Consider the following 55826-nt stretch of genomic DNA (forward strand, 5'->3'; position numbering starts at 1 on the left):
CAATGGGATCCATGGTGACAGTCCATCTTATTCCATCAGGTTTCAGATTTTGAGATTCCCTCAGTTCCTTTGTCCGTATTGGAGCCGATTTCTGCATAGCTAGCTGCATTAAGGCATTTTCGTTAGCTAAATATTCATTTACTACCTCCCCTAGCGTTTTATAAGAGGGTTTGCCCGGTATAGTTAGAACCGGCGAGTTTAATAAATTTTCATTTTTCATAAATGCTTATTTTAATAGGAGTGGTATAACGCCACCCCAATTGTTAAACAAATTACTTATTCTCCCAAAATTTCATCAAATATCCTTCTTAGGACAATTTCCGTAGTTTGGGTCTTATCTCCTTTCACGCCTCTGGCCTCTTGAAGCTGGGCAAGTTGCATAGCTGTCATATTCTTAAACTTCACAGATATTTTCTCCAGCATGCCAGCTTTATCTATGGTCGTTCTGAGTTTATCCCTTGTCCAAGCTGCTAAAGGAACCCCTTTCAAGATTTTTGCAGAGCCACTACCGAAGAGTACCTTTTTATATACTTCCAATGATTGCTGCATGGCACCCGTCAGTTCAGTATCTACAGAAATAGTCTTACCACTACTGATATCCTTAATATCCTTAGTCCTCAACTCTCTTCCATAGGCATAATTCTGAGCGGCCTTTGAAACGAAGTTTTCCTTGAGCAGACCATCATAAAAAATGGTATTTGGATCCCTCTTGGTCTTATCAGCATATCTAAGGAGGTCGCATCTGTTGGTCTTTTTTACATCCTGGTTAATGGATATAAATTGTGCCCGCAACAAATCTGGATCTTGCCCGTCATCAACGAGAACAGGGATGTCAAAAGGTTCATAATCAGGGTCAGACATAGCTTTCTCCAATTCAAGATTATGTCCGGCACTGCGCCCATAACCATCGATCAAAACGTAAGATTTTGCAATTTGGTCATCAGCCGCCTGGTACCACCTCCCTGTTTTAGGATCTTTATATCCCAAGCTAAATCCAGCGGCTTCAGCCACACGTGCTGATGCTAACTTGATAGGTTGGGCTATGCCTACATTTTTACCTACTTCTTGCCAATAGCTTGCTCTGTCTATATCATTCCGATTCTCCTTGATATATAATACAGGAAGCCCTATCAATTGGTTACGATAGTACACAGTAGTTGATTGCAAAGGTTTCCCATCCCACCAGCCTAACTTCGGATTAGGTAGGTTTGCCCCACCTGATACTCTTCTACCTATACATCCTTCTGCTTGGACAGGCTGTGCGCTACAGTTACTGTCAGGCGTAGCATTACCCTGAAGCGTAAAGCCATTTTCGATTTCTAAGTCATTTCTTTGTTGCATATTTGTTATAATTAATTTTCTGCAAAGTTACAAGTTATTTCAGGGGGGGTATAATTAATAGCACAGAGGAAATATGCAACAAAAAAATAGTTGCCTAGAATTAAGGATATGTAACATAGATTGCAAATGCAAATAACTGTCCAGCGAACAAATAGGCTTGATATTCAGATAGTTGAGTTCTCCAAATTTATTAAGGTATGACTAAAATTAGCCAATCTTGATTCATATTTGTTATTGCCACTTTTTAATTAGTCCTGATTATCAATTATTTAAAGGTGAAATATTTGCTGCATAGTTACAAACGTAAGCATAACTGTTGCTTACTCTAAGCTGAATCTTATTTATCTATTGCAATAATATGAAGACCTGTAAAGCAAAAAGTTTAGAGAAAAATGCAATATAAAAAAAGCCCAGAATTTCTTCTGAGCTTCCTTTTTTATAGGTTAATAATTTTCTGTTCTAATTCAAAATAAATTTTACTTACTTTATCTATGTTGAATGTTTTCAGCCATTCCTGGCTTTTGTCATCTTTTAATTTTTTCTGTTTCTTATAGTATTTTATTTTTAAATACGTATTTTCCATAGTACCCCGATTTAGGTTGAATAGTTTACAAAAAGTATTACTGGTGATGCAGATAGGGCTTCCATTTTTACCTAATATGTAGAATCCGTTATCTTGTAATATTGTATAAACCATTCCATAATACAGGTTTCTACACCTGCTATTCCCTTTGTTTATTTTATCAGACAACATTTGGGAATATTTTTTTTCATATTCTCGAATTCCTGATTGGAGTTCTTGGGACAGATCACCTTTGCCCTTCAAACACATAACCTTTTGCAATATTTTTTTTAGTTCTGTGAGAGTTTCTGTATTCTCTATCCAATCATCTTGCACAACGCTTTTACCGTCGGGAAGGATTTCTGCTGCAATACGCTTCAACATCCTTTCAACATTGTTCAACTGAAGTAACGATCAAATATTAAGATTTTTTAACTTTTTAAAAATCTTTACTTCAACCTTTTATTTCATAGGCTGTTCTCCTTTGCTTTTAAGTTTAAATTAATAAAATAATTTACTCTCTTTGTTTTGAATTTTGGACCTTCAACAAGGAGCATTTTTTGAAAACGATAATTTATAGTTTTCATAATAAACTATAATGCAAAAACTGTGCCAAAGGCTGTCCAGAAAAGTAATATGAGATACTCTGTCATTATGTCTGGATTTTCAGTTGATATTCAGCTTTCATTTAATGGGTGTTTATGATTGTAATAGGAATTGTAGCTACATTATCAAATCTCATAAGTTTCACTGAATAATTACTCCATTCTTATTAGTTATTACCAACAGGTATGCTTCCCGTGCTGCTTTCCCTGGATATTTGTGCGTGCCATCAGCATAAATGCAGTTCAATCCCAATTCCTGTAGTGTGGTGACAACTATTCTAAGCAGGTTCCAATCGGAATCCAGTAAAGTGGTCATGCGTAGTATCTCCATGAGTCTCTGTTTCAATCCAGTCGGGTTCTCTTGGTAAAACTTTTGCAATGCTGCTCTATACTTTTCTGCCCGGCTAATATTTTCAAGATATTTTTTCACCTCAACAGTCTTTTCGAGTGAAGATATATCCACCTTGTTATCAAGTAGTTTTTTTAAATCGAGAAGGTCTTTCTCTCTGAACAATTCTTGCAACATCGTGCCAATATCTTGTACTTTTCCCGCAGAAGTTTGTGAATCTTTGGGATTCACATCTGAAATTTTATTTGCACCAAAAGCTTTACGAACTTTTTGGGATTTGTCTTTTATGGTCAGATGAGCATATACTTCGTCAATCATCTTCGTATCTTCATGCCCCGTAGCTATGATGATGGCATCTTTAGGGATTCCTTTGCGGCACATAATGGTAACAAAAGAGTGTCTTGCCGTATGTGTATGGATTAATTCATACAAAGGTTTGGTCTTTTTGACACTATTCTCTTCGTAGGTTATAGGGTCATCCAATCCAGCATCTTTAGCTAATACCTTCAGGTCTTTATTCAGTTGAGATACATTGCTACTCTTATAATATAAAATAGGCACTCCTGCATATTTGGAAATCAAATCTTTGGATAGGGAAGTAAGCGGGATGATGGCGCGTGAACCTGTTTTCTGTTGGATAATGGACACCGTTTCATTTTCTTCATCCCATTCATAGTCTCCCGAGAAGAACTTGTACATGTCACTAATCCGCTGCCCTAGCAAGCATTGGAGGACGAATAGATCCCTGATTTCAGTGAACCGATTTATGCGTTTTTCATCACCGGTTGGTTGGAATGAATACAGTTGCTGCACTTGTTCTTCTGTTAATGCAATCTTCTTATTGCGTGCAAGTTCTTTATTCGATTTATCCTGCACTATTTCAAAACTCTCCAAATTGCTTTGCTCCCATTTAAAAGGTATGTCAGTTCTTTTGCTGGCTTTCTTTAGAAGGGAGAACAGCGTACCTTTTACAATATTGGATATTGTGGTAGGAGTAACATCCTCGTTAACAAGTTGCTCTTGATACCGATTAAATGTTTCCAGATTCATGCTATCCCAGCTATCCTGAATTTGGTGTCTATCAAGAAAACGCTTAAACTTATTTAAATTCATAAGATGTTGCTTCTTGCTTGAATCGGCGATCTGATTCGCTTCATTGAGTTGCTTCAGAACGAATGTGGCTGGCTTTTCGGTTTTCTCTTTCATAGTAACTTTGTTGATATATTGTTTAAGTAACCTGATGGCTTTCTCTTCAATTTCATCAGGGTGTTCGCAAAGGTAGCATTTAAATTCTGAAAAATAGACCTTGATCTTATTAATACGTTCATTAACGATTAAATTATTCCGATAATCAAGTTCGGAAAGACGACAACTGAGATACGCCTCTTGACGTTTAGGATTCCATTGTTCAGGATAGACTTTTACTCTTAACGAAACTCTAACGGGAATGTTGGTGATACGAGTCACAAAATAGACAGGGGTAGGCCTATCAGACTTACGATCTCTCAGACTAAATTTGTAATCAATCTCATTAATAAAAAACTGTCCTTTCATATATCTATTTTTTAATTGTTTACAAAACTATGTTAGTTTTCTGTGTTCAAAAACTGTGTTTTAAAAGACTATTTCCGCATATCAACTTCCGTGCAAAGTATCTCTACGGATACTTCCACAAAAGTTTTTCTATTTTCCACAAAAAATGTATTTTTGCGCTTTCAATCAGAGCCTGTTTTCGCCACAGAGGGCACAGGGACATACTGGGTATTTAAATTTTTTCGGTGATACTATGTACCTTCTGTGGTGAATTTTTTCATCTTATAAGCTAATTATAACTATGGTATTATTTTCTGAAGATCATACGCAAGAAACCAGACACCGCGGGCGCATAGAGGTAATATGTGGCTCGATGTTTTCGGGCAAGACCGAAGAACTGATACGGCGCTTGAAACGTGCCAGTTTTGCCCGTCAGCGGGTAGAGATATTCAAGCCAGTCCTTGATACGCGTTATTCTGAATCCGATGTGGTTTCTCACGATAACAATTCTATTCCATCGACTCCGGTAGATACATCGGCGAGCATTCTTTTGCTTAGTTCTGAAATAGACGTGGTCGGCATTGATGAGGCGCAGTTCTTCGATGAGGGCTTGACCGATGTTTGCAATGAACTTGCCAATCATGGGGTACGGGTTATCATTGCCGGTCTGGACATGGATTACAAAGGTGTTCCTTTTGGGCCGATACCCGGATTGTGCGCCATAGCCGATGAGGTGACGAAGGTGCATGCCATTTGTGTGAAATGCGGCGATCTGGCATACATTTCTCACCGTACGGTAGCGGATGACAAGCGTGTGTTGCTTGGCGAAAAAGAAGAATACGAGCCTTTGTGCCGGAGATGTTACCAGAAAGCGTTACGGGGGGAATCCGGTCGGAAAACGGAGTAAGAATGTCGGAAAAAGACCTGAAAAATGAAATAATCAGAAAAAAATCTTCAAAAGTTTTGCAGGTTCAAGAAAAGTTCCTATCTTTGCACCCGCAATCAGAAATGATGGCAAACAGGTTTGATTCGCTAGCTCAGCAGGTAGAGCACAACACTTTTAATGTTGGGGTCTTGGGTTCGAGCCCCAAGCGGATCACTCACGCAAATAGAAAAACAACGAAAACCGCTGATAATCAATCATTATCAGCGGTTTTTCTTTTTATCCATACTGCAAATTGAAGCAGAATACCGCATCTTACTGGAGGTGAAATAGGTGGACTTAATTTCCACATAAAAACAAGTCCACCTAATTGGATTATATTTCACTGATTCTCTGCGTTTTGCATAAAACGAACTCTTTTCAAAACATGTATTTTTACACCATCAAAAAAAGAAGAGTATGGCAATGCAAAGAAACTATTTTACGGTATTGTTTTTCCTGAAGAAATCAAAGCTGCTTAAAAATGGAGAAGCACCAATCTGTATGCGTATCACAATAAACGGAAAACGTGCAGAGGTACAAATCAAGCGAAGTATAGATGTTACAAAATGGAATACGCAAAAAGAATGCGCAATTGGCAGGGAAAAGAAGTATCAAGAAATAAACCACTATCTTGATACGATAAGAACTAAAATCCTTCAAATTCACCGTGAACTTGAGCAGGACGGTAAACCTATTACAGCAGATATTATAAAAAATATCTATTATGGAGAACGCTCTACTCCCAAAATGCTGCTTGAAGTATTCCAGGAACACAATTCAGAATATCGGGAATTGATGAACAAGGAATATGCCGAAGGTACTGTACTTCGATACGAACGTACAGCAAGATATTTGAAGGAGTTTATCAGTGAACAGTATAAACTGGCTGATATTCCATTAAAATCAATCAACTATGAATTTATAACCAAATTCGAACATTTCATTAAAATACAGAAAAACTGTGCACAAAATGCGACAGTGAAATATCTGAAGAATTTAAAGAAAATCATCAAAACTGCATTGATAAAGAAGTGGATAACTGATGATCCGTTTGCAGAAATACACTTCAAACAGACCAAGTGTAACCGTGAATTCTTAAACGAAATGGAACTTCGCAAAATCATCAATAAAGATTTTGATATTCAACGATTACAAACCGTAAGGGACATATTCATCTTCTGTTGCTTCACCGGTTTGGCTTTCACAGACGTAAAGAATCTGAAAAAGGAACACCTTGTACAGGCAGATAATGGTGAGTGGTGGATAAGAAAAGCAAGGGAAAAGACCGATAATATGTGTGACATTCCATTGTTGGATATACCAAGACTTATTTTAGAGAAATATCAGTCAAATCCAATCTGCAATGAAAAAGGATTATTACTTCCTGTTCCCAGCAACCAACGAATGAACAGTTATTTGAAAGAAATAGCTGATGTATGTGGCATTCAAAAGAATCTTTCAACACATATTGCAAGACATACATTTGCATCACTGGCTATTGCAAATAAGGTGTCATTGGAATCCATTGCCAAAATGTTAGGACATACGGACATTCGTACAACTCGTATTTATGCCAAAATCATGAATTCTACCATTGCCAATGAAATGAAAGTATTGCAAAACAAGTTTGCGATATAATTTTCAAACATTATTTCATTTCTTACAGCAAATATCGCCCTTTGCCACTGACTGTGCAAGGCAGCCCTGTCGGGCTGGTTGGCTGGAAAAAAATCATCCTCGCTTCGCTCCGGTATTTTTTTCTGCCAAGCCTTGCACCGGTCATTGGCAAAGAACAGCCGGGCCAGTAAGAAATTGAAATACTGGCTCCACGGAGCCGGTCATGTCTAATTTAAATAAAAGAATATGACTGAAGAAGTTGGAAAGAAGGTATGTGAAGGTACAGTAGCAGACCTCATGAAGGACAAGACCGGAAAACAGACGGTTATCACGTTGACAAGAAAGAATGCTTACCGAGTGAAGAAAATCAGAGAACAAGGGACGGATGACGAAGCCGTCCTTTTTCATTTCCGTAAACGCTGTACGGGAATGGGGTCCTATGTACACACAATCGAAGCGGCAGACGGGGAAACAGAACTTCATCCGTCTGAATTTGAAAAATGGGAAGCTGTGGAATTCCTGTATCCCGGCTATCTGGAAGACCTGCTTGATGCTGCATACAACGCGTATAGATGGAGTTCCTTCGAACCTGAAGCAAGGGCGGAAACAGACATCATGCAATATGAAAAACAACTTGTAGAGGATCTGAAACAGATTCCGGAAGAAAAGCAGAACGAGTATGTCAGTGCATACCATAGTAAGTTCTCTGCCTTGCTGGGCAGTCTCTCACGATGTGCCAGTCCGATGGTGACAGGGCCTGCCAAATTCAACTGCCAGCGCAACAACAAGGCCTTGGATGCATACCAGAACAGATTTGATGAATTTCATGACTGGCGTAACCGCTTCAAGGCTGCCATGGAAAGGATGAAAGAGGCTGCCAAACCGGAAGAACAGAAGCAGGAAGAGGCATGGAACCGTCTGAAGCGTGACATTGCAAGCAGCGCACAGACCATTCATGATATTGATACCGGTAAAGCAAGAGGATACAGCCGTGCCTTGTTTGTCAGCAGTATCCTTAATAAAGTAAGCACCTATGCGGGAAAAGGAGAAGTGGAAATCGTACAGAAAGCGGTGGACTTCATTACAGACTTCAATGCACAATGCAAAAAACCGATTATCACTCCACGAAACCGTTTCTTCCAACTGCCGGAAATGGCACGCCAGGCCAGACTGAAACTTCAGGAAATCAGAGAACGGGAAAACCGTGAACTGAAATTTGAAGGTGGAACGCTGGTATGGAACTATGAGGCAGACCGCCTGCAAATCCTGTTTGACAGTATTCCGGACGACCAGAAGCGAAAGGAACTGAAATCATACGGTTTCAAATGGTCGCCAAAATATAAGGCATGGCAACGGCAGCTTACACAGAATGCCGTATATGCAGTCAAAAGAGTGTTGAACCTTCAAAACCTATAAGCCATGAAAGACCGATTGAGATATGTAATCGATTCACGATACTACAACGGAACATGCCTGACTTGTATGACCGATGGAGTCCGAAGTGACCATGGGGGAGAGACTCTTGAAGAACTGCGCACACAGGAGAATAACCCGTATCTGACAGTCGTCACTTCCAAAAGGATTGACAAGATGAACCGCCTGTATCTCCAATCATTATGTGCACCGTTCAAAGAAATTACAGAAGGTGAATATTATGACCTGTTACACGTAGGACGTCCACTCCGTATGAAGCAGGATTCATTCTTTGCCGGAGATTACAATTACAACAGTGTATATATTTTCTGTTTCACCAGAGAAAGCCGTTACTTTAAAGGCATGAGACCGGCATACACACCGCAAATTCAACTGGATAACGAAATAGACATGTACATGACAATCATCAACCGGAAAGCCGTAATCTCAAAAGAGGAAACAAGCAAAACGGTCACAACCGGAACCAGATTCATTCCCTATTATTTTTCAGTGGACGGGAAACAGCCTGTATTCATCTGCAACCTTGTCATCCAATCAGATTCCAGACAAGCAAGGACGGACATGGCGAATACCCTGAAAAGTCTTCGCCGGAACCATTATCAGTTCTATAAAGGAAAAGGACATTACGCAACTCCGGACGAACTGATAGACCATGTATCAGGAAAGAAGCTCACTCTTGTTTCCGACGGACATTTCTTTCAATATCCTCCCGGCAGGGAATCCGCAACTTTCATCGGACACATCAAGGAAACATCAGAGGAATTTCTTTTTCGGATCTATGACCGTGAATATTTCCTGTATCTCCTAAAAAGATTGAGGACCGTGAAAAAGGAATCGGCACAGGAACAAATAAATATCAAATCATAACATTCGGGGGAATGCGGTAGAATAACTGCCGTATTCCCTCATAAAAACAATACAAGTATGAACAAATCGAACACTCTATACTGGAAAACAGCCACAGATCCGGCTGAACGCATTGAGGTCAGACTCGTCCTGAACAGTTATATCGACAATGACAATCTGTATGTAGGACTTGAATCCCGGTCTAAAGAGAATCCGGAATGCTGGGAATCCTACACGGACATCACCGTCAACCTCAATTCCCTTCCCCCGTTCCATGCCTATGTGGACAACCGGGACTGCAACAGACATGTGCATGATTTCCTGACCATTAACAGAATAGCAGAACCTGCCGGATTTGAATATCAGGGATTCAGAATGTTCCGCTTCAATCCTGACAGGTTGAAGGAACTCGCACCCGAACAGTTCAAGACAATCAGCGCCAAACTGCCACCACAGGATGACATGATAAAGGACATCATCTATCAGGAAAGACGTTTCCCTTTGAGAACTGTTCAAGACATTCACGGAATATATCTTGTTTCAAGCAAGGAACTGGAAGAATCTCTGATCGAAGGAGTACGGAACCTGGATGCTGCGGCAAATGAACTGCTGGATGGCATCTGCCTGTTCTGCTCCACACAGGAACTGCGCTATCTTACGGATGCAGAACTGATAGAAACAATCTACACACAATAAAAAGGAGGAACAAATATGAAAACTGGAGACATTGTATTTCTGAAACGTCCCTATAAGGGATACCGTGCCGTCGAACTGATGGAAAGACTGGAATGCCGCTGGCTGGTCAGGATTGTCGAGAGCGGTCTTGAACTGGAGGTATATGAAGATGAACTTATATCAGAATTTTAATACGGACAAAGTGTTATGGAAAAATATCAGTTTGCATTCCATTCGGAAATAATCGGCTATACCTCTCCTCATATCGGCAAGGTCAGAAAAGCCATACACAGAAAAGTAGAAAAGGAAAAGTCCGCCGCCATAAAGAATGATATTGAGCTGCACATGTACAAGGTGTATGACGGCATACCGGTTCTCCTTAACACCTGCTACCTGTATGATGAAAAAGGATGTATGGTACACGGAAGTATCAAGGGAACCAAGGATTATCTGCTTGAGACATGGAGATACCATACAAACAGACATTCCAAAGGTTTCAGTTCCACAAGAATCAGGCCCTGCACGACAAGCAGGGCTTTTTCGTTTGTATAACTCTTAAAATCAGGAATCATGAACCAGACATTACAACTTACAGACTATATTCCACAGTATGTAAGCCTCTACTACGTGGACTACCGGGATGATCTTGATGAGCATGAAGACATCCAGGAGGAATGCATCCGTTCCAACAATATGGAAAAACTCTATGAAAAGGCATACGAATGGTATGAAGAACAGGAAAGTTCAAACATGCACGACTATCTGGAGGAGACAAGAAAGAATATGGAAACGGACAATTTAGCCGGAGAGTTTGAAGATCATGAAGATGAAATCAGGGAACTTATCTACGACCGGAACGATTCCGACCCGGTAAAGGATCTGATACGCAACTCGTCCGTCACTAATTTCTTCTATTCGCTCGGAGTGGAAATCAGCGGATATCTGACCGGTTGTTCACTGCGGGGAGAATCAGTCGCCATGGCCTGCCATAAGGTACGCCGTGCACTGCATCTGAAAAAGGGGCAGTTTGACGAGAAGATTGAAGAACTGGTAGAGAATGCCACATACGGCGGAGAACTACGCATCTACTTCAACGCCATGTTTGACAGGCTCATCAGCAAAGACCCTGAGAACGATTTCAAGAGCATCCGTTTCCACGGGAATGTAGTGGTCGCCATTGCCGACAGCCGGAACGGTTCCGGACATCATGTACGCATTCCGTTGGACATCACTTTCCCTTTCCGAAGGGAGAACCTGTTTGTCGATTCACAGGTACACTATTCCTATGCCAATGAAGTCTGCGGCATGACCAATGACTGGTGTGATTCCACAAAATGGGAAACGGGCATGATACCTTTTACCGGATCTGTCCGAAAAAGCCGGATGGCTGAATACAAGAAACAGGAAGCCGCTTATGAGCAGACATTCCGAAGTGGGAAATGCACCTTCGGTGACATGAACTACAAACGCCATCGTGACGTGAGATATTCTAATGAATATCCAGCCGGATGCAGATGCCCTCATTGCGGTACTTTCTGGATTGACTGAAAAAACATTTACTAACCAATAAATTCAAACGATATGAAAATCTGCTGTTCACAAGAGCATTACGACAAGGTCGTACAGTATGCAAAATCCATCAATGACAAGACACTGGAAAACTGTCTTGAACGTCTCAAGCAATGGGAAAAGAACGATAACCGTCCATGCGAAATCGAACTTTATTACGACCATGCGCCGTATTCGTTCGGATTCCGCGAACGTTATCCGGACGGGAATACAGGCATAGTTGGAGGACTGCTGTATCATGGAAATCCGGACGAATCCTTTGCAGTCACCATGGAACGTTTCCACGGATGGAGCATACATACATAATTAAAAAAGAAAAAGGCGGGAATGGATAATCTATTTCCGCCTTCACTTCAACTTAACATCAATAATATCTTTCAAGTTGGTAGTGTATTGTTTGGAAATATGCTCACATTTCAAATTCCATCCTTTGCCATTTCCAAGAACAGCTATTTTTACCGTATTATGACCATTTTTCCGATTGATTGCTTCAATGGTATCTTCCAGTCTTTTCAGCCTGTTCCTGTCAATCTTATCAAAAAGATCGGTCTGTATTGCTGAATCTGGACAAATATTCCATAAGATAACACCAGCCTTTTTAAAATGATATATTTTATCATTCCTCCACTCATTTCGTAAACCTTTTACTACAGTTCCGATAATCTCCTGAGAACTATTGGAAGGTACAGGCAGATAGAATGTTCTGTTGACGGACAAACTTGGTAAGTCCTGACGAAATCTGCTCGTATAAGCAAACAATGTAACTGCCCTACAACAGCTTCCTTGTTCTCTGAGCTTACGTACACAAGAGGAAGCAAAATTTGCAACAGCCTCTTCAAGTACATCAAGACTGGCTATGCCAGCATCGGCAAAACTACGGCTTGTACAGATACTCTGCTTTTCTGCAAGGTTCTCAATTTCAATACAATTTTCTCCGCGCAATTCACGCCATGTCCTCACACCGGTTATTGTAAGAATCTGTCTGACCCATCTTTCAGATTTCTGTGTAAAATCCCATGCTGAACGGATGCCATAATAGTTCAATTTTTTCCTATTCCTGAATCCGATGCCCCAAACATCACCTATATCTGTCTGTCGTAGGGCTTTTTCTCTCTTCTCTTCAGAATCTATGATACACACGCCTTCATATCCCTTATATTTTTTCCCGAAGCGGCTTGCAACCTTCGCTAAGGTTTTAGTATAGGATATACCCATTGTTACCGGTATTCCGGTTCCTTTGGTAACTGCACGGACTACTTTCTTCCCGTATGCATGAAGGCTATCATCTTTACAAATGCCGTTCAGGTCTAGAAATGCTTCATCTATGGAATACTGGGTCAATTCAGAAGCATATTCCGACAAAAGCAACATAACCCTGCGACTCATATCACCATAAAGGGAATAATTTGAACTGAATACAGCCACTCTATTCTTTTCTAACATATCCCGAATCTGAAACAGCGGTGTCCCCATCTGAATGCCCAATGCTTTTGCTTCATTGCTGCGTGCAACCACACAGCCGTCATTGTTGCTCAGGACAACAACGGGAACAGTCCGCAAATCGGGATTAAAAACCCGTTCACAGGAACAATAGAAATTGTTACAGTCAACGAGAGCCACCATACTATCTGTGTTTTTTGTTTTTCTGGCACTTGATGTTATAAGTCAACACTCCCCATACGATAAAATCATTTTCTTCCGTTACCTTAATGGGATGATAGGAGTCATTTTCAGGCATCAGCCACAAACAACTTCCATCAGGTTCCAATCGGACTCTTTTTAAAGTAAACTCTCCATCGATATAGGCTACCACAATGTCGCCGTCTCCCGGCTCCAGTCCCTTGTCTATAATTAACAAGTCACCGTCATCAATACCGCACCCGAGCATGGAATCACCTACGGCCCGGGCGTAAAATGTCGTTGCAGGATGTCTGACAAGTTCCTTGTTCAAATCAATACTTTCTGTCATTGCATCCTGGGCTGGAGAAGGAAAACCTGCACGAATTCCCTGGTCAGCAAAAGCCAGCTCAAGTTCCGTACTTAAATCTGCTGAATATAAAATAAGTTTCATTTCAGTCTTTTCAAAAATTCAGTGGATGGCTTGAATGATGGTATATCATGTTCCGGTATAACCATTGACGTATTCAATGACAGGTTACGTGCAACCTTTTCCGCACGATGTTTCAAGCAGAAAGTTCCGAAACTGCGAAGGGTCACCTCATCTCCTCGCTCCAGTGAAGACTTTACTTCTGACATAAAACTTTCTATTACAGACAGAATCGTGACTGAATCTGTACCTGTAGTCTGAGATATTTCTTTAACAAGCTCTGCCTTTGTCATATTACAATAGATATTTCATCTGCAAATGTAGTCATTTTCAGTCTATCATAAAAAACAATCACGCATCCTCATTTCTTGCTGCAAAAATAGCTGTTTGCCGCGCAACTCCCGCAAGGCGGCCCTGCCGGGCTGGTTGTCTGGAAAAAAATCATCCTCGCTTCGCTCCGGTATTTTTTTCCGCCAAGCCTTGCAGGGATGCGGGCAAACAGACAACAGGGACAACAAGAAATAAGAATGCCTGTACCTTACAGGCAGACAATGTATAACAATAAAAATCAGAAGTCATGATTACAGACCAGAAGACACAGAACAGGCTTCACGCGGATACCGGAACGGAACTGTTCTCCATCAGACAAAGGAAGGAAGCCGTCACAAGGATGCTGGACATTCTGAAAGAGACTCCGGAATACCTGCAGGTTATGAACCATATACCGGCTTATGCCATGGATGACGATACGTCAGAATGGTGGAATTCGGAAGAATCGGAAAATTTCATGAACTCACTCCTGGAAGTGATGGAAAGCTATACTCCGGACGGATACAGGTTCGGACCGAAATCCGGCACGACTGACCTTTACGGCTACTGGGAAAGCAAGACCGGGCGGACAACCCTCTTCCATCTGCTTTTCAGTCTGGAAAGCGGATATGAATGGGGAAAAGGTCTTTCCCATGAGAAAACGGACGCATTCTACAAGGAAATAAAAGAGAAATTTCATGGAGAGGGATTCGACACGGACAGAACCGGCTGTACATCACAGGCCATGTATCTTGTAAAAGGAAAAACACGCCTGTACGTGCATCCGATGGAAATAAGCGGCTACTGTGAAACACTGCATATTCCACAGATTACAGCCATACTGAAAAAAGGAGGCCGTACATTCCGTCTTGTAAAGGATACGATAGCGGAAGAGGTGTATTCCTTCACCGATGAAGAAGAACTGGAATATTACCGTGCCAGATACGGAACGTGCATCCACCGGAATATACTGGATGCCTTCAGCAACCGCCACGCAGGGAAAGAGGACATACTTTCCATGATGGCATCACGGATAAATGTGGCTACGACATCACATCTTTACGGTATCGGATATGATTCGCCTGCATACAGGTTTGTACATGAGGCATACGACAGACTGGTAAACAACGGAAAGCTGAAGGAGAATGTCCGGGAAATCGGTTGCTGCAACATCATAATGGCCATTTCAAATACCAACGCAATATGAGACTGAATTACAATGACATGCTGCTTCTGGCAATATGGGAATACAACAGGAGACAGGACGAGGATCTGACGCTGGAACTGTTTCAGGAAACATTCGGACAGGTTCTCGGCGCACATTTCCATGACAAATGGGTGCATTATTACAACAGGAACCTGCTGATGATGGCCGCCTATTTCAGGGGTGAGGAAGAAAACGGCCAGAAATTCTGTGATATGGTCACCCGACAGGTTGAACGCTATACACAAAACAGGAGGAGAACAGGATGAAAACAAATATACGATATGACCTTGACAGTCTTGAACTGGCAAACGGTGACTTCGGGTATCCCATTACAGAAAAGGAAGTACGGAAAGTGAACCGTATGCTGGAACTGATGGAGAATGTCCGAAGCAGACAGATGTGCCCGACAGAAGGAGACTGCGTGGAATTTGTCTCACGTTCTGGTGACTATTTCGGAAAAGCTCATATAAAACGGATAACAGGAAAATATGCGGATATATGCCTGATACCGGAAACGGTATTCTGTTTCGATGACATGGGAAAAGCCGCCTATGATACCATCGGAAGTCCCTGGACGCAGGTCAATATCCGGAACATGAAACCCGCAGGTACAGAAATCCGCATATTCAGGACATGGGGATTCGGGAAACGCAGCAATACGGGCAGTCTCAGGTTCGATGCTCCGGTCAGGAAATGGGAATACAGAGAACCGAATCCGTTGTATGACGGTTACACCACCCGTAACTGGTTCCGCTATCATATCATGAAACACCGGGACAGGGAAAGGACAGGCGAATACACCTTCCGCAGCGATTCATTTACGCTATACAGCCGGAGCGAGCTGGACGAGCTGGCCGCAATCCTGAAAGGCAGACTCTACAAGGGAATCCTGCCTGACTCTCTTGTACTTTGGGGATACCGCATGGATATTAAGGAAATATCACGTGAGCAGTGGAACGGTATGGGACAACACGGACAAATCCGCATGAAATTCATGGGATACGGTCCGGTCAGAATCCACACGGACAATGAAAACCATACCGTAACAGTATACAGAATCAACGACAGTCTATAACCAATTATAAAATAAAGGAATATGGCACGATATGAAATCTCCAACGAAGTCAGGCCGCTCGACAGGCTCATCACAGGCTTTGCCTCCTCATGCGGCTATGAAATACAGACCGTATTCAACGACCTGCTGCGTTTCATCATCCACGGCTTCTCTCCTGGAGCACCGCCAATAAGCAACTGGAAATACAAGCGTCAGCAAAACGCCTCGTTCATGGAAATGACAGCTGAATGGACACGTATCATGCAGAAACAAATCGGCAGATCGGGATGGTTCGACGCTTTCGGTGAACTCCACATGGCCTACTGCTCAAAACCGGGACAGCAGGCAAACGGACAGTTCTTCACGCCGTCACATATCTGTGAACTCATGGTCATGTGCGCGGCAGGTAAAAAAGAGACCGGACAGAGGATGGGAGGCCCTACATGCGGCAGCGGAAGACTTCTGCTGGCATACCATGCGCACAATCCGGGAAACTATCTGGTCGGAGAAGACATCAGCCGGACCTGTTGCATGATGACCGTATGCAACATGCTCGTCCACGGATGTGTCGGGGAAGTGATCTGTCATGACAGTCTCCAGCCGAAGGCATTCACCGACGGATGGAAAGTCAACCAGGCTCTGCCCTTGACGGGAATACCTTCTATAAGACGCATGAAGGAAGAGGAATACAGGAATCCTCTTCCGGAAAATATCGGACGCTTCAAAGAGGCAGTCCGTATCATCAACCTATTGGACAAATAATTACCAACCATTTAAAAATATAATTATGGAAGCTTTAGCAACATTGAACAATCAGAGACAGTTTGATTTCCAGAACAACGGAATCGAAGTAATGGACCTTGAAACACTACAGCGTACCTACAAGGAGAACGACATCTACGGCAATCCGGTCAGGGGAATCTACCACTACCAGGTCATCCAGCGCATGACGGACATCTGCCGCCGTCACAACCTGAACTACGAGGTGGAGGAAATCTTCGCCGCCCAGAACAAGAACCGGACACAGCCCGGAGTGGTCATCTTGCCGCAGGTGGAACAGACCTATGGAGAGAAGGCGGTAGAAGCACATGTACTGCGCAGAATATTCACCACCATCCGTATTCTGAACGGAGATACCGACGAACTGACAACCACACTCGTGGTAGCCTACCATCAGGACGGTATCCAGGCGGCAATAGGTCCCTGCGTACGTATCTGCCACAATCAGTGTATCCTTTCACCCGAACGAAGCGTTGCCAACTACGGTAAGGACAAGGTGACTACCGAGGAACTGTTCGGGAAGGTAGATGACTGGATGCGTAATTTTGAGCGTGACATGGATGCGGACAGAAGCCGAATCCAAAGGCTCAAGGAAAAGGTGTTGACACCCGGTGAATTGTACATGATCATCGGTATGCTGACGGCTCTGCGTGTATCCCATGACAGTGCAGACAAAAGACTGGCATCACAGGTGGACACCTATCCGCTTAACCAGGGACAGATTTCCGTGTTTACGGAAGAACTGCTCAAACTCTCACTTGAACAGCCACGCATTACAGCGTGGGATGTCTACAATGTAGCGACAGAAATCTACAAGCCTGGAAGGACTGATTTTCCTGCCATGATTCCACAAAATGGAGCAATGGCCGATTTCCTGCTTTCATATAACCAGAATTAGAATCTGAAACCGAATACGAAAGGCCCGGTTCCGTCACCAGCGGAATCGGGCTTTGTCGTTTATCAACCGTAATAATAAGATAAGATATGGCAGCAGGTAACAGAATAAAGGCTGAAATGTATATCCTTTTCAGCTGCAACGCATGGCACGAATACAGTTCATTCGAGCCAAAGGCGGTCTTCTCTTCCATAGAAAAGGCAGCAGACTTCCTGCAAAAGAACAGAAGAAAACTGAAACTGGAGGAAGATGACATCGAATGTTTCAGACAGCACAGTCAGACTCAGGGCAGAAATACCAATTACCTGGTACAGTCCTGTCCCTATAATCCAGTCCGCGCAAGAGACTTGGAATGACAAAGAATCCCATTCATAAACAATCATATAAAAATATACGACTATGACAAATGATGAAAACACTTACATCGGAATGTCCCTGCCGGAAGGAATACGGTACGTCACCGTTTTTGAAAAAGGGGATTTTGAAAACTGCGGAAGAATACTCAGGACATTCTACCGTACGGAAGACAGGGTGAGAAAACTACTCGCTTTGGGAAACCTGCTCCATCTGGGAGGCAGCCTCTCATCAAACGAAAACAAGACAAGCTGCTGGCCTTTGAATAATGGGAATCCCATTCACGAAGCAGAAATATCAGGCAAGGAAAAGTTCTTCCTGCTCGGTGACTGGACTTACCTGTATGAAAATGGAAGATGGTTTCTGGGCTATGAAGGAAAAATCTATGAAATCAGCAATCCTGAATTTTCTGTCTTTGTTCCCGACAAGGAGCATACGCCTTCCCCTTTAGACAAAGGACTTTACTTTGCCGTAATCGGCGAAACGGGAAAACTGGAATTCACTCCGGAAATTGTCAACGGATGGGATACCTGGAAAAGCCTTCCCAAAAGAGTCAGTGAAAAAGGGAAAACGGTATATGTATTCCGCAAAACACAACTTATAAAAGTCATCAAACCTAAAAAACTGGAATCATGAAAGAAATCAATATGACAAAGGCTATATCATGTATGCCGGACAAATTCATCACAATGGAAATGGTTGAACTGGCCGCGACCGAACACCGTCCGGAACTGGTCAACTATCTGCCGGAGAAATATATTACCTCTGAAATACTTGACAGTATATTCAAAACAGATGATTACGGATGGCGTTCCTGGCAGCTTTCGAAGATACCTGAAGAAAAACGTAACCGCCAGATTTGTCTAAGGGCAATAAAGGCCGAAAAGAGTAATTTTCCTGACATACCGGAAAAATACAGGAACAGTGACATACTTGAATTGCTGTTCGCACACAGAAATTTCATGCACTACCTGTATCTGATACCTTCATCCTCATGGAACAACGGAACAGTCCGTGATGCAATATATTCCCTTTACCGTGACGTACAGCAAAACGGATGTTACCGGTACTGCTCAGAGAGGTATGAACAGCAGTTCTTATATGAAACAAGCGTCATGCTTTCTTTCGTTCCGCGACAAGCCAAGGATTTCAGACTTTGGAAAGAACTGATCCATGACGGACGTATCGCAACCATGACTATCGACAAAATGATGCCTAAATGTTTCAAACAGGCAGCATACTACAAGGAATGGGCCATACGCTGTATCAAGGAGGTGGATACACGCTGGCTTGACTATGACACCGTATGGAAGGCCATCTGTCACAAGACAGGCAACCTGCATGGCATTTTCGATTCATACGGACATTACGAGTGGTTCTCCAAACATGCGGATGATGCCATGGCTGACAAAGCAATGGAGCTGGAACCTAACCTGTTTAACAAACTTCCCGGACGGTTCCGAACACCGGAAAGACTTATTCATACACTTGAAGTAAAAAGAGAAATCAACAGTTACAACTTCATTCTTGAACCGAACTTGATGACGAAAGAGGTTTGTATGGCACTGGCCAGAAGGGATTCGTTCTATCCGGATATTCCATCGGAACTCTGGAACAGGGAACTTGTGGAATATTTCACCGAACACGGCCATAGTCTGTGCTGGTTTCCTCAACTGCCGAAAAAACTACAGACCAGAAAACTTGCCGAGAAGGTTCTCAAGGAGAAGCAGCAATACTTCCATTATCTGCGGATGGAATTCATCACACCTGAAATGTCCAGGCTGTTATGTCAAAAAGACCAGGATAATAACCGTCATTTCAAGGAGCGTGTCATGGAGTTCCAGAAATATACAGGACTTCCAGCCGAATTCTATGGATGTGAAACGGATTTCGAGCATATCAGAGATCGTAATGACAACCGCCGATACTGCCGTATAGGACTCACTTACATTGCCCTGCAAAAATGTAAACGCGGATGGCATGAAAGTGAATATTATCTTATCATGACACGCCATCCCAACCGATATATGCCTGCCAAGACAGTGTTCAGAAAACAGATTACCACATTCCACCGGACATGGCTGGAAAAGACAATATGTGACAACGATCCGCAATTCCGGATTCCGAAGATTCAAAAGGATTTGAAAGATGTACAGGCCATGCGGTATTATGAGGTGGAACATGTCCGTACCATACTGGGTTGCGAAATATTCCGCAACTCTTTCATGGGACAGACAGTGGAATACTGTATCCGCAAGGACGGACTGACCTACCATGACAGGAACATGGAAAGGCTCGCCTCCGGCCTACAATACAAGATCCGTCAATTGAAGGAGCAGGCTGTACTCCCCAAAGGAACTGATGACTCTATGGAAATCAATGCAGAAACGGTACACCGCAATATGGGGTATTGTCTGACCGGAATAGAAGCCTTTGCGGAAGACTACGGACTGGACGTAACCCGGACCTATACCCTGAAAGAGTTGAAGGACATTATCCATGAACAGGGATACAAGCCTTCACTGGAGAAATACAAAAAAGAAGTCCAACATCTAAATCTTATCTGAATATGAATATTTTCCCAAAAAGAATTGAAAACCTGTGCGATGAAATCATCGGCAGGATACTTGCACTGATGAAGGTAAACTCGGTTTCCGAAGTAATACTGACAGACAATGACAATCCGGTTTACGTAATCTGGTTTGACAAGATGGGTGATCCGTGCGAATGCTCGGTACACAAGGTAACTGCTGTCGGAAAAGGAATCACACTTGAAGTCCATGATAAGATAACCGGAGAAAATTACAAGGTAACAAGCCGCCATGAGGCGGCTCTGGCCAATCCGGTGTGGCTTAACGAGATACTGGAGGCCATAACAAACACCTTTCGGATAAAAAATACAGGACTGGAAGAGAATGTTATATGTTGCAAATGTGGAGGAAATCATGTAATATGCAATGCCTTCATCAATCCGAATACAAAACAGTTCTATAATTATGATGATGAGTCATTCTTATATGGATGGTGTGAGAAATGTGACAATTATACCATTCTCTGCGACATAGAAGCCGTAAAAAATGATATTGAAAACGGTTTCAAGAGATTTGTCGAAACATACGGGAGAAAACCTGAACTTGCAGAGTGCGAGATTATATGGAAAGACAGTCTTAATACTGAATACGTAAACATCGCAATTACTGATATACCTGAAGAATATGATAATACGATATTTTTCTACTGTAAAAGTCTCTCTGATTTGAAATCACTGGCTGACTACGGAAAAGAGGATTTTATAGTAACGGGGTGCATCAACTTCACAGACCTGGGTAATAAAGCATAAAATCTTTTAGGTATAGGCGTTTAAGCCGCACCAATTGAGATAGAATCGCTACCTTTGTAGCATGGGAACCAGAAATCAATTCAAAGGCGTGAACTCAATTAAATTCTACCAGCGTTTTGTGTCAGATGACGAATGTTACAAGTATCTGGCGGATATTAAATGGGAGAATGGCTACATTTGTAAAAGATGTGGTCACACCCACTACTGTAAAGGGACAAAACCATATTCGAGACGTTGCACCAAGTGCAAGCATGATGAGAGTCCGACAGCAGGCACAATGTTTGACAAATTGAAATTTCCTTTGCTTATCGCGTTCCATATAGCATTCAAAATCAGCACTAAAAAGAAAGGGATGTCTTCTTTGGAATTGTCGGAAGAGTACGAATTACGGCAGAAGACTTGTTGGGAATTCAAGCGAAAGATACAGTATGCAATGAAAAGCTCATGCAAGTATCCGCTTAATGGTCAAGTCCATGTCGATGAATTCTATATTGGCGGAGAGGAAGAACAGAAACGTGGTCGTTCCAAAGGGAAAAAGCGCCTAGTTCAAGTCGCACTTGAGATATTGCCCGGCAAGGGCGTCGGCAGAGCGTATGCGCGAGCCATAGAAAATGCCTCGGCAGAATCCCTGAAACCATTGTTCATCGATCACATATCCAAAGAGGCTGAAATCGTCACTGACGAGTGGAACGGCTATTTGCCAATAAAATCCGACTATCCAAAGCTAACACAAAGGAAATCCGAAGATGGATCGTCATTTCCCGATATACATATACACATTATGAATATCAAGGGATGGTTGAGGGGAATACATCATCACTGTTCAAAAGCGCAGCTCCAAGGCTATCTTGACGAGTATCATTTTCGATACAATAGACGCAATAACATGGACACAATATTCGATGTGCTTATCAGACGGATGGCTAATTCAGAACCTTTTAGACTGCAAACCAATAAATTGCGTAGTGCGACTTAAACGCCTATGCCTAAAATCTTTTTTATCTTTCAAGGTTGCCTGATATGTAAACTTTTTATATCTTTGCTGCATGAAACAGGAACGGACCATATCAGCCTACAAGAATTATTTCACGGACTTCATATCATCCATTAGAAAAGAGGAAGCCCGCAAGATATACTATATTCTTGATATGCTGAAAGTTCAGGAAAGGGTAAGCAGCAAGTTCGTAAAGTATCTGCGTGAAGAGCTATATGAAATCCGTGCTGAATATGGAGGCAACGTCTTCCGGGTATTCTTCATATTTGATGACGGGAACATCGTAATCCTGTTCAACGGATTTCAGAAAAAGACACAGAAGACACCGCCTTCCGAAATAGAAAAGGCATTAAAGATAAAGGAGGAGTATTATGAAAACAAAAAATGAAAACCTGACCAGCATCGATGCTATCATGGATGAGGAATTTGGCAAGCCGGGAACACCTGAACGTGAGGAGTTCCGTAAGGAGGCATACGCCTACTGCATGGGACAGATTATATGTGATGCCAGAAAGAAGGAAAAGATGACCCAGTCCGAACTGGCTGAAAAAATCGGGACCAACAAGTCCTATATCTCCAGAATAGAAAAAGGTATTGTAGATCCGGGTATCAGTACGTTCTGCCGTATCATTGATGCACTCGGATTGAAGATTGAAATTGTCAAACCGGTATTATAATGGAAAATTATCAGGAAAAAGCCAGAGAAAACTTTTACCGCAACCGTCCGTACGGCATTCACATTGATTATGCCCGAAAAGGATTTGTACTGTTCAATCACTATACAAATAGTCTCGGCAAACAGGAAACCGGTTCTATTGAAGGCCTTCCCCTTGAAAAGTTCGAGGATGTGGACGCGATACCATTGAACGGGAAAATTATAAAAAATGGTAACCAGACAACAGACATCTATTTCTATACGGACGATTCAAATCCTTACAAAAACATGAAGCTGGATATGGATGCTCTGAAACAGTATAACCGGTTCATTTATCCCCTGTCACTTTTTTTAGACAGGATATTATAACAAGACAGCCGTGAATCATGATAAATTCACGGCTGTCTTGTTTCTATGGCACAAAAAGCAATCTGTATTCTTCTTTTCTTCTCCTTTCTATTGACGAAATTTTCTTTCCCTTATAGTAACAATATCGTATGAAGTCCGCATAAATATCCCGGTTACCGGCTTCCAGTTTCCTTATCAACGTGCTTTTGAGCATCTTGCCATAGCCGAGCAACTTATATGGTCCCACCTGGTATGCCAGACATGCAACCAAAAGCGAATCCTTTCCCAGATGTCGGAACAATGCACACATTTCCTTCAGGTCTTTTCTCAGAATACTGTCTCCCTCACTTTCTGTCAGTCTGGCAGGAAACTTTTCCCCTTTTCTGATACGGTGACCGTATGCAACATACGGATGATGTTCCGGACCATGCCATCCTTCGTATTTTTTGATACACCTGACAGCCGTTTCCCAACGTGAGTCTTCCACATTCTCCTGTGCACGCAAAGAAGTTACCGTCATGGCCAGTACCACCAACGGCAGTACTGACCTTAGAAGTCTTACGGTTATTATAAGGCACCTCCTTCCTGAACTGACAATGAATCTTCCACAGTACCTGTTTCTTCATCACCTGCATCGTTGAAGTCAAATTCCATTTCTGTCATGTTTCCCCAGTTGTCTTCGACAACGACAATGAAGTTCTGCGCCTCGTCACATAGTGAAGTATAATACAGCCTGAACTTCCGGTTCTCCAGCAGATAACGGTCATTCGGCATGAATTCAAGACCGTTGTCCAGTTTCAGGGAACCTTCCCCGTCATACTGGAAATAACGGATCGTATAGACCGTACCGTCAAAATCGCCCTCACTTTTGAGTTCACATCGTATTTCCGCCGTCTCATTCCTGTTCAGTTCCTTGGGAACCGGCATTGTTTCCACGGTAAACGGATAACTCTGCTGGATTTCCAGCTCGGATTCGCACGAGGTCAGTACAAGACTGACCAGACCTATGCAGAACATGGCAATCTTACCTGCCAGCCCAAATCCTTTTCTTATATTCTTTTCTGTCTTCATTTGTTTTCCCTTGTTTTTGTCAGATATTCATTCAAGTCCTTAAATCCATCATACAGACCGGAACAGTCCGTAACCTTATTCCCGAAATGTATGTTCAAAGTCTCCAGTGCGGTAATCCCGGCCCGGTCACGGTCAAGAAAGCACCGGATTTTGCCGTAACCCTCCAGAACGGCATACGACCGTTCCAGATTGGATACAGAGTTCAGCACCAGGCAGTCCTCGTCCTTCACAATCCGCAATACCAATGCCGAAAGGAAATCTATAAACCCTTCAAACACGCAGCACGTATCCTGTTTCTTTCCGGACAGGGACACACAGGAAATGTCCTTGGGAGAGATGCATCCCTTGAACATCGGGTTACGGAGTTCATAACCGCCGCTCCGGTTCATGAAGCCTATGGCAAAATACCGTTTGCCCCGTATTCCATATGCCACTTCCTTGCAGAATCTCCCGGCTATGGCCGGATCAATGCCTCTCTCTTTCAGATAAGCTTTCAAAGCCTCATGATTCAGTTCCGTCACTTTCACGTCCTCGAATCCGGAAACGCGGGGTATCTTCTTACGTTCCTGTAAAGGCCGGAGGGGAAGGATGCCGGATTTCCCTGAAAGGAACTCCAGCTGTTCCATGAAACCGGTGCTTCCGGTCAGTTCTCCGGCAAGATGGAAGATGTCACCTCCCTTTCCGAGGCCAAAATCAAACCAGACATTCCGCTGCGTATCCACCTTGAAGGATGCGGTTCTCTCATTTCTGAAAGGGGATCTGAACCAGACATCATTTCCTTTACGGGATACAGGCATATGCCCCAGATCTTCAAGAAAACCGACAAGAGAAATACGTCTAATCTGTTCCAGTTCCATAACCCGCTAATTTATCATAAAACGAATGCCGATTCCATATTGGGTATGGCAATGTCCGAGACTTCCGCCCCACAGGAAACGCTCACGCAAGGAAGCCGTCAATGCCACACGGTCGGCAAGGTACAGTTCCATCTCCAGCGTCAGGGCACAGCCGTACACAAAGGCATCGCCGTTTTTCAGAGTGGCCCCGTCATAGAGTTTTTTATCGGACCAGTTTACCGTCTCATATCCGGCCAGTGCCGATCCTCCAAGATTGAGGAAGAACACTTTTCCCGCATCGGAAAGGAAATTCAGGTAATATCCGCCTTCTGCCGTAAACTGCGCCGAAGGGATGGTCACATGACGGTAACCGTGTTTCATATGCAGGTATTCCGCTCCATATACCCATTTGTTCCCGCCTTTGGCATAACTTGAAAGTATCATTCCCATATAGTATCCGTTATCGGAAGCCATACCTCCACGCATTTCCACACCCTGCATCCTCGGCAGAATCCGCTGGGCGTCTGCCTGCCCTACGGAAAGGACAAGCAGCAATGCCAACATATACAATACTTTTGTTTTCATCGTACCTTCAGTTCGTTGATGGTTTCCGCACGCACCAGGTCTTCGTTGACCACCTCAAAACTCTGGTGACGGCCGCCCTGTTTCTCATACATCTCCACAACCAGTTTCTTGTCGTCCGGTATCGTAAACTTGGGAAGGGCAAATACCGTGCATTCCGAATCCCTGCCGTTTACACGTGTCACATAATTATAGGCACGCAGCGGATAAATCACCTGCTCCTGCATGGCCGTACGCTTCATCACCTTTTTGTCCACCACCTTGAACGTAATGAAATCCACGTCAAAGGGCACATTCGAGGAGTTCTTTACCTGGGTATGGAAATAAAGCAGGTCATTATGGGTGTACAGTCCTTTGAGCAGATACTGGATACCGAAACGCTTGCAGCCGATATGACGGATACGGCGCTTGTCATTCTCATACACGGATTTCATGATAAGACGTACCAGACGGGGTGACTCGTTATCCAGCTCGGTCAGATAGATTTCCATGGCATTGTTGGGACGGTTCACCGATTCTCCGTCATGAATGAAATCACACATCTCCACATTCAGCAGCAGCGGCTCATCGGCATACTTCACGTTGAAGGTATAGAAGTTCCCGTCTTCGGTTATTACAGACATATTGGTCTCCTCCCTGAAATTGCGTGTCGTGGCCTTTACTCGGATTACATTCTCGGCACCGTCGGCCTTGCCGGCTATCAGGCTTGTAGAACCGAGATCCACATACTTGACCGGAGCCGGAAAAATGACATGGACGGTCTTGTTATACGTTATTTCCAGTCCGTGCGGCGGAATCATCTGGCTGAAACCGATCTTGCGGGTCAGCCCCTCATAATAATCACCGCTACTCTGCTGCGCCCAGGCAGCCGATACGCCCAGTAAAAGGGCAAACATCATCAGAATCTTCTTCATGTGCTTTTGTTTAATGGTTGTCTTTTCTTTCATAGTTTCCTATATTTCATTTCTCCGGTGAATGGAGCAGTACCCGGTGTCCGGCCTTCAAAGTAATGTTTACCGTACGCATCCGTTTGGATATGTACTGGGAAACGCCCTGTATTACACCTTTTCCCAGATCAGAGGCAATCTGCGCCCCAGCATCGGTGGAAATGTTAATGCTGCTGTTCATCGAGGTTCCCATATTGGCGGCAATCTCTCTGGCAGCGTCATATTCCAGTGAACCCGGCACCAGGATTCCCTGCTGTCCATCCAGATCATAGACTTCCAGCTCCACCGGCAGGATAGTTCCCTTGTATTCCACGGCATTGACCATGATTTCCAGCCGTTCACCCTGTATGCGTGTGCCACCTACCAGTACGGTCCCTTTCGGTATGAAACGTCCGGCAACAGACATGGGCTCGGTAAGCCGCAGGCGCAAGGCCTGTCCGTCGGATACGGTCTGCGTACCGTGTACACAGGCAGCAATGGTATTGCCTTCCGTTACTGTCTTCCGGCCGACAGCCGTATTGAAACCGGCATTGCGTTCTCCCGAAAAGGCGGATATGAACTCTTCGTCGCTCATAGGTCTGGAAAGCGAGGATACCACCTCATTGTGAACCTGTTTCACCGGTATGGCTTTTTTGTCCTCCGCTTTTCTGACGGGAGAAGGAGTCTCCACTGCCTGACGGTTATTGTATTTGGCGGCCAGTTCGTAGGATTTTTCCATCAGGGCCATCTTTTCCTCCATGCCTGACAGTGGCTCCTGTTTCTGCTGCTGTTGCTGCATACGCTCCAGTTCCTCAATCCTTTCCAGAAGCCTTTCCTTTTCCGGATCGGTCCGCGGTTCATAGATGCTTCCCAGCGTACGGTTCATCTCACGGTAGGCTCCGGCCGAGGAACTGACCGGTCCGGCATTGCCTTTTTCTGTTTCCGTTTCCGTGTTTGTTTGCCTCTCCGGTGGAATGTTATCGGGAAGACGGACACTGTCTTTCCGTTCCTCTTTGGCAAACATGGACTCCGCAGCTTCAAAGAATGTCTTCCTTTTCCTGCTTTCCTGTTCCATCAGAGCCTTTTCATAGGCATCCTTCTTGTTTCCTTCCAGGCGGCTGTCCTCGGGAGAAGGGATTTCCGTATTGAATCCCTGGCCTTTATCCTGCCGCTCCCGTTCCTGCCCGGAAGGTGAGAATATCAGATAGAAACTTCCCAGACACAGCAGGAACATCAGCGGATACACCACAAATCCGGCGCGTTTGCGTTTCTGTTCCTCACTCAGCGGCTTCCTGTCCTTTGAAGACCGGAGCCTGAACGGTTTCATCAGCCGTTCCATTACTTTCTTGACTTTTTCTTTCTCCATTTCTTACAATAGATTGAATGAACTCCATACGGAGTGAATCCTTTTCCATAAATTCCATTCCGGACTCCCGGTTCTTACTGCCTATAAACGGTCTGCATGCCGTATAGACACATGCGGCGGTAAACGGGACAAACAGTATCCAGAGAACGGCCTTGCGCTGTTTAACGGTAAGTCTGTGGCAGAACCTCCTGAGTTGAAGGTTCGCCTGTCTCGTCAGGTTCCTTTTCATCGCTCTACGCTCCTTATGTCCTTGTTTTCCAGTATGGTCAGATGTTCGATGATAAAGCCGTTGGGGTTGTCATCGGAACGGGACGTATTCTGAAGCTGGCAGTCAGTCACCAGCGAACGTTCCGTCACGTTACTCTCACGGATAATCATCTGGCGGGCATACGTCCTGGCCCTGTAGGGGTATCCGGAAAAGTCGCAGACCACGCTGTCCACCCGTACCACCTGATTGATATTACCGGAAATGAGACGGTTGTAGTATCCTTTCTCGGCAAAATCCACATAGTAATGATAGGCGCTTTTGTCCGCCAGCTGCAAGGCACGGTTGATATTGTGCTCAATGGCATCCTTCTGTGGCGACAGCCCGAAAAAGAGCTCATGGAACCTTCTTACATGCTCCCTGGCTTCAGCCGGACGGTTCTGTGAAAGATCCTGCGAAAGGGCAAGCATCAGTGACTTGCCGCCATCGAGTACATAAATTTTCTCACGCTGTTTCTCCGCAAAGCGGTATGAGTTCCACAGGGCAAAGACGGTCACAAGCGTGCAGCATCCGACAAAGACCGCAAGCATCAGGCGTATCCGTCTGAAGCTGCTTTCAATATTGGTCAGTGATTTGAATTCCATCTGTTTTCATGATTTTTATGTTCCTGTTCTGTTTATTTTCCACGCAGACGCCCTCCGATATTTCCCAGTCCGGAACCTGCGGCACCGGCTGCAAATCCTCCGGCCTTGGTCGCGGTACGGTTGATGTTGCGGTTATAGTTTCCGCCACCGCCTGCCTGTACAATCCATCCGGCCACGGTCGGCACGGTAAAATATCCGATGATACCTATGAGCATGAAGATCACATATACCGAATTGGAGTTGTCCAGCGAATAGTTCGGATTGTTCTGGAGCTCCAGGATGTCGTTCTGCAGCATGAGCACCTGAATCTTAGCCAGCATACAGCTGAAAAGGTCACTCACGGGAAGCCACAGATAGACGGAAATGTAACGTGTGAACCACTGGCTGAGCGTGGACTGGAAACCGTCCCACACACTGAAGGCAAAGGCAATGGGACCAAGGATGGACAATACAACCAGAAAAAAGGTCCTTACCGTATCTATAAGCAGGGATGCCGCGGCAAAAAGCAGTTCCAGCAGACTGCGGAAGGCGTCCCGGATATTCTTTTCCAGATTGTACATGCCCACTTCCATATACATGCCCATACGGGTTGCCATGGCATCGGGCGACCATCCGAGCTCGTCCAGCTGACGGTCAAACTCCTCATCGCTGACCAGATAGGCCGTTTCCGGATTACGGAGCATGGCTTCACGTTCCAGCCTGTCCTTCTGCTCACGGTACTGCTGCATGTCCATCGTCTGCCCCTCAAGCATCTTGTGGGTTCCCTGCACAATCGGACTCAGCACCGTATTCATCGTTCCGAGTACCAGGGTCGGGAAAAGCATGATGCAGATGCCTATCGCAAACGGGCGCAGAAGCGGATACACGTCAATCGGTTCGGCACGGGCAAGCGACTGCCAGACACGGACGGCCACATAGAACAGGGCACCGAGTCCGGCAAGTCCCTTGGCCACATCCAGCATATCCCCGCAAAGGGGCATCATTTCATTGTAAAGGCTCTCCAGAATGGTATGGAGATTCGAGAAATCCACGGATAACAATACCATAGGCTACCAGTATTTGGAGGTGTCATTGCCATAGAGCCTCAGGACACGGTCAAGGTCATTCTTCTTGCGGGCACGCAGAAAACTCACGGCTATATTCCTGTTCGTATAATAATTCACGAGATTGCGGTAACGGCGCATACTGACATAACAGTCATCCACCACGTCCATACGGTCCTTGTCGGTCATGGAAAGGGTGCTGACGTTGATTACCTGCTTGAGGTCCTGCAACACCCCGTTGCTCTCTTCCAGAAGTTTGGTATAACCGAAAGCGATGGCCTCCAGCTCTTCGGGAGAAAAGTTCTCGTCACCCAGCATCTTCTGGAAATTGGTCACGTAGATTTCCGACACGTCACCGACCATCAGGATGATTTCACTGACCTTACGGGCATCCTTCACCAGATTGTTGACGGACTTCAGGGCATCATAGTATTTCTTGTACTGCTGGTATATCTTCACCGTCTCCGCAAAATTCTGGGCGGTACTTGTCGCGGTTGAAGAGGTATGCACGATATTGTCCGACATGTTGATGATACTCTGGGCAAGGTTTCCCGGATCAGTCACCACCCACTGTGCCCGTATCTGTCCGGCAAGAAAAAAGGTTCCTGCACAAAGCAGCAGCAGTCTTTTTCTCATGGACGTACCTCCTTCCTTACATAGTCACCGTTCGGAGAAAAGGTCAATACGTCAGCCGCCTCATTGTAGGCGATGTCTATGCGGTAGCCGGTATTGATGAACAGGTTACCGTTTTCTTCCACCAGCAGATAGGTTTCCGGTTTCAGCTTCCGTGTCTTTCCGCTGCGGGCGAAGACCGTCACCTTGTAGGCGTCCCCTTCCTTATATATAAGGACATCGGGCTTGCCTTCCACACTGCTCCATGAACCGCACAGGCGGTCACAGTCCTTAAACCTGCTCTCACTGCAACTCTGCAGCAGCAGTGATGCCGCCCCGATCAGGCAGGCGGCCAGTCTGTACAACTGTCTGTTTTTCATGTCTTGTCTTTTTTAATGATGTTGTTCTTGTTTTACTGAATCTCTCAAAGTCCCATCTTACGTCTCTTTGGCTTCGGCCTGACCGGGATGCGGGCTTTTCCGGACAGCCTTTCTTTACAGGCTGGCTGCCGGCATTCCTTGCGGATAGCGTTGTCGTCCTTTTTGTTTGGGGACTTCAGGCCGACCATGGTTTCAAACCTGGCATAAAGTTCCTTATAGGCCTTTTCTGCCTGTTGCCGTCTGATTTCATCCGGGGAATTCCGGTCAATGCCGTATTTCATGAGAAAACCGGAATTAATGAAAGGGCTGTCAATATTCTTCGGGTTGGCGATGAAACCTCCCAGCTTTTCCAGTTCCCCGTACAGCTTGTCGAGATACTGTACGGGAGGAGGGGAACAAAGCCGCTCGAAGACCTTCTCCACAGCATGTGTCAGTCTTACATCGACCTCCACGGCATCAGGTATCTCGCCTCTGAGCCTTCTTTCCCTGTAATCTTCCGGTTCCATACTTTCAAGCCGGTGGTACAGTTCATAGTCCTCTGAAAATCCGTAATGTTCACGGATATCCTTCGGTATGTCCCATCCGTTCATCAGGGACCAGTAGAGACATTCGATTGTCTCTTTACGCTTTCTTTCATCCGATTCAAAACTGTCATTCATAACCGTCATGCTTTACCGTTTGACCTTTTTCCTTTCCCTTCTCATTTCCGCAATGCGTTTCACGGCCAGTTCCAGATTTCCGCCCAGTTCCTTGGCCAGCTTCTGCAATTCCAGCTTTTCCGACTCTTCCGTGGTATATACGGCATATTCCTCATCGCTGACTTCCGTGGCATACACGGCCGAGTGGGTACCGCCAAGACCGATCCAGACCTCACGGTAGAAACGTCCGGGATGGTTGGCCTGATTAATGGACAGGATCTGTCCGCGTTCCTTGTCGGTCAGTCCGAGAAGCCGCTGGATATGGTCGAACTTGTTCATGTATTTCCGCTGGTCAAGGAGAATCTTGCAGTCACTGTTGTTGATGATAGCTTCCTTCACGACAAGGGAACTGATAATGTCATCCACTTCCTGGGTGACCACCACGGCCTCACCAAAATATTTTCTGACGGTCTTAAATAAATACTTTATGTACTCACTCATATTGGCGGACATCAGGGCTTTCCAGCATTCCTCAATGAGTATCATCTTGCGGATGCCTTTCAAGCGGCGCATCTTGGCGATGAAGGTTTCCATGATTATCAGTGTGACCACGGGCAGAAGCACCTTGTTTCCGCTGATATTGTCCAGCTCAAATACGATAAAGCGCTTGTTGGTAAGATCCAGTTCCTTGTCCGAATTAAGCAGGAAATCATAATCACCGCCACGGTAGAACGGTTCCAGTACGTTCAGGAAACCGTCGATGTCAAAATCCTTCTCACGGACTTTCTTCTCCTCAATCATCCGGCGGTAGTCATCACGCACAAACTCGTAGAATCCGTTGAAATCGGGTCTGACATCCCTGTTTTCCGTTATCCTGCGAATGTATGCGTTCACCGCTCCCGAAAGGGCCACTTCTTCCGAACGCCTTGGAGCTTCATCCTCACGTTTCCAGAGTGTGAGTATCAGTGTCTTGATGCTTTCACGCTTTTCCACGTCAAATTCCCCGGAATCCGTATAGAACGGATTGAAGGCGATGGGATTGTCCTCCTCATAGGTGATATAGATACCGTCCTCGCCATGTGTCCGGTCATGAATCAGGCTGCAAAGTCCCTGATAGCTGTTTCCGGTATCCACCAGCAGGATATGGGTACCCTGTTCATAATACTGGCGGACAAGATGGTTCGTAAAGAAGGATTTACCGCTGCCGGAGGGACCGAGTATGAACTTGTTGCGGTTGGTGATGATTCCCTTGCGCATGGGCAGGTCACTGATGTCCAGATGAAGCGGTATGCCGCTCTGCCTGTCCGTCATACGGATTCCGAACGGGCTGGGCGAACTGCGGTAATTCGTTTCCGAAGCAAACAGGCAGACAGCCTGTTCCAGAAAGGTATAGAAACTTTCCTCAGCCGGAAAATCGCCCGCATTGCCTGGAATACCAGACCAGTACAGCACCGGAGTATCTATCGTGTTGTAATGGGGTACGCATCCCATCAGGGCAAGCTGGCTACCGGTATCGTTCTTGATACGTCTTAACTCTTCCTCGTCTTCCGCCCAGGCCAGTACGTTACAGTGGCACCGTACCGGAACAAGCCCTTTCGTATGCGCCTCGTCAAGATACATTTCTGCCCATTCATAGTTCACGGCATTGCTGCGGCTGTATTTCGATAGGGACAGCATGTTGCGTGAGGTCTTTTCCATGCGTTGCAGGATTTCCTGCGCATCATCGATGAACACGTACTGCGAATAGACATGGTTGCATGAAAGCAGGAGTCCTACCGGAGCCGCAAACGAAAGACGGCAGTCGCTACGGTCCGTGGATAAGCGCTCATAGCGCATGTCCGTGCCCACACTGCCGGGAAGGTCTTCCGTATCGGAAAGCACATGCAGGCAAAGACGTTTGTCACCGATGCGCATACGTTCCGGATCAAGGCAGATGTCCTGTAATACGGGGTGCGTGTCCTCCATACCGAGAGTCAGGTATCTTTCAATCAGCCCGGGACATTCTTCCGTTCCGACCACCTCTTCCGTCCTGAGACGCTTCATCCTGACATGCCCCGAATCGTTCATGATATGCTCGAACTGCTCCACCGCCTCCAGGAATTTCACGACCGAATCCCAGTCCGTGATTTCCTTGGGAAGGATATAGCCGCGGCACAGGGTACTGAAATCACTGCGGCGACGGGCACGTTCGCGTGTGGTCTTTGTCAGATACAGGAAGCAGCGGTGTCTGAGATACGGGCGTTCGTTGAAATGACGCTCATAGCTGCGGGACAGGAAACTTTCCGTCCCGTCTCCTTCGCTCCGGTAGTTTTCCTTGACGAACCAGTCCTGCTTGTACACGACCGAATAATTTGGAAGCACCTTCATGGCCTTTACCCAGGTACCGTGAATGGCTTCATATTCAGCCGCCGTCACCGTGTACAGTTCAGGCAGCTCGACCTCGAAGGCTACCGTAATGTCCGCATCCTTGCTTACGATGCAGTTGTTTTCCACGGCCAAAATCGGGAATCTGTCTTCCAGATCACAGGCCTTCAATACACTTCTCATTTCTTTCTCTTCTTTTTGGTTAATGCACTGAATATTCTGCGACGGGCTGACAGATAGCGCGGATGGCGTTTCTCGGCCAGCATCTTCATCAGCCCGTGCTCACCGTAGCGGGCATTCATGCGGAAGGTCAGCCATACGGCCAGGGAACCGGATACTGCTCCGAAAGACAGGCATACCAGCTGGCTGACACCGGCCATATACAGGACAACCACCGCAAGAAAGACCGATACAAGGCCTCCGGCAAAAAAGAACAGGTACTGTGATTTCAAGCCCTTGAACTCAATCGGACGACCTGCTCCTTTGTTGATACGGTAATCCATGGCTTACAGGAAGAAGGAACGGAGAATGGTGGCGGCCACAATCAGGAAGATGCAGGCGAAGAACCAGCTCGCCGCAGTCTTGGACGTATCGGGATCGCCGCTGCTGAACTTGCCATACGTCTTGATACCGCCGACCAGACCGAGTACGGCTCCGATGGCATAACACAATTTGGTGGCCGGATCGAAATACGAAGTCATAAGGCTGGTAGCCTCATTGATGCCGGCAAGACCCTGTCCCTGTGCGAAGGCACCTGCCGCTGCCAGCACACACAATACTGAAAATAGGATTCTTCTCTTCATTGTCGAATCATTTTTGGGTTTGACATAAATGTTGAATTCGACTGCAAATATATAAGGCTTAAACCGCTGTGATACAACACTGTCATCAGGTGTCACCAGATGTCATCAGATGTCATTCAGGAAACCTTACAGACATAAAAAAAGCATCCCGAAAAGATTTCCGGGATGCCTGAATATATCGGTGTCAGATATATTTCCGCCACTCGTCAGACGGTTCATTCCCATCCTTTACTTTAAGCGGTTTAGGATTGCCGTCCTCATCAAGATACCTGTCTATCAGTTCCTCTACAATCGCGGAATTCTCCATATTGGAAAGGAACACGTCAATCAGGCTGGTCTGCCTGATGGAGAACAGGACACGGGCTGCCTGCATGGCCTTCTCATGGTCGGCTTCATCCTGATGTGTCAGATATTCGCCGAGTACTTCCATGTCCCTGCTGGACAGAACAGGTGATACGGATTCCACTTCGGGAGACTCCGCATCAAGGTCTTCCTGGACTTCCTGCAGGAGTTTCATCTTATCCAGCTGAAGGTTGCATTCCACATCTTCCTGCTGCACATCCTCCTCCTCACCGATAAAATTCCTTTCAAGTGGCTGGCTCATGAAGGGAGCGGCAGTCTTTCCGGCATTCTCGTCCAGATAGACATAACGGGTACTTCCCATCACTTCTGTATCTGAAACCGCAGATTCCGTTACGACAGTTTCTTTCTTTTCCTTCTTCACGCAAGGTTTCCCATAAAGCAGGGTACAAACAGTTTCGATACGCCTTCTCCAGCCATACACGCTGTACAGCAAATAGCCTATACAGACAATCCGTACACAGAAGTATATCAGTTCTTCCATAAAGAATCCTTATAGAGAAAACATTCAAGTTCATTCTTCAGCAATTCTCCGTGGCGTTTCAAGTGTTCCTCCACGATATTGCTCACATAGACTGAAACACTCATGCCGGGAGCCATAAACGGAATAAGGCGGCTTGCCTTGTTGTACAAACCGCAACGGATACGAATCTGACGTCCTTTCCCGACTGGAGCATCGTTCAGATACACACGGCTATATTCGGGAAAGCAGTTCGCTATTCCTATTTTCTCATTCAACTCTCTGACCTGTCCTTTCAGTGAACAAATCTTATTGGACAGTACATAAACGTAACATAACAGCAGGCCGCAAACCAATACGGCAACAGTCAATACAATCCACATCATTTTCAGAATGTTTTTGGGGTTTTTCGGCGAAACAGCTCGCCAAGCTCTTCACTGTAAGTCTCAAGATGGTGTGCCAGCACATTATCCAAAAAAGCGGGCACACTCATGTCATCACTCAGAAGGGGAAGGATACGGGCCAGCCTGCAATACATGTCATAGCTGATATAGGTCTGCTTTCTGTGTACGGACTTCTTTCTGTCCAGAAACAGTTCCTTATACATTTCCACCTTCTCTTCCAGTCCGGGATCGGCGCGTATCGTTTTCCGGGACTTTTCCTGTCCCTGTGTCTTTACTTCCGGCACATTTTTTTCCTTTTCTGTGACAGGAAGAACATTCTCGCCGACATCTGTTCCAGATTTACCGCAGGAAATGGATTCACTGGCCATCATGTCCTTCAAGGCATCCTCATCCACCTTGAATATCTCTCTTTTCTTTGCCATAGTTCTTATCCCGGAAATATGATACGTTCCATCTCCTGGGCAAAAGCCTCAAGACGGCTGTCTTTCAGTAGTGATTCGGAAGGAGGAAGAAGGGTGCAGCGAAAATGCTGTCTGGAAGAAGGTGTCATTTCCTTGTTGAAGCGTTCAAGATCCGGAAGTACGGTTTCAAAGACCTTCAACCCCATACGGAGCACTATTGCATTATACATTACATACAGTTCTTTTGAAGTACGGCTGTCCATACGGTTCCAGAATAAACGTATGTCCTTCAGGGGAGCTTCCGGATGCTGTCCAATAAAATCCTGAACGGTCGATACAAAGGAAAGGCTGCTCTGCATGACCATACGGTCCTTTACAATGGGAGTAAAGATAAAATCCATGTTCATGACGGACTCGAATACACCACGGGAGTTCACCGTTCCGGGAAGATCGAAGAATATCAGGTCATAGTCGCCATCCAGTTTGCCGGGAATCTCTGCGGCTGCCTCCGGCGTGGAAGTGACGATCGGATAGGCCTTACGGGAACCGTCTTCAAACTGACGGCAGAAAAGTCGCTGGTGATACTCACTTTTCTCAAGGTTCTTCAAATCCCTTCCCCTTAGTTTTTCCAGACTGAACTGGGGATAGTCACAGTCAACGACAGCAACTTTCAGACCTCTTACATAATTAAAATAACTGGCAAGAACCGCTGTTACCGTGGACTTGCCCACACCGCCTTTCTGATTGCTGAAGGCGACAAGAATCGGACGTTTGTTCATACCTTTTGTTTTTGGGGTTAATATTCACTTTTTCTTTCACTAATCTTACAATGGCATTACGCTATTGTGATACTATATTGCCATGTTATTATGTCCTTATGTTATTACAATATTATGTTGCCGTGTTATTATGTCCTTATGTTATTGCAATACTATGTTGCCATGTTATTATGTCCTTATGTTATTGCAATATTATGTTGCCATGTTATTATGTCCTTATGTTATTGCAATATTATGTTGCCATGTTATTATGTCCTTATGTTATTGCAATACTATGTTGTTACGTTATTATGTCCTTATGTTATTGCAATGTTATATTGCCATGTTATTATGTCCTTATGTTATTGCAATACCATGTTGTTATGTTATTATGTTATTGCAATATTGCACGCTTAAATCGCGTCAAAAATAAGGTCTTTCAAGCATACAGGTAATATGTAGCCTGTACCATGACATCAGATGTCATCAGACGTCTTTATATGTCATATAATCCACTATTTCACAACTGTTTACACAGCCATAATTTTGCAAAGTCAGAACCGATAGACGGCTTGGAATATCTTCCGACGGACAGCAGCACGCCGCTCACGTCGCGCAGCAATCCGCCGGAGGTGGATTCTCTGTTCAAACGAACAGAGCAAGTTGTGTCTTTGTCCGACAGAAAGTATTCTGCCCGACAAAGACCAACTTGCCCTCCCTCACGGTCGGGGGATTTTCCTCCAAAGTCGGAAAATCTGACGGAGAAAGCAAAACAACCCAAAAGCAAAAAAGCATGGAGAAAAAACAGGCTAAAAGGACAGGCAGAAAGCCGAAAACTGATCCGGCGGACTACAAGTTCAGTTTCCGTCTGAACGCGCAGGAGAGAGGCAAATTTGAGAAACTGTTTCTGGAATCCGGAGCAAGGGACAGGACAATCTTTATCAAGAAATCAATCTTTTCAGAACAGCTGAAGGTAATCAAGGTGGATAAGGTTTCCATGGACTATTATATCCGGCTCGGGGAATTTTACAGACAGTTTCAGGCAATAGGCAACAATTACAATCAGGTCGTAAGGGCCGTGCAGAAAAATTTCGGGGACAAAAGAGCGATGTCCCTGCTTTACAAACTTGAAAAGGCTACTCTGGAACTGATACTGCTCAACAAACGGATTATGGCCTTAACCAAAGAATATGAACAGAAATGGTTGCAAAGATAAGTCACGGGGCAAGCCTTTACGGAGCACTGGCCTATAACCATGAAAAGGTATTTCAGGGGACAGCGGAAATCCTGTCCGGACACCGGATGATTTCCGACCGCCCGGGATTGCCGAGCGAGGACATGCGTCTGGCTCTCCTTTCATTTGAAAACCATCTGACGGTAAACAGGAGGACAGACAAGCCGGTCCTGCATATCGCCCTCAGTCCGGCACCGGAAGACAGGCTGGACAATGACAGGCTGGCGGAACTGGCAGAGAAATACATGCAGAAAATGGGATATGGAGACCAGCCGTTCATCGTGTACAGACATGGCGACACCTGCAACACGCACGTACATATCGTGAGTGTATGCATTGACGATGAAGGAAGGAAAATCAATGACTCCTATGAGCACCGCCGTTCCATGACAGCCTGCCGGGAACTGGAACAGGAATTCGGACTGCGCAACAGTGCAGATGCGGAAAGACGGAATCCGAAAGCGGAACTGAAAAAGGTGGATGTCTCACAAGGGGATATATGCCATCAGATAGGAAACACGCTGAAGGCCGTACTGGAAAGTTACCGTTTCCAAACCTTCGGCGAGTATTCAGCTCTACTTTCCACACTGAACATTGAAGCCCGACAAGTGCGGGGCGATTACAAGGGAACACCCTATACGGGTATCATCTATTCGGCTACAGACGACAGTGGAAAGGTGATCGGTCCTCCGATAAAAAGTGCAAGGTTCGGCAAGCGTTTCGGAAATACGGGACTGTCCGAACGTATGTTACGGCATACACAGGATTTCAAGGAAGGCAGATGGTCACCAGGCATATCCGCCAAGGTTATACAGGCCATACGTGGCGCAGAATCTGAACAGGAGTTCAGGGAACTGCTGAAACAGGAGCATATTGATGTGGTATTTCGTAGGAACGATACCGGACGTATCTATGGTGTCACATTCATAGACCATGAACGGCGCGAGGCATTCAACGGCTCACGTATGGGAAAAGAGTTTTCCGCCAACGTATTCAACGACCTTGTCAACCAGTGGAAAGGAATACCCTGGCAAGACAGACAACAGTCCGGTCCGGAGGAACTTTGGAAACGGTACGGCTACCGTATGGAAGAAGGCAGTGCGTTTGAACAGGCGGCAGGTATCTCCTCCTTTGAGGCAAATCCAGCAGTCGATTACGAGGAAGAAGCGTTCCGTCGCCGCATGAAACGGAAAAAGAAACCGCAGAAGCGCAAATCACGCGGTATCTGATCAATCAAAATCAGTTAACAACATGGGGAACAATGGATTCCCCCCACAATCATCTACATCATTATGCAACAGGAAGACGATTTGAGAGCCCTTGCCAAGATTATGGAATTCGGCAGGGCAGTCAGTATTTTTATTCTGGTAGTCCACGTTTATGTGTACTGCTATCCCAGTATGAGTGCCTGGCATCTGAATCTGGATGTCATAGACCGTATACTGATGAACTTTGACAGGACAACCGGTATATTCGGCTGTATCCTTTGGACAAAACTGATGGCAGTTCTTCTGCTAGCCATATCCTGTATGGGTACTATCGGAGTCAAGGGTGAAAAGATAACATGGCAGCGTATATGGGCGGTACTCACTGCCGGAGCGGTTCTCTTTTTCATGAACTGGTGGTTGCTTGACCTGCCTTTTCCGCACGAAGCGATTACTGCCCTATATATGATGACACTCGCAGCCGGTTATTTATGCCTGCTCATGGCGGGACTGTGGATCAGCAGGCTTTACAGACATAACCTGATGGAGGATGTGTTCAATATGGAAAACGAATCCTTCATGCAGGAAACAAGGCTGATGGAGAATGAATATTCGGTTAATCTGCCCACCAGATTCCAATACGGCGGCAAACTCAATGACGGCTGGATTAACGTGGTCAATCCTTTCCGTGCGACCATCGTATTGGGGACACCGGGCTCCGGTAAATCATACGCAGTGGTGAACAACTATATCAAACAGATGATTTCCAAAGGTTTCAGTGTCTATATCTATGATTATAAATTCGATGACCTTTCTACCATTGCCTACAATACCTTGTTGCACAATATGGACAAATACAAGGTAAAGCCACATTTTTACGTCATCAATTTTGATGATCCGCACCGTTCACACCGCTGCAACCCCATCAATCCGGAGTTCATGACGGACATCTCTGACGCATACGAAGCAAGCTATACCATCATGTTAAATTTGAATAAGACCTGGATCGAAAAACAGGGTGACTTCTTTGTAGAGTCTCCGATTATCCTGCTGGCAGCTATAATCTGGTATCTGAAAATATACAAAAACGGTATCTATTGCAGTTTTCCTCATGCCGTGGAACTGCTGAACAAACCTTACTCTGATTTGTTTACTATCCTGACATCCTATCCTGAGTTGGAGAATTACCTCTCCCCTTTCATGGATGCCTGGAAAGGCGGGGCACAAGATCAGTTGCAAGGCCAGATAGCTTCTGCAAAAATTCCGCTTACCAGAATGATTTCTCCACAGCTGTACTGGGTCATGACAGGTAATGATTTTTCTTTGGACATCAATAATCCGAAGGAGCCTAAAATCCTTTGTGTGGGCAATAATCCGGACCGTCAGAACATCTATTCCGCAGCGCTCGGACTGTATAATTCGAGAATCGTCAAGCTGATAAACAAGAAAGGACAGCTTAAAAGCACGGTCATTATAGATGAGCTTCCTACCATCTATTTCCGAGGACTGGACAACTTGATTGCAACGGCACGTTCCAACAAAGTGGCAGTCTGTCTGGGCTTTCAGGATTTCAGCCAGCTTAATCGTGACTACGGTGAAAAGGAAAGCAAGGTAATTCAAAATACAGTCGGCAACATATTCAGCGGTCAGGTGGTAGGTGAAACAGCTAAGACACTTTCTGAACGCTTCGGAAAGATTTTACAAAAACGTCAGTCAATATCCATCAACCGTCAGGATGTCTCCACATCGATCAACACCCAGCTGGATTCCCTGATTCCTGCATCAAAGATTTCCAATCTCTCACAAGGTACGTTTGTCGGTTCCGTATCAGACAATTTCGGTGAGAAAATTGACCAGAAGATTTTTCATGCGGAAATTATCGTGGACCATGCCAAAGTAAGTGCGGAAGAGAAGGCTTACAAAAAAATTCCGGTTATCAATTCTTTTAAGGATAATGACGGAAATGACATCATGCTCCTACAGATACAACGCAACTATGACCAAATAAAAGCGGATGCCCAGGCCATAATCAACGAGGAGATTGAACGTATCAAGAACGACCCTGAACTCTGTGAACGGTTGGGAATAGAGAGCGCGGAAGAGGAGAGAAGAAAAGCCAACGGAATACGGAACGAGAAATAAATCCTGAATTGGTTTGATTTACAGAAAACATTCCTTACCTTTGAGGTTGAAATAGAACATAACGGTGGATTACGGGAGGTTTTCCGCCGATTATATACATAAGTCGCAAGACGTCTCGAACAGGAATCTGACAAATTCAATAACACAGAGGCTATTGCGTGAGGCTTATGCTATACCTTATAGCATGAGCCCATGCGAATTTCTGTGTTGGGCTTTGTCAGAGCCTCTGTTCGAAATGAGCATGGGTTTCATGCTTTTTACTTTTAACAGATAGAGGTATGGCAAAAATGCAGGTTATCATGCCCGTCACATTGGACGGATTCCTGCCGGACAAGGACGAGGAACTGATGGAATGGCTCAGAACTGACCGGAACGGCTTCCCTTATTGGGAAGAACGGGCGATATTCAATATGTACCCGCATTACGGGATGCTTGATTTGATGGATGCCAAAGAAAGGCACAAAAACAATTGCACTTTCTTTATGAAAGTAGAAGATGGAAAAAGTGCGGAATATGCGGGTGGAATTTTTCTTTACCGGCTCGTGGACGAACTGGTTATTTACTTGCTTCCAATATCATATAAAAGTGGGAAAAACATTACCGGAAGAATACAATTGGGACAATGGTCGCTGCGGGACGCCAAGACATTCCGCAACGATATATGCAGACTGGTGTACCATTTGAAAATATAATAACTACTTCAATCCAAGTTTTTTCATCTTCTTATACAGGGCCGTACGGCTGCAACCAAGTTCTATAGCCGTACGGCTGACATTGCCATGATTTTTATCCAGCAGATTGCATATTCTGTCCTTTTCTTGAATGATACAAATTTCCGGATTATTATGGCAAACAACATTGTCCAGTCCAAGATCAACCGCTCCCAACAAGGCTTCGTCGGCTATAAGTACCGCACGTTTGATCCTCGCACTCAATTCCCGCACATTACCCGGCCAACCATAATACAGCATACACTCTTTGGCCTCTTCCGCAAAGCCTTCATTCGTAACATGAAATCTTCCGGAATGTTCCTTTCTGAAGAACTCGGCGAGCGGAAGGATATCTTCCTTGCATTCGGCAAGCGAAGGCTGTACGATTTCCAGTTCGGCCAGACGATAATACAGATCCTCACGGAAACGTCCTTCACATACGGCCTTTTTCATATCTTCATTGGTAGCTGAAATAATACGTACATCTGTCCGTTTCACGACATCGCTTCCCACAGGGTTGAACTCCTTCTCTTGCAGGACACGCAGGAGAAGAACCTGCATGGAATACGGCATGTTGCCTACCTCATCCAGAAACAGGGTTCCCCCATTAGCCGTTTCAAAATGTCCTTTCCTGTTGGTGACAGCTCCTGTAAAAGCACCTTTGACTGCACCAAAAAATTCCGAAGCCTGCAAGTCATTGGGGATACTTCCGCAGTTGACGGCGACAAAAGGCTTGTTACGTCTGTCACTGTAACGATGGATCATTTGGGCTATCACTTCCTTACCACTTCCGCTCGGACCGAGTATCATGACCGAAAGATCTGAAGGAGACACACGACGGGCAAGCGAAGCGGTCTTCCGGGCGGCTTCACTTGTACGCTCTACGAATGAGCGTTCCTTGCGCACAATGACCGGCTGTTTCAGCAGGCTGTGCATCAGTTCAAGCAACTGTTCCTGATAAACAGGTTTGGGCAGATAATCTTTTGCGCCGAGTTTGACGGCACGGACTGCATCCGGGAAACAGGCATAATCCGTCATGACAATATAAGGAACCTCCATACCGTTTTTCACCATCCATTCCAGAAGGCTGATTCCATCACCTTCAGGCAGGCGCACATCACCCAATACCAGGCTGATTTCATTCTTTTTCAAAATACTGCGTGCCCCAGGTTCATCTATTGCTGTCAGCACTTCATAACCGGCTTTTTGCAACCATTTCTCTATCATGCCACAAAGTATTATATTATCTTCAACAATTAATATCTTCATGTTTTTTCAATTCATTTCTTGTTTCTTCCATCAAATTTCTGAGCATCTCTGTAATCCGTGTAGCATTTTCATGGATAATTTCATCTTTACTGTCTTTACCATGTAGTATTGTTTGGAATTTACGCAGTATATAGCCTTTGCCAAGCATTTCCCATACCGGCATCATCCGATGTATGGTTTTCCTCATGTCTTCATGGTCATTTGCCTTGATGGCTGCCTCCAGTTCTTCCAACTCTTTTTCCGACTCCTTGATGACAAGAGAAAGCATATGTCCGCTGTCATCCGTATTTTCAAGGATATATGAAAAATCAAAACACCCGACATTTGTCGTTCTTGTTTGAGATATAACGGATGATAAGAAACTAAGAAGCCCATGAATATTGAATGGCTTATGAAGACATCCGGAAAAACCTTCCTTTTCATAAATCCCGCTGTTCCCGTCACCACGGGCCGTCATGACAGCGACAGGAACAGTCCTCGAATTGCCAATATTTGAGTTCCGGAGCAACTTTAATAAGGCAAACCCGTCATTTTCGGGCATTTGCACATCGGTAAGCACTATATCATAGTCCGATTGCTCGAGAGCGAGTACAACTTCCTTGACATTCATACAGGTCGTACAGGCAATTCCCTTGCGTCCAAGCATGTCCTCTGCGATTTTTAATTGTATCGGGTCATCGTCCACGACAAGTACTTTTTTCGGCAATACGGTTATCGGATTACTATCCGGTTGTTCTTCATCCAATAGTTCATTCGTTTCGGGTAAAGGAAATTCAAGTCTGAACACGCTTCCTTTACCTGGTTTGCTTTCCACATTCATTGTTCCATCCAGGACTTTGACCAGTCCCTTGGTTAGAAAGAGTCCCAGACCGAAACCTTCCGAGTTGACATTCTGTGCGGCACGTTCAAAAGGGGCAAACACTTTTTTCAGTGTTTCCTTGTCCATTCCGATGCCGGTATCCCTGATTTCAATTTGTAATTTTCCACTGAAATATTTTGAATGAAAACTGATGGAACCGGATGATGTGAATTTAATGGCATTGGTCAGCAGGTTGGCCAATACCTGTTCCAACTTGTCCGCATCTCCCTTTACGGTCAATGCTGTATTTTCAAGCACCGGATAAAAAATAAGAGCTTTGGTATTTGCCTTTCGGGAAAATTCTTCCGAAATCCTCTGTAGAAAACGCTCAAGATGAAAAGGTGTGTCGTTACGCAAATCACCGGCCTCATTGAGCCTGTAAGCATCCATCAGGTCATTGGTCAGATGAAGAATATGATGACAGGAATGCCGGATATCTTCCAAATAGGTTTCACGTTTCTTCTTGTCCCGTGTATCTGAAGCCAAATCGGCACAATTATGAATATTGCCGAGTGGACCACGGATGTCATGCGAAACGGTCAGGATGATTCTTTTTCGCATTTCAAGCAGTTCTTCATTTTCACAAATTACCTGCTCCAGTTTCGATTTTATCTTGTCTTCTTTACGTAAATCGGAACGGATGACAAGAAATGAAATCAGGAGCAAGACAACGGTAGACACTGTAACAACGGAAAACATACGTATGGAAAGGCTCTGCGCTTCTACAATCTTCCGTTCCTTTTCGGCAAATGCAGCCTGCGACTGAATATCTAGATCGTTTATCAACCGATTGAGCTGTATATTCAATATACGGTTGCGGGTGCTTAGGCTGTCGGCATAGGCATCCATTTCCGCCGTCTGTTGCTGTTGCAAGGCTATCAGGCTGTCGCTGAACTGGTGCAGTTCTTTGGCGGACGGAAGTATCTGAACAGTCTTCTTGCCTCCGAACACCCCTGCCAATCCGCTTTTCTTCTGCTTCACCGTACGGATATGTGTGGCCCGCCTTGCCACTTCAGGCAGATGGTTTATCAAGAGGCTATCCGCCGTGCCTTGTTGCTCCATTGTTTCCATAAGGCGTAGCAGGTGGTTTTCTTTGTCCGCCAGTAGGGAACGAAGAGTGTCTATCTGCATCGGATGTACATACGTCGTACAATGGGGCTTCAGAGTTTGCAGTAGGCTGTCGGTATGTAGGCGCTGTTCTTGGTAATGACGGTAATCCGTCACATTCCAACTGATGACACCTTCCCCCAACAGGGCAAGCTGGGTAATGTGCCGGTGGATGGCACTGATGTTACGGCGCACATGGCGGATGTCCTCTGCCTCGGTTCTTATTTCCATTACCCGTATACGTTCATGCACCAAAATAACGACCATACTTGTGATGACCGTCAAAAGAATAATATATCCGAATAGTATCTTACGTTGAATAGTCATATATATTGCAAACAGAATATCTCATGCTTTCTTCATTTAGTGTCTTATATTTCACCGCCTCAAAGTTACGAAAAGAATCCGAAAAACAAACCAAATGGTTGGTATAAGTGGTAAAAGAACTGCCTGGATGAGAAAAAAGACTGTTGCAAGGTATAACTTATCCTGATTGACGGGGATTATGACCTAGCGACAAGTTCAGCAATGTATGCCTGGCATCTGAACATGCACCTTAATAATTGCAAGACGTAAGTAATGCAGCCGAATGATAGCTGCCCAGTTGGCATCCTGCCACCGGAGCCACCAGCCTTGAAACTGGCGAAAAAGGAAATGCCGCTTTCTCTTTTTCGCCGGGCACATACTTCGCTGCCGATGGAAACAGGTTTAAGCCAGTTTGGATGTATATACAAAAGGACGGACTAAACTTACGGGAGTGGGCAGCAATAATGATGTAATCCGGTGTTCCATATCCAATATATTTTTCAAATTATCTTCGACTCCAATATCCCAAAAGCTTACTGAACAGTATCATCGTAACCAGATACAATACTATTATGCCGTTTATCTCAGCAAAAAACACTAAGGCATCTGCCGTAGGAACACTTTCGTATGTATTTTCGGTTAGATACCTGCCTTCATATCCTGAATAGATGAAATAATACTCGCATGTTTTATATATACCATTGAATAGCAATAGCATAATGGCAGACAATCTGAATTTATTATGACGCAGAAACAAGTGGAAGGAAAGGTCAAGGAATACGAACAATACACAGATTACTACAAAACCAATCAATGCCATCAATCCGTCCGCCGCAGCTCCCGGACCATCATTAACTTCAGTTATGCTCATTAATTGGTTTGGCTCTATCAAGACAATGGCAAACATAAGTAAGTATATTACCCATGCAATCAGTTGTCCAACTTTTATTTCAGCTATCTTCATAATGTTTTATCGTATATACTGATTAATGGCTTGGAAAGGAATATCGTTCAAAGGTTATCTTTCCTTGTTAGTACCTAAGTTCATAATCTCTTGAATGGTCAGCAAAGGGCGGTATTTTGTTGTTGAATCGCCCTTTAAAAATCTGCATATTGTGTTTTTATACCCTTACATGAACAATGGAATTAAAAGAATAATGCAAGTCCTAATAATACAATAAAAGGAGTAAATATGAAAAGATATGCCCATACATTGGAACTGTGTTCATACACCTTTCTTTCCATAATCTTCTCATTCCTATGTTTATACCGATAATAAAAATAAAGGCTGCTCCATAAGGATAACATAATGGCAAGGACTATCAAAAACACATTAGCTGCATTCTTTTGCGGTGAATATTCCATTATGATATAATAGTATATAACTGCGACGTCCACTAAATAGAATAGCAGGATTGTGGACATGATAAATGGCACATGTGTATTCAGATACATACTGGTATCCATATATCGGGTCAATACTTGAATCTTGTAAAACAAGTATTCTAATATTCTGTGAACTATATTCATATTATTGTTGTCTTATAAGCTTTTGAGTAATATATAGAACGTTGCAAACTGTATAATTATGGAAATCACATAGATACCATAATATTGCACATATTTTCTCTCTTTGTCGAATTGCTTGAAATACTTTCTGTATTTGTCCTTCTTGAACAAGAGATGATTATTGATACGATATACTAATACCCCGAGAACTACCCATAGTAGTAAAAAAAGAAAATCCGATTCTAATACAGTTATCAATAAAGTTTTTATTCTTGAAAACTGAATGCCGATAATACATATAACGGCAATTATCCAAAGGCTGATACGATATACAGAAATAATAGCCAAGACTGAAATCCATGTATTAATACCTTTATCTGCCGCATCAGCCTCTATCTTTTTACTAATTGATATAATACGATTTATATAATTATTATTCCATTTCTTTAATCCAAGCCAATAAAAGGGATTAATAAAGTCTGTACAAAAAATAGAATAGTATTTTATATGCACAATAATAAATCATATTATAGTATTTCTCCATCAAATCTTTCATTCCGCTGTTTTTTTGTGTATGTGAGAACAATGTATTTAGTTGCCATCTCGATTTTGTTATAAACTTAATTTATCTATGGATATAATAATCTTTAAGCAGAAACGGAAGGATAAACCAGCTTATTGTACCTATTACAGAAATAGCAACAAAAAACCAACTTTTCTTGTTGTTGCTGTTATTCCTGTAGTGATTGTCCCACCTTCGGTATCTTTTTGTGTCTTCCCAAAATACAATTTCATTTATAAACATAAATAAAAGAGAAACACATATATAAACAACGATTTTGTTCTCATTAATAAAATGAAATGGTGCTATCAGCAGCATTATCAATGCGATAAATGGAAAATAGAAAAACAATCCGCCGATGTAATTTCCGGCTCGCCCATATCCAAGTAATCCCCAGAAAAAATACTTGATTGTAAAATACCAATAGATATACCAGTTCATAATGTTAATCTCAAATTGTTTATAATGGGTTGCAGCTTGCCGCCGTTAGGCGGTACAGGTGCTTGTTACCGATTTTTTACGAACATTGCCAAAATCCTGCGATTATTTCATTGGTTATATGATGCTTATACAGGTATAATGCTCCATATCCGAAAGGATAACTGCCAATGAGAACATCATCATTATAACCATCCTCGTCTATTGACAAGAAAAAAGAAAAGCCCTGTTGCTCTAATTCTTTATAATAGAATTCTTCATCTTGAATCAAAGAAGGGGTACCACCTATTTTTACAAGTATATTTTCACTATCCTTATCTTCTGAATATTCACTAATAGAACACATTCTTAAATTAGCGTTTCGTCTTTCTACACAATTACCAATTTCAGAAAATTCATGCTCTACTATTTTTACTGCTATTGAAGGATATATATTATTGTCTATAAGAGTGTTATAGTCTTGATGAATCAAGATGGAAAGCATAGTATTCTCCTTTTCAGGATGTACTAATGTTGCATAGAATTTATAATCGCAGGAGATTTGTTCTTCTATACATTTAGGAGGATTACCACCAATCCTGCCTTTTACATTCTTATCGAATGGAATACATTTGGCATATCGTTCGTTCATACTTTCTTTGTTTTTATTATTATCGATAATGGTTTAGCGGGAAACGGCTTGTCCGTTATCCTGCGTTGTTAGCATCATATTTAACTATCAGCAGAAAGCGACATCTCCCGTTCCAACTTCAACAATATCATATTTGCCATCATTAATCCTTATCTTAATGCCACAACCATGCTCAATATCAAATTCAACTCTAAATTCCAGTCCAAACAATTCCTCTGCGTTCTGTTCAAACAAGACGAAAATATGTGTCAATTCAATATCCTGCATACATGCTTCAATTTTATAGGTATCTTTAGCCCATGCTATAACCGAACTACAAGCCAGACTATACCATTCTGACAGGTTATTGACAAATGAGGCAATCTTTTCTTTATATTCATCTGTCAGTTCTTCTTCTGATGCAAACAAACTATCTGACAATGTGATATAAACCTCATTACCTAAATCTTTTAATGACACATACATTTCAAGATTTTCGTCAAAAATTATTTCAGTCGCTTTCATATTTTATTGTTTTTAGTTATGTTGATGCTAATGGCTAAGCGGGGAACGCTGTTAAGCGTTATCACGCTTTGTTACCAACTTTATTATTCACTTTCAGCAGCTTCTTGAAGATATTCTTCAATATCTTCAGAGTTGTTTAGCTCCAAAGCTCTCTGCACATTTGAAGCATCAGGCGGCATTAATTCTACATTTATCAAAATACTCTTGCGTGATTGATTTTGTGCAAAAAGTCCTTCTTTGTCCAAGATTGACATTGCTTTCACCATAGCAGTTAGCCTGACATCAAGCTCCTTTCCCCAATCTTCATCATTCAAACTATCAATATTCGCCCGATGTTCAAAGAGATGTTTTACATCACTAAAATATTCGTCGTAGCCAAAAGCATAATATGGCGAATCTGCATAAGACCATTTTATACTTTGTGCATATGTTTCAGAGTTTGATTGTATTACTCTGCCCAATGCTTCCCACGACCATGCAGAAATGACAGGAGCAAAACCTTCACCTGTCGTCAGAAGCGCACAATAATAAAAATGTTCGCCATTGCTAAACAACTTTTGGAAAGCCATTCTTGCGGCTTTTGTTATGGCTGCTATAAGTATTTCTGTTTCTTTATTCATAAAACAATTGTTGGTAATGTATTGATAACAACACCTGTCAGGAATCGGACATTCCACTAATCCGAGCCATGCGGGACATATATCCTGACCTCCATGCCCCCAAAGGTACGAAAAGAATCGGAGAAACAAACCGAATGGTTTGGAAAAGTCGCAAAAGAGTTGGCGGAAGGGGAAGAAAGGCTGTAGGCATCCTGCCATTTCCCCCGCCAACCACCGGAGCCACCAGCCTTGAAACTGGCGAAAAAGGAAATGCCGCTTTCTCTTTTTCGCCGGGCACATACTTCGCTGCCGATGGAAACAGGTTTAAGCCAGTTTGGATGTATATACAAAAGGATGGACTAAACTTACGGGAGTGGATAGCAATCGGGATGCAATCCGGTGTGCTGGATTTGATAATAATTCAACAGGGAACGCTGTAAGCGTTATCACGCTTTATTATAAACTCAATTTATTTTACATGATTGGCTTTTATTTACCCACCATTCCTGTTCTTCCACTTCACGAGCCTTTTGTATCTCGTCCGTTGTCAGATGCTCATTGTGATAGGCATTATATAGATTTTCCCAACCATTCTTACGATATTTCGGTGATACAACCCATTCGCCTGCATCATTAAACAGGCAAAAGTTTGCAGGAGTATCTGGTATAATCTCATCTGCCCAAGAACAGACTTTTGTCAGTCCCCTTGCGGATTTCCACTTGCCCCGATATTCAGATAAGTTCAATTTCAGTTCTGCTATTTCATTCCGTCCTTTCTCTATTTGTTGTCCGCTCATCCGATACTCTTGCTTGAATGAACCGGAGAATGTACCGCTATATCGTTTATCTCCGTATTCCGCAAACGAATAATGCCCGTATATGAAACCGTCCACTTCCGTATATTCACTTTTTATCATTTGAGAACAGGAAGAAATGCTATCTATACAAACCTTTCCTCTAAACGGACAGATTACGGATAGTCGGGTACGACTGACACCCTTTATCTCATATTCTCTACTATTCATTTTCCGGACTTCGGTAATATGAATGTCAATTCGGCTACAATCTTCTCCTAATATGCCAATCATGTTTGAATTGTCAAACAAGCTCGAAAGGTCTTGCTGCAAAATATCCACTTTGTGATTTTGGGGATAAGCCGCTCCACAAAACCAAAAGAGTAAAAAGATACTGATATAGTATATTTTCTGTTTCATATTTTACATTACTGTTTATAATGGTCGTTTGACAAGGAACGGCGTAAGACGTTATCTTTTCTCGTTAATAATACATTTATAGCTCCTTAAAAGTTATATCATCCGACACTCCCAGTTCTTTCCGTTTGACTTCAAAATCCGTTTTACTGAAAGCCCCGAATTTGTTTTCTTGCGCTTCCCATGCTTCTTGCGTGTTATTTACGGGAATGATGTAATATTCTGTCGTATTCTTGTCATAACGCTGCATGGATATGCCCATGCTGTCCTTCAAAGCACGATATGCCTTGACCAGAATAAAATCATCGTCATATCCCACTGCGTAAACACTCGCTCCGGTTATTCCCATATAAGGCGCATCATTATCGTTTTGTCGGTGATAACACACATCCATATCTTCTTTGGTATCTACCGCTATCAAATAATAGTTCCCTGTAAGATGCCGTTCATATACAAACTCGCAACTTTGCATTAGGGACAACAATAAAAGGAGTAATGATATAACTGTTTTCATGTGCTCAATTATTATTAATGGACAGAAAGGAGCATCGTCAGATGCTATCTTTCGTCGTTACCGGTATTTTTTCTTAATGTCTTACGAATAAAGTTATCTAATTCTTTGGACTTATAGAATTTCCATGATGAATATGCAATCATATTACCTTCTGGATTTTGAGATACACTCCAGTAATTCATACATTCTTTATCTACATAATTCTTAATTGTAATGATTTCTTCCGGCGATAAGCTGCTTAATTGAACAAAATATTCGCCGGAATAATCTTTGTTGATAACTGACGTACTATCAACAAACTTGTTCATGTGTGCGATACAAGCATAAAGGGCATATCCTTTTGCTTCTTCAAGCCGTTCTCTATATACAGGCTTTTGCGTTGTACAACTTGCGGTTACATAAAGTATGCACACCATTGTTATGAATTGTAGACGCTTCATATCTATAACTTTAGTCGTTATCGGTAATGGTTCAGCAGGGAACGGTTTTCCCGTTATCCTGCGTTGTTAGCGAAATATTACTTGAATCTTTTTTATCATATATATTTAGTTATAAATCAATTTGCATATACCTATTCCTATCAAGAACACCAATAGAGGGGAACAATATATCATCCATGCTGGGATTATCTTGTTCCACATGTTACCTTTGTATTTCAAAAGTATAGCGGCAGTCCTTTTGCGAGTATATCGCAAAAATAATGCGATAAAGCACAATATACCTACACCCACAAATATACTTTGTATCTGAATGGGAGTGAAGTTCTTTAATGAAAACCAATCATCTGTCAGTGCTTTGTTAAAGAAGATACTGAAAAAGAAAAATATTATCATAGAAACCATGCCCAATAAGAGGCAAGCACTGAGACGTGCAGCTTCATTATGTTTTCGATAAACCACATATAACCGATAATACAGGTAATCAAAAAAATAATACCTGTATTTTCTCCCTTCTCGCATCAAATTGTTTCGTGCGAAATGACTTATTGTCTCTTTTCTGTATCTCATCTTTGCTGAAATTTTCGCTAATATTTATAATACCATACGGGCATATATCCTAACCTCCATGCCCCCAAAGGTACGAAAAGAATCGGAAAAACAAACCGAACGGTTTGGAAAAGTCGCGAAAGAGTTGGCGGAAGGGGAAGAAAGGCTGTCGGCATCCTGCCATTTCCTCCGCCAACTACCGGAGCCACCAGCCTTAAAACTGGCGGAAAAGGAAATGCCGCTTTCTCTTTTTCGCCGGGCACATACTTCGCTGCCGATGGAAACAGGTTTAAGCCAGTTTGGATGTATATACAAAAGGACGGACTAAACTTACGGGAATATGTGCTATCAGTTCCCATCCGCGAATAAAGCATCAGGAATCTTCTCTATATACTCATTAGTTTTGGGTACTTCCGCATCTTCATATTCAGAGGATAGCCCATGCGCAAAGCCTTGTGATAGAGCTTTTCCCTCAATGAATTTCAATACTTTGGAGTTCTTGATATTTATATCAGATTCGGGAACATGCTCAAGGTCTCCATATTGGGCATAATAGTAGTCCGGGCTCATGAGCCAATAAACCATTCTTGCGGTACGTATATCACAACATGGGTTGCTTAAACATTGCATAACAGTCCAGTTTCCATTATCATAGTTGTAACCATCCAATAGATAATGCAATTCTTCCGAATGTTGGATTGATGCTATTTGGCTTAATATTTCGTTGGCAAATTCTTCCAATCCTATTTTTCGTTGGCGGGAATATGCTTTGAAAAATTCTTCCTCCTCACAACCTTCCATATTCTTATCAAATCTGGATTGAGGCATTGAATAGTAATAAGTATCTCCGGCACATTCCGCCCATACTTTCAAAATATTCAACTCCTGCTTACGCTGCTCGCTTACATTTTCATACATAGCTCTATTATTTTTATTATTGATAATGTTTATTACCTGTAATCCTCCGCCAACTCACTTTTCCGAGTTGCCCAACTCGTTTCCGTGAGTTGCCCGACTCACCGAGCTGAGTTGCCCGACTCACGGAAACGGGTCAGTCGTCCCGTCAGCTATCAGCATAGCCACTTCGCTCTCGTCCACCATCTTGGTGGTGTACTGAACGGGATACCATTTCTTCGGTTCGTCCGGTTCTAACGGGTTGATGCGTTGTACCGCTTTCAAAAAAATGCTCATTGGCGTTTGTTTTTTAGGGGTTTATAATGGCTTGGCGGGGAACGGCGTTAGTCCGTTATCCCGGCTTGTTAATAGTAAATTACTTATAGTAGTCTTTCAGACCTATGCCGATAGTCCAAAAATGTTTACTTTTCTCCAAATCATCTAAAAGCCATATCTTTTCATCTTCATATGTTCCATTTTCCTTAGCTTCCTTTATGCTTTGTCGTATCGTTTCTTCTGAAACCTCTCGGAATATGCCAACAGAAATATTTCTGAAAGCATAACATTCGGGAGCTTCTGAATAGTCAATATCAGAGCCGTTCTTTTGTATCAGCAAATCCACTAATTCATTTGCCAATAACTCAAAAGGATTGACAGCATATAATATTGGCTTAATAGCTTTGGGATATGGACCTGATATAATTTCAATAAACTCTAAACATTTTTGAGAATTGAAATCCAAACGAAGTTCTTCAGAATAATAGAATAATTGGAAATCATCTTCTTGTTCTGGTTGTCCTAAAACCTCTTTTACTTCGTTAGCTGTCATTCCAAATTCTATTGTTCCAACTTCTGCGATATGTATTCCCTTTAAGGGGTTCAATTCTATTTTTGTCATACTCATATTACTATTAATGGTTTGGCGGGAAACACCGTTAGGTGTTATCACGCTTTGTTAGCTATCTCTTTTGTATTTTCCAATTCTTCAATAGTTCTCAAACACATTCCTTTAATACTTTTGTTTGAGGATTTCTGATAGACTAAACGCAAACTGTTTAGAATATCCATTCGTTGATTTTCTGTCATAGTACCACCAAAGAAAAGATTGTCACCATTAGCAACTCTGGTGCAATACCTTCTTATCCCCAATGTAATGTGACTTATAGTAAGCCGATCTCTTTTCTTTGACATTACATTACAGAATATGTCCCATACATCATTATCCCCCATATATCCCATTATAGAACCTGACATTTGACGGACTATCGCACTTGAATGATGTGCATATTGTTTTGCAATCTCATAAGCTCGTTGCTTAAATTCAACACAAGAGGATTCTTTTGCAAAATCTTTGTCATAACAGACGTGATCTATATATCTTTCACACACCATAAGCAATATTAGTAAATACTCCCAAAGTAACTTTTCTTCGGTTTCTTGATGTAAAACCCGAATTAACTTTTCTCGGTTATCCGGAGATAAAAACCACGTTTGCACACTTAATGTGTCACATGTCTTTCCGAACAACTCGCTACGAGATGCCATAGATATAAATTTTACACATTTCTTTCGTTGCACTACACTTTCAGATTGTAATTCTTCCAGTGCGACATCCAATGTTTCTTTGGTGTACTTATACTTTCTCATTTTAATTCAAATTTGCATGGTAGCTAATGGTTAGAAAGGAGCATCGTCAGATGCTATCTTTCGTTGTTAGATACTAAATTTATGGTTTCAAGGACATTGCCCGATATAATATTTTGAACACCACTGAATATATCACTGCCATAATAATAAACAAGATTATCATAATCAGCCCACACTTGTTCTCGTTCATCTAACCATACAGTCAAA

The 55826-nt window shown here is 43.6% G+C and carries 67 protein-coding genes and 1 tRNA gene (2 of these 68 only partly in view); 29 read left to right on the top strand and 39 right to left on the bottom strand.

Annotation, left to right across the window (positions count from 1 at the left end):
- The 4 genes from BACSA_RS15650 to BACSA_RS15665 form a co-directional block, all read right to left on the bottom strand.
- Positions 1 to 220, bottom strand: the start of a protein-coding gene (locus tag BACSA_RS15650) for a hypothetical protein (RefSeq protein ID WP_013619002.1). It extends 425 nt beyond the left edge of the window; 220 of the gene's 645 nt are visible here — the first part of the coding sequence; the start codon lies at positions 218 to 220; its stop codon lies beyond the left edge, outside the window.
- 56 nt (positions 221 to 276) lie between these two features.
- Positions 277 to 1341 carry a toll/interleukin-1 receptor domain-containing protein gene (locus BACSA_RS15655; RefSeq protein ID WP_013619003.1) on the bottom strand — a complete coding sequence of 355 codons (1065 nt, stop codon included), beginning with the start codon at positions 1339 to 1341 and terminating at the stop codon, positions 277 to 279.
- 436 nt (positions 1342 to 1777) lie between these two features.
- Positions 1778 to 2287 carry a hypothetical protein gene (locus BACSA_RS15660; protein WP_013619004.1) on the bottom strand — a complete coding sequence of 170 codons (510 nt, stop codon included), beginning with the start codon at positions 2285 to 2287 and terminating at the stop codon, positions 1778 to 1780.
- A 363-nt stretch (positions 2288 to 2650) separates the two neighbouring features.
- Positions 2651 to 4411: a tyrosine-type recombinase/integrase gene (locus BACSA_RS15665; RefSeq protein WP_013619005.1), complete on the bottom strand. Its 1761-nt coding sequence runs from the start codon at positions 4409 to 4411 to the stop codon at positions 2651 to 2653.
- A 280-nt stretch (positions 4412 to 4691) separates the two neighbouring features.
- Between BACSA_RS15665 and BACSA_RS15670 the strand changes: the two genes are divergently transcribed.
- The 10 genes from BACSA_RS15670 to BACSA_RS15710 all read left to right on the top strand — a co-directional run bounded on the left by BACSA_RS15670 (position 4692) and on the right by BACSA_RS15710 (position 11762).
- Positions 4692 to 5297, top strand: a complete 606-nt coding sequence (locus BACSA_RS15670) for a thymidine kinase (protein ID WP_013619006.1) — start codon at positions 4692 to 4694, stop codon at positions 5295 to 5297.
- A 119-nt stretch (positions 5298 to 5416) separates the two neighbouring features.
- A tRNA-Lys gene (locus tag BACSA_RS15675) sits at positions 5417 to 5489 on the top strand.
- Between the two features lie 243 nt (positions 5490 to 5732).
- Entirely contained in the window at positions 5733 to 6953 is a 1221-nt protein-coding gene (locus BACSA_RS15680) for a site-specific integrase (RefSeq protein WP_013619007.1), read from the top strand.
- Between the two features lie 225 nt (positions 6954 to 7178).
- Positions 7179 to 8348 (top strand): hypothetical protein, encoded by a 1170-nt coding sequence (locus BACSA_RS15685; RefSeq protein ID WP_013619008.1) that lies wholly within the window; start codon positions 7179 to 7181, stop codon positions 8346 to 8348.
- Positions 8349 to 8351: 3 nt separating this feature from the next.
- Positions 8352 to 9233: a hypothetical protein gene (locus BACSA_RS15690; protein WP_013619009.1), complete on the top strand. Its 882-nt coding sequence runs from the start codon at positions 8352 to 8354 to the stop codon at positions 9231 to 9233.
- Between the two features lie 57 nt (positions 9234 to 9290).
- On the top strand, positions 9291 to 9908 hold the full coding sequence (locus tag BACSA_RS15695) for a DUF4313 domain-containing protein (protein ID WP_013619010.1): 618 nt from the start codon (positions 9291 to 9293) through the stop codon (positions 9906 to 9908).
- 15 nt (positions 9909 to 9923) lie between these two features.
- Positions 9924 to 10079, top strand: coding sequence for a hypothetical protein (locus BACSA_RS20310; protein WP_008152292.1), 156 nt, complete (start codon positions 9924 to 9926; stop codon positions 10077 to 10079).
- A gap of 15 nt (positions 10080 to 10094) precedes the next feature.
- A complete protein-coding gene (locus BACSA_RS15700; protein ID WP_013619011.1) occupies positions 10095 to 10439 on the top strand; it encodes a hypothetical protein in 345 nt (114 codons plus the stop codon).
- A gap of 18 nt (positions 10440 to 10457) precedes the next feature.
- Entirely contained in the window at positions 10458 to 11435 is a 978-nt protein-coding gene (locus BACSA_RS15705; protein ID WP_013619012.1) for a hypothetical protein, read from the top strand.
- Between the two features lie 33 nt (positions 11436 to 11468).
- The gene (locus tag BACSA_RS15710) at positions 11469 to 11762 is read left to right on the top strand and encodes a DUF4120 family protein (protein WP_013619013.1); all 294 of its coding nucleotides are present in this window, start codon (positions 11469 to 11471) and stop codon (positions 11760 to 11762) included.
- A 42-nt stretch (positions 11763 to 11804) separates the two neighbouring features.
- On the opposite strand, the gene BACSA_RS15715 is transcribed toward BACSA_RS15710, so the two are convergent.
- Genes BACSA_RS15715 through BACSA_RS15725 form a run of 3 tightly spaced genes read right to left on the bottom strand, consistent with a single transcriptional unit; the run spans position 11805 to position 13796 of the window.
- Positions 11805 to 13079, bottom strand: coding sequence for a Y-family DNA polymerase (locus BACSA_RS15715; RefSeq protein ID WP_013619014.1), 1275 nt, complete (start codon positions 13077 to 13079; stop codon positions 11805 to 11807).
- Position 13080: 1 nt separating this feature from the next.
- Complete coding sequence (locus BACSA_RS15720) at positions 13081 to 13527, bottom strand: LexA family protein (protein WP_013619015.1); 447 nt, start codon at positions 13525 to 13527, stop codon at positions 13081 to 13083.
- Entirely contained in the window at positions 13524 to 13796 is a 273-nt protein-coding gene (locus BACSA_RS15725) for an HU family DNA-binding protein (RefSeq protein ID WP_013619016.1), read from the bottom strand. Before BACSA_RS15725 ends, BACSA_RS15720 begins: the two co-directional genes overlap by 4 nt.
- A 284-nt stretch (positions 13797 to 14080) precedes the next feature.
- On the opposite strand from BACSA_RS15725, the gene BACSA_RS15730 reads away from it, so the two are divergent.
- From BACSA_RS15730 to BACSA_RS15790, 13 genes are all read left to right on the top strand, one after another.
- A complete protein-coding gene (locus BACSA_RS15730; RefSeq protein WP_013619017.1) occupies positions 14081 to 15019 on the top strand; it encodes a hypothetical protein in 939 nt (312 codons plus the stop codon).
- Positions 15016 to 15285, top strand: coding sequence for a hypothetical protein (locus BACSA_RS15735; protein WP_013619018.1), 270 nt, complete (start codon positions 15016 to 15018; stop codon positions 15283 to 15285). The genes BACSA_RS15730 and BACSA_RS15735 overlap by 4 nt, the downstream gene beginning before the upstream one ends.
- On the top strand, positions 15282 to 16094 hold the full coding sequence (locus BACSA_RS15740; protein ID WP_013619019.1) for a DUF4121 family protein: 813 nt from the start codon (positions 15282 to 15284) through the stop codon (positions 16092 to 16094). Before BACSA_RS15735 ends, BACSA_RS15740 begins: the two co-directional genes overlap by 4 nt.
- 21 nt (positions 16095 to 16115) lie before the next feature.
- The gene (locus tag BACSA_RS15745; protein WP_013619020.1) at positions 16116 to 16835 is read left to right on the top strand and encodes an N-6 DNA methylase; all 720 of its coding nucleotides are present in this window, start codon (positions 16116 to 16118) and stop codon (positions 16833 to 16835) included.
- A gap of 25 nt (positions 16836 to 16860) precedes the next feature.
- On the top strand, positions 16861 to 17751 hold the full coding sequence (locus BACSA_RS15750) for a hypothetical protein (RefSeq protein ID WP_013619021.1): 891 nt from the start codon (positions 16861 to 16863) through the stop codon (positions 17749 to 17751).
- Positions 17752 to 17837: 86 nt separating this feature from the next.
- The gene (locus BACSA_RS15755; protein ID WP_013619022.1) at positions 17838 to 18104 is read left to right on the top strand and encodes a hypothetical protein; all 267 of its coding nucleotides are present in this window, start codon (positions 17838 to 17840) and stop codon (positions 18102 to 18104) included.
- 43 nt (positions 18105 to 18147) lie between these two features.
- Entirely contained in the window at positions 18148 to 18738 is a 591-nt protein-coding gene (locus tag BACSA_RS15760; RefSeq protein WP_013619023.1) for a hypothetical protein, read from the top strand.
- Positions 18735 to 20669, top strand: coding sequence for a hypothetical protein (locus BACSA_RS15765; protein ID WP_013619024.1), 1935 nt, complete (start codon positions 18735 to 18737; stop codon positions 20667 to 20669). The genes BACSA_RS15760 and BACSA_RS15765 overlap by 4 nt, the downstream gene beginning before the upstream one ends.
- 2 nt (positions 20670 to 20671) lie before the next feature.
- Complete coding sequence (locus BACSA_RS15770) at positions 20672 to 21442, top strand: hypothetical protein (protein WP_013619025.1); 771 nt, start codon at positions 20672 to 20674, stop codon at positions 21440 to 21442.
- A gap of 61 nt (positions 21443 to 21503) precedes the next feature.
- Positions 21504 to 22418, top strand: coding sequence for an IS1595-like element ISBasa1 family transposase (locus BACSA_RS15775; protein WP_013616151.1), 915 nt, complete (start codon positions 21504 to 21506; stop codon positions 22416 to 22418).
- Positions 22419 to 22488: 70 nt separating this feature from the next.
- Positions 22489 to 22824, top strand: coding sequence for a type II toxin-antitoxin system RelE/ParE family toxin (locus BACSA_RS15780; protein ID WP_013619026.1), 336 nt, complete (start codon positions 22489 to 22491; stop codon positions 22822 to 22824).
- On the top strand, positions 22808 to 23113 hold the full coding sequence (locus tag BACSA_RS15785) for a helix-turn-helix domain-containing protein (RefSeq protein WP_013619027.1): 306 nt from the start codon (positions 22808 to 22810) through the stop codon (positions 23111 to 23113). The genes BACSA_RS15780 and BACSA_RS15785 overlap by 17 nt, the downstream gene beginning before the upstream one ends.
- Entirely contained in the window at positions 23113 to 23460 is a 348-nt protein-coding gene (locus BACSA_RS15790; protein WP_007560866.1) for a hypothetical protein, read from the top strand. The genes BACSA_RS15785 and BACSA_RS15790 overlap by 1 nt, the downstream gene beginning before the upstream one ends.
- Before the next feature lie 43 nt (positions 23461 to 23503).
- On the opposite strand, the gene BACSA_RS15795 is transcribed toward BACSA_RS15790, so the two are convergent.
- The 18 genes from BACSA_RS15795 to BACSA_RS15885 form a co-directional block, all read right to left on the bottom strand.
- Entirely contained in the window at positions 23504 to 23959 is a 456-nt protein-coding gene (locus BACSA_RS15795) for a glycoside hydrolase family protein (RefSeq protein ID WP_013619028.1), read from the bottom strand.
- 47 nt (positions 23960 to 24006) lie between these two features.
- Positions 24007 to 24510 (bottom strand): DUF3872 domain-containing protein, encoded by a 504-nt coding sequence (locus tag BACSA_RS15800; protein ID WP_013619029.1) that lies wholly within the window; start codon positions 24508 to 24510, stop codon positions 24007 to 24009.
- Complete coding sequence (locus tag BACSA_RS15805; protein ID WP_013619030.1) at positions 24507 to 25367, bottom strand: toprim domain-containing protein; 861 nt, start codon at positions 25365 to 25367, stop codon at positions 24507 to 24509. Before BACSA_RS15805 ends, BACSA_RS15800 begins: the two co-directional genes overlap by 4 nt.
- A 6-nt stretch (positions 25368 to 25373) precedes the next feature.
- The gene (locus tag BACSA_RS15810) at positions 25374 to 25931 is read right to left on the bottom strand and encodes a conjugal transfer protein TraO (protein WP_041584083.1); all 558 of its coding nucleotides are present in this window, start codon (positions 25929 to 25931) and stop codon (positions 25374 to 25376) included.
- Positions 25928 to 26842: a conjugative transposon protein TraN gene (gene traN, locus BACSA_RS15815; RefSeq protein WP_013619032.1), complete on the bottom strand. Its 915-nt coding sequence runs from the start codon at positions 26840 to 26842 to the stop codon at positions 25928 to 25930. The genes BACSA_RS15810 and traN overlap by 4 nt, the downstream gene beginning before the upstream one ends.
- Positions 26843 to 26888: 46 nt before the next feature.
- Entirely contained in the window at positions 26889 to 28220 is a 1332-nt protein-coding gene (traM, locus tag BACSA_RS15820; protein ID WP_083802617.1) for a conjugative transposon protein TraM, read from the bottom strand.
- A gap of 225 nt (positions 28221 to 28445) precedes the next feature.
- Positions 28446 to 29069, bottom strand: a complete 624-nt coding sequence (gene traK, locus BACSA_RS15830) for a conjugative transposon protein TraK (RefSeq protein WP_004326315.1) — start codon at positions 29067 to 29069, stop codon at positions 28446 to 28448.
- Positions 29070 to 29101: 32 nt separating this feature from the next.
- Positions 29102 to 30115: a conjugative transposon protein TraJ gene (gene traJ / locus BACSA_RS15835; RefSeq protein WP_013619035.1), complete on the bottom strand. Its 1014-nt coding sequence runs from the start codon at positions 30113 to 30115 to the stop codon at positions 29102 to 29104.
- A 3-nt stretch (positions 30116 to 30118) separates the two neighbouring features.
- Positions 30119 to 30748, bottom strand: coding sequence for a DUF4141 domain-containing protein (locus tag BACSA_RS15840; RefSeq protein WP_013619036.1), 630 nt, complete (start codon positions 30746 to 30748; stop codon positions 30119 to 30121).
- Complete coding sequence (locus tag BACSA_RS15845) at positions 30745 to 31104, bottom strand: DUF3876 domain-containing protein (RefSeq protein WP_004294975.1); 360 nt, start codon at positions 31102 to 31104, stop codon at positions 30745 to 30747. The genes BACSA_RS15840 and BACSA_RS15845 overlap by 4 nt, the downstream gene beginning before the upstream one ends.
- A 44-nt stretch (positions 31105 to 31148) precedes the next feature.
- Positions 31149 to 31763: a hypothetical protein gene (locus BACSA_RS15850; RefSeq protein ID WP_013619037.1), complete on the bottom strand. Its 615-nt coding sequence runs from the start codon at positions 31761 to 31763 to the stop codon at positions 31149 to 31151.
- Between the two features lie 12 nt (positions 31764 to 31775).
- The gene (locus tag BACSA_RS15855) at positions 31776 to 34289 is read right to left on the bottom strand and encodes a TraG family conjugative transposon ATPase (protein WP_013619038.1); all 2514 of its coding nucleotides are present in this window, start codon (positions 34287 to 34289) and stop codon (positions 31776 to 31778) included.
- Positions 34286 to 34609, bottom strand: coding sequence for a DUF4133 domain-containing protein (locus BACSA_RS15860; protein WP_013619039.1), 324 nt, complete (start codon positions 34607 to 34609; stop codon positions 34286 to 34288). The genes BACSA_RS15855 and BACSA_RS15860 overlap by 4 nt, the downstream gene beginning before the upstream one ends.
- Before the next feature lie 3 nt (positions 34610 to 34612).
- On the bottom strand, positions 34613 to 34909 hold the full coding sequence (locus BACSA_RS15865) for a DUF4134 domain-containing protein (protein WP_007843736.1): 297 nt from the start codon (positions 34907 to 34909) through the stop codon (positions 34613 to 34615).
- Positions 34910 to 35093: 184 nt separating this feature from the next.
- A complete protein-coding gene (locus tag BACSA_RS15870) occupies positions 35094 to 35753 on the bottom strand; it encodes a DUF4122 family protein (protein WP_013619040.1) in 660 nt (219 codons plus the stop codon).
- Complete coding sequence (locus BACSA_RS15875; RefSeq protein ID WP_013619041.1) at positions 35741 to 36115, bottom strand: DUF3408 domain-containing protein; 375 nt, start codon at positions 36113 to 36115, stop codon at positions 35741 to 35743. Before BACSA_RS15875 ends, BACSA_RS15870 begins: the two co-directional genes overlap by 13 nt.
- A 2-nt stretch (positions 36116 to 36117) precedes the next feature.
- The gene (locus tag BACSA_RS15880) at positions 36118 to 36555 is read right to left on the bottom strand and encodes a DUF3408 domain-containing protein (RefSeq protein WP_005776852.1); all 438 of its coding nucleotides are present in this window, start codon (positions 36553 to 36555) and stop codon (positions 36118 to 36120) included.
- 5 nt (positions 36556 to 36560) lie between these two features.
- Positions 36561 to 37313, bottom strand: a complete 753-nt coding sequence (locus tag BACSA_RS15885; protein ID WP_013619042.1) for a ParA family protein — start codon at positions 37311 to 37313, stop codon at positions 36561 to 36563.
- Between the two features lie 772 nt (positions 37314 to 38085).
- Here BACSA_RS15885 and mobA point away from each other — a divergent pair.
- From mobA to BACSA_RS15905, 4 genes are all read left to right on the top strand, one after another.
- Entirely contained in the window at positions 38086 to 38508 is a 423-nt protein-coding gene (mobA, locus tag BACSA_RS15890; RefSeq protein ID WP_013619043.1) for a conjugal transfer protein MobA, read from the top strand.
- Positions 38493 to 39755 (top strand): conjugal transfer protein MobB, encoded by a 1263-nt coding sequence (mobB, locus tag BACSA_RS15895; RefSeq protein ID WP_013619044.1) that lies wholly within the window; start codon positions 38493 to 38495, stop codon positions 39753 to 39755. Before mobA ends, mobB begins: the two co-directional genes overlap by 16 nt.
- A 63-nt stretch (positions 39756 to 39818) precedes the next feature.
- Positions 39819 to 41873 carry a conjugal transfer protein MobC gene (gene mobC / locus BACSA_RS15900; protein WP_013619045.1) on the top strand — a complete coding sequence of 685 codons (2055 nt, stop codon included), beginning with the start codon at positions 39819 to 39821 and terminating at the stop codon, positions 41871 to 41873.
- Between the two features lie 278 nt (positions 41874 to 42151).
- On the top strand, positions 42152 to 42565 hold the full coding sequence (locus tag BACSA_RS15905; RefSeq protein ID WP_013619046.1) for a hypothetical protein: 414 nt from the start codon (positions 42152 to 42154) through the stop codon (positions 42563 to 42565).
- A gap of 3 nt (positions 42566 to 42568) precedes the next feature.
- Here BACSA_RS15905 and BACSA_RS15910 read toward each other — a convergent pair whose 3' ends face one another.
- The 6 genes from BACSA_RS15910 to BACSA_RS15950 all read right to left on the bottom strand — a co-directional run bounded on the left by BACSA_RS15910 (position 42569) and on the right by BACSA_RS15950 (position 50388).
- Entirely contained in the window at positions 42569 to 43852 is a 1284-nt protein-coding gene (locus BACSA_RS15910; protein ID WP_013619047.1) for a sigma-54-dependent transcriptional regulator, read from the bottom strand.
- Positions 43833 to 46145: a hybrid sensor histidine kinase/response regulator gene (locus BACSA_RS15915; RefSeq protein WP_013619048.1), complete on the bottom strand. Its 2313-nt coding sequence runs from the start codon at positions 46143 to 46145 to the stop codon at positions 43833 to 43835. The genes BACSA_RS15910 and BACSA_RS15915 overlap by 20 nt, the downstream gene beginning before the upstream one ends.
- 484 nt (positions 46146 to 46629) lie before the next feature.
- The gene (locus BACSA_RS15920) at positions 46630 to 47088 is read right to left on the bottom strand and encodes a hypothetical protein (RefSeq protein ID WP_013619049.1); all 459 of its coding nucleotides are present in this window, start codon (positions 47086 to 47088) and stop codon (positions 46630 to 46632) included.
- A gap of 1624 nt (positions 47089 to 48712) precedes the next feature.
- Complete coding sequence (locus tag BACSA_RS15940) at positions 48713 to 49264, bottom strand: hypothetical protein (protein WP_013619053.1); 552 nt, start codon at positions 49262 to 49264, stop codon at positions 48713 to 48715.
- An 87-nt stretch (positions 49265 to 49351) separates the two neighbouring features.
- On the bottom strand, positions 49352 to 49768 hold the full coding sequence (locus BACSA_RS15945; RefSeq protein ID WP_013619054.1) for a hypothetical protein: 417 nt from the start codon (positions 49766 to 49768) through the stop codon (positions 49352 to 49354).
- A gap of 83 nt (positions 49769 to 49851) precedes the next feature.
- Positions 49852 to 50388 (bottom strand): DUF4303 domain-containing protein, encoded by a 537-nt coding sequence (locus tag BACSA_RS15950; protein ID WP_013619055.1) that lies wholly within the window; start codon positions 50386 to 50388, stop codon positions 49852 to 49854.
- Positions 50389 to 50522: 134 nt separating this feature from the next.
- Here BACSA_RS15950 and BACSA_RS15955 point away from each other — a divergent pair, with 134 nt between their 5' ends.
- Complete coding sequence (locus tag BACSA_RS15955) at positions 50523 to 50807, top strand: hypothetical protein (RefSeq protein ID WP_018712193.1); 285 nt, start codon at positions 50523 to 50525, stop codon at positions 50805 to 50807.
- A gap of 24 nt (positions 50808 to 50831) precedes the next feature.
- Here the strand turns inward: BACSA_RS15955 and BACSA_RS15960 are convergent, their stop codons facing one another.
- The 3 genes from BACSA_RS15960 to BACSA_RS15970 all read right to left on the bottom strand — a co-directional run bounded on the left by BACSA_RS15960 (position 50832) and on the right by BACSA_RS15970 (position 52532).
- Entirely contained in the window at positions 50832 to 51581 is a 750-nt protein-coding gene (locus tag BACSA_RS15960) for a hypothetical protein (RefSeq protein WP_013619056.1), read from the bottom strand.
- A 76-nt stretch (positions 51582 to 51657) separates the two neighbouring features.
- The gene (locus tag BACSA_RS15965; protein WP_013619057.1) at positions 51658 to 52092 is read right to left on the bottom strand and encodes a DUF3997 domain-containing protein; all 435 of its coding nucleotides are present in this window, start codon (positions 52090 to 52092) and stop codon (positions 51658 to 51660) included.
- A 44-nt stretch (positions 52093 to 52136) separates the two neighbouring features.
- Positions 52137 to 52532 (bottom strand): hypothetical protein, encoded by a 396-nt coding sequence (locus BACSA_RS15970; RefSeq protein ID WP_013619058.1) that lies wholly within the window; start codon positions 52530 to 52532, stop codon positions 52137 to 52139.
- Positions 52533 to 53157: 625 nt separating this feature from the next.
- Here BACSA_RS15970 and BACSA_RS15980 point away from each other — a divergent pair.
- Positions 53158 to 53406 (top strand): hypothetical protein, encoded by a 249-nt coding sequence (locus tag BACSA_RS15980; RefSeq protein ID WP_041584085.1) that lies wholly within the window; start codon positions 53158 to 53160, stop codon positions 53404 to 53406.
- A gap of 20 nt (positions 53407 to 53426) precedes the next feature.
- Here BACSA_RS15980 and BACSA_RS15985 read toward each other — a convergent pair whose 3' ends face one another.
- The 5 genes from BACSA_RS15985 to BACSA_RS16000 all read right to left on the bottom strand — a co-directional run.
- A complete protein-coding gene (locus BACSA_RS15985) occupies positions 53427 to 53996 on the bottom strand; it encodes a DUF4274 domain-containing protein (protein ID WP_013619060.1) in 570 nt (189 codons plus the stop codon).
- Positions 53997 to 54116: 120 nt separating this feature from the next.
- A complete protein-coding gene (locus BACSA_RS19520; protein WP_013619061.1) occupies positions 54117 to 54269 on the bottom strand; it encodes a hypothetical protein in 153 nt (50 codons plus the stop codon).
- Between the two features lie 79 nt (positions 54270 to 54348).
- Complete coding sequence (locus tag BACSA_RS15990; RefSeq protein ID WP_013619062.1) at positions 54349 to 54870, bottom strand: hypothetical protein; 522 nt, start codon at positions 54868 to 54870, stop codon at positions 54349 to 54351.
- A gap of 47 nt (positions 54871 to 54917) precedes the next feature.
- On the bottom strand, positions 54918 to 55619 hold the full coding sequence (locus tag BACSA_RS15995) for a hypothetical protein (protein ID WP_013619063.1): 702 nt from the start codon (positions 55617 to 55619) through the stop codon (positions 54918 to 54920).
- Between the two features lie 53 nt (positions 55620 to 55672).
- Positions 55673 to 55826: the final stretch of a hypothetical protein gene (locus BACSA_RS16000; protein ID WP_041584086.1), read on the bottom strand. The gene runs 311 nt beyond the window's last position; 154 of the gene's 465 nt are visible here — the last part of the coding sequence; the start codon falls outside the window, past its right edge; its stop codon occupies positions 55673 to 55675.

The sequence above is a fragment of the Phocaeicola salanitronis DSM 18170 genome (assembly GCF_000190575.1).
GTDB lineage: Bacteria > Bacteroidota > Bacteroidia > Bacteroidales > Bacteroidaceae > Phocaeicola > Phocaeicola salanitronis.

What these genes read in the sequence shown, in the direction of transcription:
- BACSA_RS15655 (WP_013619003.1), bottom strand. Translation starts at nt 1,341, where the DNA reads ATGCAACAAAGAAATGACTTAGAAATCGAAAATGGCTTTACGCTTCAG.
- BACSA_RS15660 (WP_013619004.1), bottom strand. Translation starts at nt 2,287, where the DNA reads ATGTTGAAGCGTATTGCAGCAGAAATCCTTCCCGACGGTAAAAGCGTT.
- BACSA_RS15665 (WP_013619005.1), bottom strand. Translation starts at nt 4,411, where the DNA reads ATGAAAGGACAGTTTTTTATTAATGAGATTGATTACAAATTTAGTCTG.
- BACSA_RS15670 (WP_013619006.1), top strand. Translation starts at nt 4,692, where the DNA reads ATGGTATTATTTTCTGAAGATCATACGCAAGAAACCAGACACCGCGGG.
- BACSA_RS15680 (WP_013619007.1), top strand. Translation starts at nt 5,733, where the DNA reads ATGGCAATGCAAAGAAACTATTTTACGGTATTGTTTTTCCTGAAGAAA.
- BACSA_RS15685 (WP_013619008.1), top strand. Translation starts at nt 7,179, where the DNA reads ATGACTGAAGAAGTTGGAAAGAAGGTATGTGAAGGTACAGTAGCAGAC.
- BACSA_RS15690 (WP_013619009.1), top strand. Translation starts at nt 8,352, where the DNA reads ATGAAAGACCGATTGAGATATGTAATCGATTCACGATACTACAACGGA.
- BACSA_RS15695 (WP_013619010.1), top strand. Translation starts at nt 9,291, where the DNA reads ATGAACAAATCGAACACTCTATACTGGAAAACAGCCACAGATCCGGCT.
- BACSA_RS20310 (WP_008152292.1), top strand. Translation starts at nt 9,924, where the DNA reads ATGAAAACTGGAGACATTGTATTTCTGAAACGTCCCTATAAGGGATAC.
- BACSA_RS15700 (WP_013619011.1), top strand. Translation starts at nt 10,095, where the DNA reads ATGGAAAAATATCAGTTTGCATTCCATTCGGAAATAATCGGCTATACC.
- BACSA_RS15705 (WP_013619012.1), top strand. Translation starts at nt 10,458, where the DNA reads ATGAACCAGACATTACAACTTACAGACTATATTCCACAGTATGTAAGC.
- BACSA_RS15710 (WP_013619013.1), top strand. Translation starts at nt 11,469, where the DNA reads ATGAAAATCTGCTGTTCACAAGAGCATTACGACAAGGTCGTACAGTAT.
- BACSA_RS15715 (WP_013619014.1), bottom strand. Translation starts at nt 13,079, where the DNA reads ATGGTGGCTCTCGTTGACTGTAACAATTTCTATTGTTCCTGTGAACGG.
- BACSA_RS15720 (WP_013619015.1), bottom strand. Translation starts at nt 13,527, where the DNA reads ATGAAACTTATTTTATATTCAGCAGATTTAAGTACGGAACTTGAGCTG.
- BACSA_RS15725 (WP_013619016.1), bottom strand. Translation starts at nt 13,796, where the DNA reads ATGACAAAGGCAGAGCTTGTTAAAGAAATATCTCAGACTACAGGTACA.
- BACSA_RS15730 (WP_013619017.1), top strand. Translation starts at nt 14,081, where the DNA reads ATGATTACAGACCAGAAGACACAGAACAGGCTTCACGCGGATACCGGA.
- BACSA_RS15735 (WP_013619018.1), top strand. Translation starts at nt 15,016, where the DNA reads ATGAGACTGAATTACAATGACATGCTGCTTCTGGCAATATGGGAATAC.
- BACSA_RS15740 (WP_013619019.1), top strand. Translation starts at nt 15,282, where the DNA reads ATGAAAACAAATATACGATATGACCTTGACAGTCTTGAACTGGCAAAC.
- BACSA_RS15745 (WP_013619020.1), top strand. Translation starts at nt 16,116, where the DNA reads ATGGCACGATATGAAATCTCCAACGAAGTCAGGCCGCTCGACAGGCTC.
- BACSA_RS15750 (WP_013619021.1), top strand. Translation starts at nt 16,861, where the DNA reads ATGGAAGCTTTAGCAACATTGAACAATCAGAGACAGTTTGATTTCCAG.
- BACSA_RS15755 (WP_013619022.1), top strand. Translation starts at nt 17,838, where the DNA reads ATGGCAGCAGGTAACAGAATAAAGGCTGAAATGTATATCCTTTTCAGC.
- BACSA_RS15760 (WP_013619023.1), top strand. Translation starts at nt 18,148, where the DNA reads ATGACAAATGATGAAAACACTTACATCGGAATGTCCCTGCCGGAAGGA.
- BACSA_RS15765 (WP_013619024.1), top strand. Translation starts at nt 18,735, where the DNA reads ATGAAAGAAATCAATATGACAAAGGCTATATCATGTATGCCGGACAAA.
- BACSA_RS15770 (WP_013619025.1), top strand. Translation starts at nt 20,672, where the DNA reads ATGAATATTTTCCCAAAAAGAATTGAAAACCTGTGCGATGAAATCATC.
- BACSA_RS15775 (WP_013616151.1), top strand. Translation starts at nt 21,504, where the DNA reads ATGGGAACCAGAAATCAATTCAAAGGCGTGAACTCAATTAAATTCTAC.
- BACSA_RS15780 (WP_013619026.1), top strand. Translation starts at nt 22,489, where the DNA reads ATGAAACAGGAACGGACCATATCAGCCTACAAGAATTATTTCACGGAC.
- BACSA_RS15785 (WP_013619027.1), top strand. Translation starts at nt 22,808, where the DNA reads ATGAAAACAAAAAATGAAAACCTGACCAGCATCGATGCTATCATGGAT.
- BACSA_RS15790 (WP_007560866.1), top strand. Translation starts at nt 23,113, where the DNA reads ATGGAAAATTATCAGGAAAAAGCCAGAGAAAACTTTTACCGCAACCGT.
- BACSA_RS15795 (WP_013619028.1), bottom strand. Translation starts at nt 23,959, where the DNA reads ATGACGGTAACTTCTTTGCGTGCACAGGAGAATGTGGAAGACTCACGT.
- BACSA_RS15800 (WP_013619029.1), bottom strand. Translation starts at nt 24,510, where the DNA reads ATGAAGACAGAAAAGAATATAAGAAAAGGATTTGGGCTGGCAGGTAAG.
- BACSA_RS15805 (WP_013619030.1), bottom strand. Translation starts at nt 25,367, where the DNA reads ATGGAACTGGAACAGATTAGACGTATTTCTCTTGTCGGTTTTCTTGAA.
- BACSA_RS15810 (WP_041584083.1), bottom strand. Translation starts at nt 25,931, where the DNA reads ATGAAAACAAAAGTATTGTATATGTTGGCATTGCTGCTTGTCCTTTCC.
- traN (WP_013619032.1), bottom strand. Translation starts at nt 26,842, where the DNA reads ATGAAGAAGATTCTGATGATGTTTGCCCTTTTACTGGGCGTATCGGCT.
- traM (WP_083802617.1), bottom strand. Translation starts at nt 28,220, where the DNA reads ATGGAGAAAGAAAAAGTCAAGAAAGTAATGGAACGGCTGATGAAACCG.
- traK (WP_004326315.1), bottom strand. Translation starts at nt 29,069, where the DNA reads ATGGAATTCAAATCACTGACCAATATTGAAAGCAGCTTCAGACGGATA.
- traJ (WP_013619035.1), bottom strand. Translation starts at nt 30,115, where the DNA reads ATGGTATTGTTATCCGTGGATTTCTCGAATCTCCATACCATTCTGGAG.
- BACSA_RS15840 (WP_013619036.1), bottom strand. Translation starts at nt 30,748, where the DNA reads ATGAGAAAAAGACTGCTGCTGCTTTGTGCAGGAACCTTTTTTCTTGCC.
- BACSA_RS15845 (WP_004294975.1), bottom strand. Translation starts at nt 31,104, where the DNA reads ATGAAAAACAGACAGTTGTACAGACTGGCCGCCTGCCTGATCGGGGCG.
- BACSA_RS15850 (WP_013619037.1), bottom strand. Translation starts at nt 31,763, where the DNA reads ATGAATGACAGTTTTGAATCGGATGAAAGAAAGCGTAAAGAGACAATC.
- BACSA_RS15855 (WP_013619038.1), bottom strand. Translation starts at nt 34,289, where the DNA reads ATGAGAAGTGTATTGAAGGCCTGTGATCTGGAAGACAGATTCCCGATT.
- BACSA_RS15860 (WP_013619039.1), bottom strand. Translation starts at nt 34,609, where the DNA reads ATGGATTACCGTATCAACAAAGGAGCAGGTCGTCCGATTGAGTTCAAG.
- BACSA_RS15865 (WP_007843736.1), bottom strand. Translation starts at nt 34,909, where the DNA reads ATGAAGAGAAGAATCCTATTTTCAGTATTGTGTGTGCTGGCAGCGGCA.
- BACSA_RS15870 (WP_013619040.1), bottom strand. Translation starts at nt 35,753, where the DNA reads ATGGAAGAACTGATATACTTCTGTGTACGGATTGTCTGTATAGGCTAT.
- BACSA_RS15875 (WP_013619041.1), bottom strand. Translation starts at nt 36,115, where the DNA reads ATGATGTGGATTGTATTGACTGTTGCCGTATTGGTTTGCGGCCTGCTG.
- BACSA_RS15880 (WP_005776852.1), bottom strand. Translation starts at nt 36,555, where the DNA reads ATGGCAAAGAAAAGAGAGATATTCAAGGTGGATGAGGATGCCTTGAAG.
- BACSA_RS15885 (WP_013619042.1), bottom strand. Translation starts at nt 37,313, where the DNA reads ATGAACAAACGTCCGATTCTTGTCGCCTTCAGCAATCAGAAAGGCGGT.
- mobA (WP_013619043.1), top strand. Translation starts at nt 38,086, where the DNA reads ATGGAGAAAAAACAGGCTAAAAGGACAGGCAGAAAGCCGAAAACTGAT.
- mobB (WP_013619044.1), top strand. Translation starts at nt 38,493, where the DNA reads ATGGTTGCAAAGATAAGTCACGGGGCAAGCCTTTACGGAGCACTGGCC.
- mobC (WP_013619045.1), top strand. Translation starts at nt 39,819, where the DNA reads ATGCAACAGGAAGACGATTTGAGAGCCCTTGCCAAGATTATGGAATTC.
- BACSA_RS15905 (WP_013619046.1), top strand. Translation starts at nt 42,152, where the DNA reads ATGGCAAAAATGCAGGTTATCATGCCCGTCACATTGGACGGATTCCTG.
- BACSA_RS15910 (WP_013619047.1), bottom strand. Translation starts at nt 43,852, where the DNA reads ATGAAGATATTAATTGTTGAAGATAATATAATACTTTGTGGCATGATA.
- BACSA_RS15915 (WP_013619048.1), bottom strand. Translation starts at nt 46,145, where the DNA reads ATGACTATTCAACGTAAGATACTATTCGGATATATTATTCTTTTGACG.
- BACSA_RS15920 (WP_013619049.1), bottom strand. Translation starts at nt 47,088, where the DNA reads ATGAAGATAGCTGAAATAAAAGTTGGACAACTGATTGCATGGGTAATA.
- BACSA_RS15940 (WP_013619053.1), bottom strand. Translation starts at nt 49,264, where the DNA reads ATGAACGAACGATATGCCAAATGTATTCCATTCGATAAGAATGTAAAA.
- BACSA_RS15945 (WP_013619054.1), bottom strand. Translation starts at nt 49,768, where the DNA reads ATGAAAGCGACTGAAATAATTTTTGACGAAAATCTTGAAATGTATGTG.
- BACSA_RS15950 (WP_013619055.1), bottom strand. Translation starts at nt 50,388, where the DNA reads ATGAATAAAGAAACAGAAATACTTATAGCAGCCATAACAAAAGCCGCA.
- BACSA_RS15955 (WP_018712193.1), top strand. Translation starts at nt 50,523, where the DNA reads ATGGTTTGGAAAAGTCGCAAAAGAGTTGGCGGAAGGGGAAGAAAGGCT.
- BACSA_RS15960 (WP_013619056.1), bottom strand. Translation starts at nt 51,581, where the DNA reads ATGAAACAGAAAATATACTATATCAGTATCTTTTTACTCTTTTGGTTT.
- BACSA_RS15965 (WP_013619057.1), bottom strand. Translation starts at nt 52,092, where the DNA reads ATGAAAACAGTTATATCATTACTCCTTTTATTGTTGTCCCTAATGCAA.
- BACSA_RS15970 (WP_013619058.1), bottom strand. Translation starts at nt 52,532, where the DNA reads ATGAAGCGTCTACAATTCATAACAATGGTGTGCATACTTTATGTAACC.
- BACSA_RS15980 (WP_041584085.1), top strand. Translation starts at nt 53,158, where the DNA reads ATGCCCCCAAAGGTACGAAAAGAATCGGAAAAACAAACCGAACGGTTT.
- BACSA_RS15985 (WP_013619060.1), bottom strand. Translation starts at nt 53,996, where the DNA reads ATGTATGAAAATGTAAGCGAGCAGCGTAAGCAGGAGTTGAATATTTTG.
- BACSA_RS19520 (WP_013619061.1), bottom strand. Translation starts at nt 54,269, where the DNA reads ATGAGCATTTTTTTGAAAGCGGTACAACGCATCAACCCGTTAGAACCG.
- BACSA_RS15990 (WP_013619062.1), bottom strand. Translation starts at nt 54,870, where the DNA reads ATGACAAAAATAGAATTGAACCCCTTAAAGGGAATACATATCGCAGAA.
- BACSA_RS15995 (WP_013619063.1), bottom strand. Translation starts at nt 55,619, where the DNA reads ATGAGAAAGTATAAGTACACCAAAGAAACATTGGATGTCGCACTGGAA.